The sequence below is a fragment of the Halomonas cibimaris genome, from assembly GCF_039537045.1.
Taxonomy (GTDB): domain Bacteria; phylum Pseudomonadota; class Gammaproteobacteria; order Pseudomonadales; family Halomonadaceae; genus Vreelandella; species Vreelandella cibimaris.
The window spans coordinates 54,592-112,262 of sequence record NZ_BAAAZT010000076.1; the positions used below are offsets into that span (position 1 = coordinate 54,592).

Below are 57,671 nucleotides of genomic sequence, written 5' to 3' on the forward strand. Positions count from 1 at the left end.
CGACAGCAGCACAACAAAGGCCTAGTCGATAATGCCCTGCTCGCGGGCCATGGCGTAGGCGGCCTTGGGGCCGTTCCACAGCGTCGGCAGCAAAATCACCGATACCGGTACCGCTGCCAGCACGATAAACTGCTGCAGCGCACCGACCTGGCCGGCGCCCATTTCCAGCAGAATGCCCGCCATCAGCGCCATGGCAATACCCCAGAAAGCGCGCACTTTCGGGCTCGGCTCGTCGTGGCCGGCACCGACTACGGCAATCGAGTAGCTCATGGAATCCCCGGTGGTGGCAACGAAGATGGTGGTCAACACCAGAATCGCCAGCGCCATCCAGGTACCGCCGGGCAGCGCCTGGGCCACGGTCAGCGTGGCGACGTCAAACTGGAAGTTGTTCAGCGCCTCGGTCAGATCAATCACCCCTTCCAGCTGATAGTAGATGCCTGAGCCGCCCAGCAGCGTAAACCACACGGTAGTGGCAATCGGTGCGATAACGGCGACGGCGATGATCATCTCGCGGATGCTGCGACCGCGGGAAATGCGCGCAACGAAGATCGCCATCAGCGGCGCATAGCCGATAAACCAGGCAAAGAAGAATACCGTCCACCACTGCATCCACCAGTCCGGCGCGGTATCGGCCGTGGTGGTGGCCATGGCAAAGAAGTTGGTGGCGTAGGCGCCCACGCCGGACAGATAGGTATTGATGAAGTAAAGCGTCGGACCAAAGAGGATAATCACCGCGCCGATCGCCAGCGCCAGAAAGACGTTGAAGCGGCTGAGGATCTGGATGCCGCGGTGGATACCGGTCATGGCCGAAATCACATAGATCGAGCCCAGGGCAATCAGCACGGCGACCTGGGTGACGTAGCTGTTGGGCGCGCCGAACAGCTCATGCAGGCCAAAGCTGACCTGGGTCGACAGAAAGCCGATGGGGCCTACGGTGCCGGCCACCATGGAGATCACGCACAGGGCATCGATCACCCCGCCCAGCGGCCCGCTTAAAAGGCGCTTGCCCAGCACCGGATACAAAAGCGTACGCGGCTGCAGCGGCTGGCCTTTTACGTAGTGCGAGTGTGCCAGCACAATCGAGGCCAGCGTGCCCAGTACCGCCCAGGCCAGAAAGCCCCAGTGGGTGAACGCCTGGGCCAGCGCGCCGGAAACGGCTTGCGGGGTGCCCGGCTCGGTATCGAACGCCGGCGGGGTGACCACAAAGTGATAGACCGGCTCGCCTGCGGCAAAAAACACCCCGCCGCCGGCCAGCAGCGTGCAAAGGATGATGGAAAGCCACTTGAACGTGCTCATTTCCGGCTCGTTGAGGTTGCCGATCTTGGCTTTCGCCGCCGGCGTTACCGCAAGGCCGATGGCGATGAAAAACGTTGCCAGCAGCAAAAACTGGAAATACGAGCCCAGCGTATGGGCGGTCCAGGCAAAACCTGTGCTGACGCCGTTGGCGACCATGTCAAGATCGTAAAACGAAAGCAGCACGAAAGCGACGATAAAGCCGACGCTGAGTATCAGCACGACCGGATCACCAAGGGCGCGCAGACCCTTGTCGTTGGACGCCCTGTCGGGCGTGCTAGGGGATGAGTTAGGCATGCAGATTACACCGTTTAGGTTGAAGGAGAGGTTGCGTTGAAAATCGCGGATGAAGGATGGAGCTGCTTGCCAATCGGTACAGAAAAGCGAGCGTGTGGAAAATAGTGAAAAAAAAACGCCATTCATCGAATGGCGTAATTATGCATATAGCGTAACACGGCTTGACCGGCAGGTCGACCGGCGCTGCACCGCCTTAACCGGGAAGCGCGTCGCGCGGCTCGCTCATCAGCCCTTTGACCACGGCGTAGCAGCACGCCAGCAGCACCAGAGAAAAGGGCAGCCCGGTGGAAATCACCATGGCCTGCAGCGCCGTGAGGCCGCCGCCCAGCAGCAGGGCAATGGCGATGGCGCCTTCAATCACCACCCAGAATACCCGCTGTACCCGAGGGGCGTCGATCTTGCCGCCGGCCGTAATGGCGTCGATGACCAGCGAGCCCGAATCCGAGGTGGTGGTAAAGAACACGATCACCAGCACAATGCCCAGAAACGAAGTGATCGAGGCCAGCGGTAGCTGGCTGAACATCACAAACAGCTGCAGCTCCACGGCGGCCTCGGCCAGGGCGTCAAACTGCTGGGTGATCAGCTGATCCAGCGCGGTATTGCCAAAGGCCGTCATCCAGATAGCGGAAATCACCGAGGGCACCAGCAGCACCGCGATGAGGAACTCGCGCACGCTGCGCCCGCGGCTGATGCGCGCCACGAACATGCCCACCAGCGGGGCCACGCTGATCCACCAGGCCCAGTAAAAGGCCGTCCATCCCTGGCTGTAGTTGGCGTCCGCCCGGCTGAACGGGTTGGACAGCGCCGGCAGATGGCGCACATACGCGCCGAGGTTGTCGAAAAATCCGCCGATGATGCCAACGGTCGGCCCGACGGCAATGACGAACAGCAAAAGCAAAAAGGCCAGCACCATGTTGAGCTGAGACAATCGCTGCACGCCCTTGTCGACCCCGGCCAGCACCGAAATCAGCGCGACCAGGGTGATACCCGAAATCAGCAGCACCATGGTGAGGTTGCTGTCCGGGATGCCGAACAGATAGCCAAGCCCGGCGGTGGCTTGCGAAGCGCCGATACCCAGCGAAGTCGCCAGCCCGAACAGGGTGGCAAACACCGCCAGAATGTCCACGATGTGGCCCGGCCAGCCCCACACGCGCTCGCCCAGCATCGGGTAGAGCACCGAGCGCATGGTCAGCGGCAGGCCCTTGTTGAACGAAAAAAGCCCCAGCGCCAGGGCGCTGACCGCGTAAATCGCCCAGGGGTGCAGGCCCCAGTGGTAGATGGTGGCGGCCATGGCCAGCGACGAGGCGGCGGCGCTGTTGCCCTCGGCCCCGCCCAGAGGCGCCCAGTCCGTGCGCAGGCCGTTCTCGCCGGTGCTCACCCCGCCCATGGACGAGGAGAAGTGCGTCACCGGCTCGGCCACGCCGTAGAAAATCAGCCCGATGCCCATGCCCGCAGCGAACAGCATGGATACCCAGCCCAGAAAGCTGAAGTCTGGCCGGGCCTTGGGGCCGCCCAGGCGCACCTTGCCCAGCGGCGAGACAATCAGCCCCAGGCAGAGAACGACAAAAACGTCAGCGCTGGCCAGAAAAAACCACGACAGGTGGTCGGTCAGCCCGTTGCGCATCAAGGTAAAAATCGGCTCGACCTGATCTTGCAGGGCAAGGGTCAGTATCACGAAAAACAGCACGACCAGCGCTGAGATCGAAAATACCTTGCCGTGCAGGTCCACCTCCAGCCCGAAGCGGCTGGCGCTGATATTGTCTTGACCGATCTGATAGTCGGTATCAATCAGTCGGGTAGGGCCCTCCGGTGCGGGAATGCCCTCCGACGGGGAGGCGTGTTCATCCTGGTGCGCCATAAAAAAGCTCCCTGTTGGATTATCACCACAGCCGCGTAGCCTATCATGGCCCTGTAGCGTTTTATTGCCGCTGCAGGCCGCCTTTGGTCGAGGATAAAACGGGCGCAACGCCTCCGACGGCCTGCCTGAGCACCGGGTTTATCCGCCGCGCGTCAGAACTCTTCCCAGTCGTCCTGGGCGCTGTGGCTAAGCGCCGGCGCCGGCCGGGTGCGCGCGGCGGGCGAGGGGGCGGCCGGCCGGTGCGGCACGGGGTTGGCGTCGTCGTCGCCCAGCACGAAGGTGTCCACCAGCTCGCTTAGGTGAGCGGCCTGGTCGCGCATGGACTCGGCCGTGCTCGATGTCTGCTGAACCATGGAGGCGTTTTGCTGGGTCATGGTATCCATCTCGGTCACGGCGGTATTGACCTGGCCGATGCCGGCGCTTTGTTCCTTGGCGCCGGCGCTGATTTCAGCGATAACGTCGGTGACCTGGGTGACGCTTTGCACAATCTCGCGGATGGTCGCACCGGCTCGCTTGACGGCTTCGCTGCCGTGCTGGCTGTGGGTGACCGCGGTGCTGATCAGATCGCGAATCTCGCTGGAGGCCTCGGCGCTGCGGCTGGCCAGATTGCGCACCTCGCTTGCCACCACGGCAAAGCCGCGGCCGTGCTCGCCGGCGCGGGCTGCCTCTACCGAGGCGTTGAGCGCGAGGATGTTGGTCTGAAAGGCGATGCCGTCAATCATGGTGATGATTTCGCTGATGCGCGCCGCTGAATCGCTGAGGTTGTCCATGTTCTGTTCGACCTCGTCCATGGCTTCGCCGCCCTGGCGTGCCACGGCCACGGTGGAGGTGGCCAGCTGATTGGCCTGCTGCGCCGACTCGGCGCTGTGGTTCACCGTTGAGGTGATTTCTTCCATGGAAGACGAGGTTTGCTGCAGGTTGGAGGCCGCCTGCTCGGTGCGGGTGGCCAGCTCTTCGCTGCCCTGGGCCATTTCGCTGGCGCCGTGATGCACTTGGTACACGCTGCGGCGCACGTCCAGCAGGGTTTGCTGCATCCGCGTGACAAAGGCGTTGAACTGTTCGGCCAGCGCGCCGATTTCGTCTCGGGTGGTGACCTCCAGCCGCTGGGTCAAATCGCCGCGCCCCTGGGCAATATCGCGCATGGCCTCTGCGGTGCGGTTGATCGGGCGGACCAGCCGGCGCACCAGCCAGGCGGCCGTCAGTGCGGCTGCGAGAAACAGGCCCAGCGCGACGAGCACCGCGGTGAACATGCTCTTTTGCATGGTGTCGTTGGCGTCGGCGCGCACGCCGGCCATGATGCGCTCGATGTCGTGTGTGTATACCCCGGCCCCCATGACCCAGCCAAGCGCGGGTATGTTCATGATGTAGGACTGTTTGGGCCCGACTTCACCGGTTTGCGGGTGCTCCCAGCGATAGCGATAAAACCCGCCGCCGCTGCGCCCGGTCTCGATCAGGTCTTGCACGATATAGGTGCCGTCCTGGTCCTGCATGTCGTAGCGGTTGGTGCCCACAAAGCCGGCATCGCCGCCGCGTACGGTGCTGGTGCCGTCATAGTCGTAGGCCCAGACGTAGTTGTCGCCGTCGAAGCGTACGTTTTGCAGCAGCCGATAGACTTGCTGGCGCTTGGCTTGCCGGCCTAGCGTGCGGTCATTGACGATGGGGCGGATGGCACTGTAGGTGCTTTCCACAATGCTTTTGACCTTGTCTTTGCGCGCCTGAATCAGCTGGCTGCGCTGCTCGGCTACCGCCTGCCGGGTAGCGGCTTGCTGCCCCAGCGCAAAGGCGGCTACCAGCACAGCGGTAACCAGCAGCAAGGGAATCAGCACAAGCGAGAGTATTTTGCTTTGCAGACCGGAAAAGCGGCGAGCGCTGCGGGGCGCACCGGGAAGAGCCATAGTGTGTGTTTCCTTTTTGTTGAATAAACGCTGCTGAATACGCGGGGCATGTTGGCCGGTGCAAGGCTAGAAGGGCACTTCTCGCCGGCCGGTTTGAAAGGCGACCACTTTACGATAGATCTCCTTGGCGCGCTCGACGGCATCGGTTTCCATGGGGTCAAGGGCAACGTGGCGGCCGCCTTTGCTGCCGCCGCTTTGCAACAGCGTTTGCACATCGGCTCGGTGGCGAGCCAGAAGATGCTCCAGGTTGGTGTTGATCGCTTGGAGTTCGAGCGTAAAGCAGCGGCGCTGCTCCAGCCGTTTGGCCAGCTCGGCGCTGCTGGCGGCGTCGCGGATCAGGGTGTCCAGCGTCTGATTGACCAGTTTCTGGGCCCGGTTGAGACGCGGCACAATGACGTATACCACGTCGTCAAGCGCAAGGGTGGGGCGGTCGGTGTGCATAGGGCTTCAATAGAATGGACGAAAAGAGCGCCGTCAATTCTACGCGACGCCGCCCGACCGGCAAGCCTCGCCGCAGCGCGGGGCGATGCGACCGGGCCCGCCGCGGCTGAGGTATCAAGACGTGCCGGCTCGTCCGGCAGCGGTTTTTGCTAGACTGGCGCTGCAACATCTGTGTTTTTTATCGATCTGTTGAGGACATACCATGAGTCAGTACCCTGCCTGCCCCCAGTGTGGCTCCACCTATACCTATGCCGATCAGCAGCTTTTGATCTGCCCCGAGTGCGCCCATGAGTGGGTCGTTGACGGGGCGGTGGAAGACGACAGCGATACCCCCATGGTCAGCGATGCCAACGGCAACATGCTGCAGGACGGCGACAGCGTGACGGTTATCAAGGATTTGAAAATCAAGGGGTCTTCCTCGGTGGTCAAGGTCGGCACCAAGGTCAAGAACATCCGTTTGGTGGCGGGGGATCACGACATCGATTGCAAGATTGACGGGGTGGGCCCGATGAAGCTGAAATCGGCCTTCGTCAAAAAGGTGTAGTCACCGCCGGCCAGGCCCGCCGGGGCGTGGCGCTGCAGGCGGGGCAGCGGAACGCATTTATTCAGCCGGCTACTTCATGCTATGTTTAGCCGGCTAATTTTTACCTCGGCCGCTTTTGCCGGCCGTGCCGCCTTTCCGCTAGACCACGCTAAGAGAATGCCATGTCCCCGGAGCAGCGTTTCGCCCGCTGGGTGCGCGCGGCGATCGTGCTGTTCGTCGTGATGTTTGTGTACTTTGTGTTCGCCGATACCTATATGCCGGCCACGCCCCAGGCGCGTGCCCTGCGCGATGTGGTGCGCGTCGCCCCCCAGGTCAGCGGTGAGGTCGTGGCGGTGCCGGTGCGCAACAATACGCGGGTGCGCCGTGGCGAGGTGCTGTTTCGCATTGACCCGGAGCCGTTTGCGCTGGCGGTCGATAAAGCCAAGCTGGCACTCGATCAGGTGCGCCGGGACAACGCCGGGCTGGATGCCGCGCTGGCCGAGGCCAAAGCGAGCCTGGCCCGCCAGCAGGCACTCACCCAGGAGTTAAACCGCGAGCGCCGCCGGGTGCAGGCGCTGGTGGAGCGCGGCAGCGTATCGCGCCGGCGGTTCGACGCGGCAAGCGCTGACGCACGGGCCGGCGACGCCGCCGTCAACGCCGCCAAAGCCAAGGTGCACGCGCTACAGGTCCAGCGCGGTGCAAGCGGCGAAGACAACCTGCAGCGGCGTAAAGCGCGCAACGCGCTGGCAACGGCAAAGCTGGATCTGCGCCGCACCGCTGTGCGTGCCAGCCAGGACGGCTATATCAGCAACCTGCAGCTGGACGCCGGCGATAGCGTCAGCGCCGGCGTGCCGGTGATGGCCAACGTCGGCGATCGGCTGGATATCGTGGCGGACTTTCGCGAAAAAAGCCTGCTTCACGTCGCCGAAGGCGACCGTGCCTGGGTGGCCTTCGATGCCCGCCCCGGGGAGGCGTACCCGGCGCGGGTGGCCTCTATCGATGCCGGCGTGCGTGACGGCCAGCTGCCCCCTGATGGCAACCTCGCCCATATTCCGACCACTGACCGCTGGGTGCGCGACGCCCAGCGCCTGCGTATCCATCTTGCGCTGGATCATCCGCCGCCGGAGCTGCCGCCTACCGGCGCCCGGGCCACCGTGCAGCTGGCCCCGGTGAAAACGCCTGTTGCCCGGGGGCTGGCGCGGATGCAGGTGGCCATATTGAGCCTGCTGCATCATGTCTACTAGCGCACGCGCCTTGGCAAAAGCGGGCAAAGCGGCGCCGGCGCTGCCCCGGGGCATGGATGACAACGACCTGCGCCAGTGCCTGCGCGTGGCCTGCGGGGCGTCGCTGGGCTTTGTGATCAGCCAGCTGATGAACTGGAATTACGGCGTGTTCTTCACCGTCTTTCCGATGTTTCTACTGGGCATTCTGCCGGCGCTTAACGGGCATGTTGTGCGCCAGTTTCTGGGCAACGCGCTGATCAACTGCGTCGAGGTCAGCCTGGTGGTGGGGCTGACCCAGCACCTGCCGCCGGTGATGCTGTGCGCGGTGTTTGGGCTGTTTTACACGCGCTTTCGGCTGATGGCCCGGGGGCCGTTTTTTCTCTTCGGCGCCAACGGCGTGCTGACGCTGAGCATTCTTCTGCACTTTGCCAGCTACCCGGACGTAGACCTTAGCGATCTGTTTACCAGCAACGTGGTGGCAAGCGTGCTGGCGGTGGCCATTGCCGGGCTGATGCACGTGGTATTTCCCGATGTAGCGCCGCGCCAGCCGCCGCCCGGCGTGAACAAGTCGCTTTCGCGCATTCGCCACGAAACCCTGATCGGGGCGATCACCGTGACGCTTTCGTTTATCGTGTTTCAGGTATTCGATCTGCGCGATTCGCTGTCCGCTCAGATGTCTACGGTGCTGATTCTTTTCGCGCTGGGCTATCCCGGCGCGCGCAAATCGGCGGGCAAGCGCGCGGTGGGTACGCTGCTGGGGTGTCATCTGGCGGTTTTTGCCCAGCTGATGCTTTATACCCAGAGCCAGCACTTTTTGCTGGTCACGCTGGTGTACTGGCTGGGGCTGATGATGTTTGCTCGCCTGCACGTGCTTGAGCGTGCCGGGTCCGGCGTGGGCTTCGGCGCACTGTCCACGCTTGGCATTCTTTTCGGCCAGTATTTGTCTCCCCATCAGGACCTGGTGTACAGCGCGCTGTATCGTTTTACGTCCATGAGCGTGGCGATGGCGCTGACGGTACTGGTCATGGCGCTGCTGGACCGTGCCCTCAACGCCTGGGCGCCTACCCGGGCTTAGCCGTGGCTGCGGGTAGCGGCGTTCCACCAAGGGGGAGCTTGCCTTGAATAGCCAATCGTTATATCAGTTCTCGATCGGGACGGTGCTGTTGCTGCTGCTGGCGTTTTACGGCGGCACCTATCTGTTGACGCTGGGTATCCGCAAGAAAAAAGAGGATGCCGAGGCGTTTATGGTCTCCAACCATCGCATCGGCTTTGGCATGGGGGCGGCCAGCATGACCGCCACCTGGATCTGGGCGGCGTCGTTTTATGCCGCGGCCACCTCCGGCTACACCTACGGCGTGTCCGGCCCTGTTCACTACGGGCTGTGGGGCGCGCTGATGATTCTGTTCATTTACCCGTTCGGCCGGCGCTTTCGCGCGCTCGCCCCCAGTGCGGCGACGCTTGGCGAGCTGATCCACGCCCGCCACGGCAGCTCAAGCCAGCTGATTCTGGCGATTTCCAACGTTTTGGGCAGCATCATCAGCCTGATGGTCAACTTTACCGCGGCCGGTGCGCTGGTCGCGGTGCTCTCGCCGCTGTCGTTTCAGGCCGGGGTGGTAATGGCCGGCGCCGGCGTACTGCTGTATACCCTGTGGTCGGGCTTTCGCGCCTCGGTAATGACCGATTTCGCCCAGCTGGTGGCGCTGATGGCCATCGCCGTGGTGATTATTCCCGCGGTGTTTTTTTCCATGGGCGGGCCTGCCGCGCTTGCGGCCGGGCTGGATCATCTGACCGCCGAGCAGGCCAACTTCTTCTCCGGCAAAGCGATTCTGGAGCAGGGCGCGCCGTTTTTCGTCGCCGTGCTGGCCTACGCCATCGGCAATCAGACGATCTCCCAGCGCCTGTTTGCGGTCAACGAAGACCACATCAAGCCGACGTTTTTGACCGCCACCGTGGGCTACGGCGCGATCGTCATCGGCCTTGGCATGATCGGGCTGATGGCGCTGGCCGCCGGCATTGAGCCGATGAACGGCGACATGAACAATCTTATTCCGCAGATGGTGTCGGGCTACCTGCCGCCGGTGTTCATCGCTTTGTTTTTCATTCTGGTGATCGGTTCGCTTTCCTCCACGGCGGATTCGGACCTCTCGGCGCTGTCCGCGATCATGATGGCCGACGTCTACGCCAAGAACATCGCCAAGGGCCGCCCCGATCCTGATCGCATGCTGTGGGTTGGCCGGCTGACCATGATCATCGCCACCGTCATCGGCGTCGTTTTTGCCAGTTTCTCGCTGGATATTCTGGTAATGCTGGTGTTTGTCGGCGCACTCTGGGGGGCGATTGTTTTTCCGGTGATTGCCAGCTGCTTCTGGAACCGGGTGACCAACAGAGCGTTTACCACCTCGGTGGTGGCCGCCATGATCATGTTTTGCCTGGCGCGCTTTGAAGCGCTGCCGCTGGGCGGCGGCTTCGGCCTGATGTTCGAGCTTTTGGCCAGCATCGGCGGCGGCATCATCATCGCGCTGATGGTATTCGGTTTTCTTGGGCGCGCGGCCGGTGGCGTGGCCGGTGCGGCCGCGCTGATCGCGATGCTGGTGTTTGCCACCGGTTTTCTGCGCGACTACACCGTGCTGCTGGCCTCGCTGACGGCCTACGGCACCAGCACCCTGGTATGCACGGCGATGAGCCTTGCGAGCAAGAAAGCGCCGTTTGACTTTGACTCCATCCGCGACCGCGTGGGCCACTACCGCGATCACGCCGATGCAGCACCCGGGGTCGCCACGCCGGGCCGTCACGTGCAGCAGGAGATGTCTCCATGACCTTTTTAATGGGGTTTTACGTACTGATCTGGCCGGCGCTGACGCTTGGCGTGCTGGTGCTGATCTGCCGCGCGGTACTGCGCGACCGTCGCCAGGCGAAAAGAGAACGCCGCGACATGGTCTAGCGGGCGGCTTTCATGCGCAGGCTGTTGAGCAGCACGCACAGGGTGCTCAGCGTCATGGCAGCGGCTGCGATCACCGGGGCCACCAGGCCGGCCACGGCCAGCACCAGGGCCAGCGCGTTGTAGCCAAGCGCCCAGCCCAGGTTTTGGCGCATCAGCCGCCGGGCGCGCCGTGCCAGCGCCAGCGTGGCGGGCACGCGGCCTACGCCGTCGGGCAGGTATACCGCGGCGGCGGCCTGGGCGGTCGGCGTGGCGTCGCCCACGGCCATGCCCAGCCGGGCACCGGCCAGCGCCAGCCCGTCGTTCAGGCCGTCGCCGACGAACGCCACGGCCCGGCGCTGTTCCAGCCCCTCGATAAAGCGCTGCTTGGCTTCAGGGGTTACGCCGGCCACCACGCGCTCCGGGGCAATGCCCAGCCGCTCGGCCTGGCGCAGGCAGGAGGCGCGGTGGTCGCCGCTGAGCAGGTACACTTCGTGGCCGGCGCGCTTGAGCGCGGCGACCGTCTCGGCGGCGTCCGGATGCAGGGCTTCGTCAAAGTGAATCACGCCCCGGTAGCGGCCGTTTTCGGCCAGGTGCAGGGCCATGCGCGCATCGTCTGCGGGCGGGACGCTCACGCCCTGCTCGCCAAGCCATGCGGCGCGGCCGGCAAGCCGCGTGTGGCCGTCGCGCTCCCAGCGGGTGCCGAGCCCGGCCTGCACTTGGCGTACGCCGCCGCCCGCCCGGGCCGACGGTGGCGCATGTGCGGCCAGGCTGTGCGCCACGGGGTGGTCGGTGCCGTGAAGGGTGTCGGCGGCAAGGGCCAGCAGCGTCTCCGGGGTATCGTCGCCGGCGGGAAGCACCTCGGCTATGGCCGGCGTGGCGGTGGTCAGGGTGCCGGTTTTGTCGAACACGACGACGTGAGCGTCGGCGGCGGTTTCCAGCGCTGCCGGATCGCGGAATATCACCCCCTTGGCCACCATGCGCGCATGCCCGGTGACCACTACCAGCGGGATCGCCAGGCTCAGCGCGCAGGGGCAGGCAATGATCAGCACGGCAAGCCCCCGGGTTAGCGCTTCGTCGGCTGCAAGCCCCAGTGCGGCCCCAAGCCCCGTCGCCAGGACGGCGGCTGTGACGATAATCGGCAAGAGCACCCGGGCGGCGGCATCGGTCAGGCGCTGCAGCGCAGTCTTGCGGCTTAAAAGCCCGCGCACCGAGCGCGCCAGCGCGTCAATGCGCCGCTCGCCTACCGCCGCGATAACGCTGAGTTCGAGCTCGCCGGTTACCAGCGTGCAGCCGGCGCGCAGGGTGTCGCCCGGGCCTGCCGTGCTGGGTTCGTACTCGCCGGTGAGCAGCGCCTGGTCAACCTCGCCGTGGCCTTCAAGCACCGCGGCATCCAGCGCCAGGGGTTCGCCGGCGGTGAGCACAATGCGTTCGCCCGGGGCGATCTCGGCGGCGGGCAGGGTCTCGCGGCGGCCGGCGGGGTCAAGCCGCGTGGCGGTTTCCGGGGCCTGGCTGAGGTAGCTGCGCACCACGTCGGCGGCCCGGCGGCGCACCCGGCCGTCGATGAAGCGGGCGATCAGCTGAAAAGTGATCAGCATCACCGCGGCGTCGAAGTAGACGTGGGCGCTGCCGCGCGCCAGCTGCCACACCGACACCGCCGTGGCGGCCAGCACGGCCAGCGTAATCAGCGCGTCCAGCCCCGGCGCGCCCACGCGCAGGGTGTTAAAGCCGACGCGATAGAAGTGCGCGCCGGAATACACCAGTACCGGCAGCGCAAAAAGGCCGCTGGCAAGCGCCAGCGGCCAGGTGATGCTTGGCTCGACGATACCCAGCGGGGCAAGGTAGACCAGATAGGCCGGCATCATGCACCACATGCCGAACACCAGTGCCACCGCCAGGCGGATCAGCAGCCGGCGATGCAGACGCTTGCCGCCGCCGGCATCGCGGCCTTCCTCGCCCGGGGCCAAAAGCCGGTAGCCCAGCCGGGCGACCGCCTTTTGCAGCCGGGCCAGATCGGTCTGTGCGGTGTCAAAGCGCACCGTGGCGCTGTCGGCGGCGAAGTTGACTGCCGCCTCCGCGACGCCGGGCTGGCGCTTGAGCATGGCCTCCACCGCGGCGGCACAGCTGCCGCAGTGCAGGCCTTCTACCACCAGCACGTCTTCGCGCAGCGGGGTGCCGCCGGAGGTGCCGGCCATTTACGGCGCCTCGAAGGTATCGCGCAGCTCGTCCGGTGACCAGGCGCCGCGCTCGCCGTACTCCTCGGCGTGGGCGTCGACCTGCTCGGCCTTGATGGCCGCGGCGTCGTTGCCCCAGGCCTGGCGCACGTGGCTGAGCACCGCGGCTATTTCGGCGCTGCTGAGCTGGCCGCCAAACGCCGGCATAACGCCGTTATAGGTGGTGCCCTGAACCTCGATCTCGCCCTGCAGGCCGTCGTGGACGATGGCGACGGGAATATCGGGGTCGCCCAGCAGCCACGCGCTTTCGGCAAGCGGCGGGAAAGAGCCGGGCACGCCCTGGCCGTTGGCCTGGTGGCACGAGGCGCAGCGGGCGCTGAAGATAGCACCGCCGTCGATATCGTCACCGGCTGCGGGGGCTTCTACCACCGAGCGGCTGTCGCCGCCGAGCATGGGTTTGCCGATCTGCCAGGCATAGTAGCCCACGGCCCACACCAGCAGCACGGCGATCCATGCGATGACCGGCCTGGGAACCGGGCGGCGGCCTTCTTCCGGTTCGGGATGTTCGCGGTGCTGGGCATTGTAGTCGTGACGCTTCATGACACCTTACTCCTGGGCTTCTTCGGCGGGTTGCGGCAGAGTCGGCGCCGGGTAGGTATGGTCCAGCGACTTGAGATAGGCCACCAGCGCCAGCGCGTCGTCGGTGGCCACCACCTGGCCGGTTTCCGGGCCAAAGGGCTCGGGAATCGTCAGCACCCGCTCGTCGTCATCGGCGGACGGCACCTTGCGGAACATGAAGCGATACGGCGGCATGATGCTGCCTTCCACCACCGCGCGCGGGTTGTACAGGTGCAGCAGGTGCCAGTCTTCGCTTGGCTGGCGCGCGCCGATGTTGAACAGATCCGGCCCGGTGCGCATGGTGCCCATCAGGTGCGGCTGGTCGTGGGCGTAGTCGCCGGGCACGGCAGGCCGCCCCCAGCCGCGATCCTTGTCGCCCGGGGCAAAGCTTGGGTCGCGCGGCTGCTGGCTGTGGCAGTACACGCAGCCGTTGGCGATGTAGAGCTCGCGGCCGCGCTGCTCCTGGTCGGTATAGGGTTCAAGATCCGGCGGTACCTGCTCGGTGGACATCTGAAGGTAGGGCAGCACCACCAGCGTGAGCATGGCCAGCAGCAAAATCAGTGCCGCGCCGGCCATTATCGCGAGAGCACGTTTCATGGCGAGGCCTCCTGGCGAGTAGAGCGGAACAGCGTAGGCTGATAGCGGCGTTCACCGTGACGGCGCAGCATGGCGATAAAGTGTACGGCAAACACCAGATGGCCAAGCGTCATCAGCGCCCCGCCCAGGGTGCGTGCTTCCAGATACGGAATCGTCATGCGCACAATGTCCATAAACGGCATATCGGCATCCAGCAGCGCCAGGCCTTCCTTCCAGCCGCCGACGGTCAGCGACACCACGTAGATGAAAATGCCCGCGGCGACCAGCCAGAAGTGCACGCTGATCATGCGCTTCCAGGGCCATTCCCAGTCCATCAGGCGCGGCATGATGAAATACACCGCGCCGAACAGAATAAAGCTTAAAAAGGCGTACATGCCCAGGTGCGCGTGGGCCACGGTGTAGTGGGTGAAGTGGGTGATGACGTTGACGCTGCGCAGCGCCTCCATGGAGCCCTGCAGCGAAGCGACGGTATACATCAGCGCGCCGATCCACACAAAGCGCAGGGTGGGCGAGTCCTTCAGCCGGCCGAAGTGGCCCCACATGGTGCCGTGGTGGTTGATCGCCACGGTGATGACCGGCACCGACATCATCACGCTGTGCACGATGGAAAGGGTCACCAGCCAAGTGGGTACCGGCCCGCCGACCAGATGGTGAATGCCCACCTGGCTGTAGAACAGCGCCAAAGACCAGAAACCCAAAAGCGACAGCTGGTAGGAAATGATCGGCCGGCCGAGGATCTTGGGAATCATGTAGTAGGCAATGCCGATGCCGATGGGCGTGACCCAAAGCCCCAGCACGTTATGCGCAAACCACCAGTTGACCGTGGCGCCGGACGCGCCGGGAAAGGCAAACGGCAGGTTGGCGATCAAAAACAGAAACGGAAACCACACCAGCGCCGCCATCAGATACCAGCTGGTGACGTAGAGGTGGTCGACCTTGCGCCTGGCCGCCGTCAGCACCAGCGGAACGGCGCACAGCGCCCCGCCGATCACGAACAAAATATCGATCTGCCAGGGAAATTCCAGCCATTCCTCGCCGTCGGAAAGCCCCAGATTGATGGCGAGCAGCCCCATGACCAGGCCGATGTTCCAGATCACGCTGCCGGTGATCGCGTAGCGCCCGCCCACCAGCGAGGTGCGAAACAGCCGCGGCAGCAAAAACAGCGCCACGCCGATGCCCGCCATGGACGACCAGCCGTAGACCACGGCGTTCAGATGCATGGGCCGCACCCGGCCAAACGTCAGCCACTGCGTGTTGGCGAGAAACTCCGGCATGTGCATCTTGGTCGACGACAAAAGCCCGTAGAGCGAGCCGATAACCAGCCAGAACACCGCCGAGCCGATCCACGCAAGGGCAGCGCTGCGCGACGACTGGTCGGCCTGCCGGCGGATCTGCACGGCTTTTGCGTTCGCCGGCATGTCCCCGTCCAGGGTGTCGGCGATATCCCGGGCGGGGTCCTCGCCGTGGCCGACTTCGCCGGGCGGAAAGATGGTCTCGGCGGCTTTTTTGCCGTGGCTGAACTGGCCGGTAGCGATCGACCAGATCAGCAGCAAAAGGCCCACCGTGGACACCAGAAAGGTAACGATCAGCAAAACAGCAATCGTGGGCGTCATATCAGAGCTCCTGGGGCAGTGCCGGTGTCAGGGGCGTAAGGTGGTGGATAAGGCATGGCGCGGGTTGAGAGCTCCTGTGTGTAGAGTAGCGAAATACAAGCCGACGCGGCTGCGACGAGGCGCCGGGCGCTTTGTCCTCAGGCTAGGCGCTGCAGGCAGCGCTGTCAGGCCTTTAGCGAGCACAGGGCTTTCCAGCATAGTCACCGCCGCCGGCGGCGTATAATGAAAAGTGTCGGGCCGTTGTATCAACTGTGTTGATAGATCGGCAAAAGACACGCAATAGAGAGGCGCGAATGGAAATCACGCTTGCCAGAACTTTTCTGGAAATTCTGCGCCGCGGCAGTTTCAGCGACGCTGCCGCGGCGCTGCACGTCACCCAGACCACGGTAACGGCGCGGATCAACAGGCTGGAGCAGACGCTGGGCTGCCGGCTGCTGCGCCGCGACCGCGGCGGCATTGCCATGACCGGCGACGGCGAGCGCTTTGCCGACCACGCCGCGCAGCTGGTGCAGGTGTGGGAGACGCTGCAGCGCGAACTGCCCCTGCCCCGGGGGATCGACCGGGTGGTAACCCTGGGCGGCGAGGCGAGCCTGTGGCATCCCTTGCTGGCCCGCTGGCTGGAGCAAATGCGCAAGCGCTATCCGCAGCTGGCGGTGCGGATTCAGGTAGGCGAGCGCCGGGCCCTGCAGCAGCAGCTGGCCAGCGGCGGGCTGGACGCTGTGCTGGTGCACCAGGCCGATTACTGGCCGGGCATGCAGATTACGCTGGTGGAGGAAGACCGGCTGGTCATGGTGCAGGCGCCGGGCGCCGGCGACGATGATCCGTACCTGTACGTGGACTGGGGCGAGGTGTTTCGCCGCGAGCACGACGCCGTGCTGCCCTGGCTGGCAAGCCCGGTGGTGATGCTCAATCTCGGGCCGCTGGCGCTGGACTACCTGCTGGCCAACGCCGGCAGCGGCTACTTTCGCCTGAGCGCGGTGCAGGGCTATGTCGACAGCGGCCGGCTTGAGCGCGTCGCGCAGATGCCGGAGTTTGCCTATCCGGTATATCTGGTGCAGCCCCGCGAACGGTTTTTCCCCCACCTGGAGGCCGCGCTGGCGCTGCTGCACGAGCGGGGCTGAGCGGCTCGGGCTGCTTTTGCCGCCGCTGGGTATCCGGTAAAGTAGCAGGCCTTTAGCGGGCCTGCGTGGGCGCCCGCGGCCGATGGCGCGAACGAATAACGGAGAGGCTGTTGTGAAGCTGTTGATTTTGGATGCCGGGCACTGCCTGAGCCTGGCGCTGGCGCGCGAAGCGGGCCGGCGCCTTGATACCCGGCTGGTCATTGAGGCCGCCTCTTGGGTCAGCCCCGAGCGGCTTGACCAGATCGCCCCGGATGCGGTGATCGTGCCGCCGCTTTCAAGCCCGCTTAGCCTGGCACCGGCAGAGGTCACCGCGCACGCCGGCGCCGTGGAAGCCTGCCTGGATGCCTGCCTTTCCCGGGACGTGGCGCTGGTCTGGTGCGTTTCCGATCAGCTCTACGAGGCCGGCTATAACGAACCCATCGACGAACATCTGGTGCCCGAGCCTCGGGATGCCAGCCTGCGCCGGCTGGTGCAGACCGGGGACCGCATCCGCGCGGAATACCACCGCCACCTGATTGTGCGGCTGGGGCCGCTTTTTGCGCTGGAAGGCAGCCACGCCTGGCTGGGCCAGCTCATCGACAGCCTGGTCGCCGGTGACAGCGTGCGCGCCGCTGAAGACGTGATTTTCTGTCCCACCTCGGCGGATGCCGTGGCGCTTGCGCTGATCGGCATGCTGCAGCAGCTGGGCTGCGGCGTTCGTACCTGGGGGGCGTATCATCTGGCGGGGACCGAGCCGGTCAGCGCGTTCGGCTTTACCTCGGTAGTGCGCACCCAGCTGGCCACGCACCTGGAAGGCCGCGGCGAGGCGCTGACGCTGGGCGAAGTCAAGGCGCTCAACCACCATCACGATGCCAAGCTGCATCGGGTGCTTAACTGCCGGCGAGTGCTGGAAGTGTTCGGCGTGCACCAAAAACCCTGGCGGCTGGAGGTGGAGCGCATGCTGGACGCCTGGTGTTTGACCCGGGATGAGCCGGGCGCTGACGGCCAGGGAGGCACCGCGTGATCAACGTACTGCGCAGCGTCGTTTTCTACGTCGGCTATTTTTCCGCGATGCTGGTCTGCGGCGTGCTGCTGCTGCCCGTCGCGCCGTTTCTGCCCCTGGCCGGGCGCTACCGGCTGCTCAACCTTTACAACCATTTTTTGATTCGCTGGTTTCGGCTGGCCTGCGGGGTACGCTACGACATTCGTGGCCGCGAGCACCTGCCACGGGGCGCCTGTGTGATCCAGGCCAACCACCAGTGCGAATGGGAAACCGTGTTTCTTCAGGTGATGATGCCGCCGGTGTGCACGGTGCTTAAACGCGAGCTTTTGAACATTCCCATCTTTGGCTGGGGGCTGCGGCTGCTGCGACCGATCAGCCTGGACCGCTCGCGCCCCTCCCGGGCGCTGAAGCAGGTGCTGACCCAGGGCGTGGCGCGGCTGCAAAGCGGGCTTTCGGTATTGATCTTTCCCGAGGGTACCCGGGTAGATCCCGGCGTGCGCCGGCGCTATAACAAAAGCGGCACGGTAATCGCCTGCCGCGCCGGGGTGCCGGTGCTGCCGGTGGCGCACAACGCCGGCGAGCGCTGGCCCGGGCGCCACTGGGTCAAGCATCCTGGCGTGCTGCGGGTGCGTATCGGCGCGCCTATCGAGACGGCGGGCAAGACGCCGGACGCGGTGCTGGCCGAGGTGGAAGCCTGGATCGAAGGGCAGCTTGAAGAAATTTCCGAGGTGCCGCGCCCGCCAAAACCGTAGAAGCAGCTTGCCATCGTACGGCGATGTAGCCACGCAGCGGGGCGAGCATAAAACGTACCGCGGCGAGCATAAAAAACGGCACCTGCCAAAGCGGGTGCCGTTTTTTTGGGCGCGTGCCTGAGTCGTGAGTGACCCCGGGCGGCCGGCTAGTCGGCCATACGCTGGAACACCAGGCAGGCGTTGGTGCCGCCAAAGCCGAAGCTGTTGGACAGCACCCGCGCCAGGCGCACGCCGTCGCGGCGCTGGGTGACGATGTCAAAGCCGTCGGCCTGTTCGTCGAGATGGTCAACGTTGGCCGAGGCCGCGACGAATTCATGCTCCATCATCAAAAGCGAATAGATCGCCTCCTGCACGCCGGTGGCGCCCAGCGAGTGGCCGGTCAGCGACTTGGTCGAGCTCATCGCCGGGGGCGTATCGCCAAACACCTCGCGCACGGCCTTGAGCTCGGCGACATCGCCCACCGGCGTGGAGGTGCCGTGGGTGTTGATGTAGTCGATGTTGCCGTCCACCGTCGCCATGGCCTGGCGCATGCAGCGGGTGGCCCCCTCACCGGACGGCGCGACCATATCATAGCCGTCAGAAGTGGCGCCGTAGCCTACCAGCTCGCCGTAGATTTTCGCCCCGCGGGCGCGGGCGTGCTCCAGCTCTTCGAGTACGAGCATGCCGCCGCCGCCGGCGATGACAAAGCCGTCCCGGCCCTGATCGTAGGCGCGCGACGCTTTCTCCGGGGTATCGTTGTAGCGGGTGGAGAGCGCGCCCATGGCGTCAAACAGACACGACAGCGTCCAGTGCTCTTCCTCGCCGCCGCCGGCAAACACCACGTCCTGCTTGCCCAGCTGGATCTGCTCCATGGCGTTGCCGATGCAGTGAGCCGAGGTCGCACAGGCCGACGAAATCGAATAGTTGACCCCTTTGATGGCGAAGGGCGTGGCCAGACAGGCCGACACCGTGCTGCCCATGGTGCGGGTGACGCGGTAGGGGCCCACGCGACGCAGCCCTTTCTCGCGCAGCACGTCGGCGGCTTCCACCTGGTTGGCGCTGGAGGCGCCGCCGGAGCCGGCGATCAGCCCGGTGCGTTCGTGGGAGACCTGCTCGGGGGAAAGGCCCGAATCCTCGATGGCCTGGGCCATGGAGACATAGGCGTAGGCCGCCGCGTCGCCCATAAAGCGGCGCAGCTTGCGGTCAATAAGCGCTTCCAGGTCAATATCGACGCTGCCGGCGACGTGGCTGCGAAACCCGAGATCGGCATAGTCCTGCTTGAAACGTATGCCGCTTCGCCCGCTTTTCAGCGCATCCAACACCTGTTGCTGATTGTTGCCTAAGCACGACACGATGCCCAGGCCGGTGACTACCACTCGTCGCATGGGAGCCTCCTGTTAAAAGTTCGCGGTGGAGGTGAATAGGCCAACGCGCAAGTCATTAGCCTGGTATATATCGCGCCCGTCAACGGCCACGGTGCCGTCGGCCATGCCCAGAATCAGGCGCCGCGTGATCACGCGCTTGACGTTGATACGATAGGTGACGCGCTGGGCATCGGGCAGAATCTGGCCGGAAAACTTGACCTCGCCGCAGCCAAGCGCCCGGCCGCGCCCGGGATGACCCAGCCAGCCCAGATAAAAGCCGACCAGCTGCCACATGGCGTCGAGCCCCAGACAGCCGGGCATCACCGGATCACCGGGGAAGTGACAGTCAAAAAACCACAGATCGGGGCTGATATCCAGCTCGGCAATCAGCTCGCCTTTGTCGTATTCGCCGCCGCTCTCGCTGATATGGGTAATGCGGTCGAGCATGAGCATATTGGGTGCCGGCAGCTGGGCGTTGCCCGGGCCAAACAGCTCGCCGCGCGAGCAGGCCAGCAGTTCATCGCGATCAAAAGAGTGTTGCTTGGTCACTGAATCGTTCCGAGTATCGAAATGGTTGTAGGCCGTGTGCGGCTACCCGTGCCGAGGCGAGGCGCCGGGACGCGACCTGCAAGGCCTGCCTAGTCTACTTCCCGAAACCGCCGAATGCACGCGCGCCCGGGGCAGAGACGCGCCGGCAAGGCCAGGCATTTGCCGCCTGAACGGCGGTTGGGGGATTTTTCATGTCAAACAAATGCATTTTTTAGCACAATAGCTGGCATCATGGCGCGGACGGCGGCGGGCGCTTTTTTTACCGTTCGCTGCTTTGCTTTACGCCAGCTTACCGCTCTGCCTTACTTATCTCTCTGCATCAGGAGCGCCAACGTATCATGTGGCCCCTTGTCTCTCTCAACCGTCCGCTGGTCTGGGCGGCGCTGATGGCCCTGCCGGCCTGCATCTGGATACCCGATGCTACGCTGCGCATGGTGGCTACAAGCGCTGTGGCGCTGGGCATGGGCGATGCCTGGCGCCAGGTGCTCAAGCAGCGTGAGCAAGCTCGTCTGGCCCAGGATGCCGTGAGCCTTGCCGGCGAAGCCGTGGTCGTAAGCGATGCCCGCAACCGCGTGCAGGCGGTGAATCCGGCGTTTACCCAGATTACCGGCTACACCGCGGGAGAAGTCGTGGGGCGCAAGCTGGAAATGCTGTCGTCCACGCGCCACGACAAGGCCTTTTATCGCCGGTTTTGGCAGACGCTGCTGACCACCGGGTGCTGGGAGGGCGAAATGTGGAGCCGGCGCAAAAGCGGCGACGAGTGCCCGGAATGGGTCAAGATCCGGGCAATGACCGATCGCCGCGGCGAGGTCAGCCATTTCATCGGTCTGTACACCGATATTTCGGCCCAGAAAGCCCGGGAAAACGACCTGCGCCGCATCGGCTTTGAAGACCCGCTGACCGGGCTGCCCAACCGCCGGCGCCTGCATGATCTGATGGCGTCGCGCATACGCCACCTGCGCGCCGGCGAGAGCCTGGATATGGCGCTGATTGATATCGACGGCTTCAAAAGCATCAACGACAGCTTTGGCGTAGAGCAGGGGGACCGCCTGCTGGGGCGCTTTGCCCATCGCCTGTCCCGTCAGGCGGCCGGCAGCGTTACCGGGCGGCTGGGCGGCGACGAATTTCTGGTGATCCGCACGACCACGTTTGACGATCACAACGCTTGGGTGGCAGGGCTGCGTGAGCACATGGGGCGCCCCTTTGAGGTGCAGCAGCAGTCGCTGCGCCTGGGGCTGACCATCGGCAGCTGTCGCGCCCCGGAAGACGGCAGGGATTCCGGCGTGCTGTTCCAGCGGCTGGAATCGGCGCTCTACAGCGCCAAGCGCCAGGGGCGCAACCACAGCCTGCGCTTTCGCCCGGCGCTGGACCAGCAGGCCAACCCCCGGCTGGCGCTGGTCAGCGATTTGCGCGAAGCGCTGGTAGCCGGTGACCAGCTGGAGCTTCATTACCAAACCCAGCATCACCCGGCCACCGGCGCGCTCACCGGCATGGAGGCGCTGCTGCGCTGGCGCCACCCCCGGGACGGCATGATTTCCCCGGGGGAGTTCATTCCTCTGGCCGAACGCCACGGGCTGATGGCCGAGCTGGGCGCCTGGGTGGTGGAAAACGCCTGTGCCCAGCAGGCCCGCTGGCAGCATACCGCCATGCCGGCCACTACAATATGGATCAACATTTCGGCGCTGCAGCTGTTTCAGGGCGATCTGGAAAGCCAGCTGGCCGGCTGCTTGAAGCGCTACCGGCTTCAGGCCTCGCAGATCGGCCTGGAGCTGACCGAGTCCGTGCTGCTCGACGAGCGCGCCGGCGACATGGTGCCAAGGCTTGAAACCCTGCGCGAGCGGGGCGCGCCGCTGGCCGTCGACGACTTCGGCACCGGCTATTCATCGCTTGGCTATCTCAAGCACCTGCCGGTGGACAAGGTCAAGCTGGACCGCGCGTTTATCCGCGAGCTGCCGGAAAGCCGCGCCGACGCCGCCATCGTCACCGCGGTGCTGGCCATGGCCGAGGGCATGGCGCTTGACGTGGTGGCCGAGGGCGTAGAAACCGAGGCCCAGCGGCAGTTTCTGGTGGATGCCGGCTGCCGGTCGGTGCAGGGTTTTTATTTTGCCCGGCCGCTGCCGGCAGCCGAGCTGGAAGCCCGGTGGGCGGCAAGCCCCCCGAATACAAGCGCCCACGCCAGCGCCTCGGCCGGCAGCAGCCAGGGGGCCAGGGTGACGTCCGCCAGCACGCTGCCGCCGTAGTAGGAAAGCGCCCCGCCCGTAGCGCCCAGCAGCGGCGCAAGCCACGGAAGATGCCACAGCCAGCCCAGCGAATGGTGCACCAGCGTGGCAAAAAGCGGCCATAGCATCCAAAGCCACAGCGGCAAAGGCAGCCAGGCAGGCGTGGGGTCGGCAAAAATAAAGCCGCCGGCAAGCGCAAAGCCGCCGTCCACCGCCAGCCCCAGTGCGGCAAAGCCGGCCAGCAGCCGCCCCTCCCCGGCGCCGGCCACCCGCCACAGATGCCCGCCCACCACCAGCGCCCCTGCGGCCAGCGCCACCTGCGAGCCGCCGAGCACGCAGGCCAGCCAGCCGGCCTCGAACGCCAGCGCGTTGAGCGCCAGCCGGCGCAGCCGTCGCCCGTTCACGATGCGCCGCTGTGGGAAACCGGGCGGGCACCGGGCTTGGCCAGCAGCAGCTGGCAGGTACCGATGGAGCGTTCGAGAAAGCCGCCTTCGCAGTAGCAAAGATAGTAGCGCCACATGCGGATAAAGCGCTCGTCGTAGCCCAGCTCGCGCACCTGCTCCAGGCTGGCGTCAAAGCGGTGGCGCCATTCGCGCAGGGTGCGGGCGTAGTGCCGACCGATTTCCTCCAGCCCCACCACGTTGAGCGTGGTCTTGCGCGCCAGGCTGTCGATCATGGCCCGGTGCGAGGGCAGAAAGCCGCCGGGAAAGATATAGCGTTTGATGAAATCCATCTCGCGCTTGGCCGCGTCAAAGCGCTGATCGCGGATGGTGATGGCCTGCAGCATGGCCTGGCCGTCGAGGGCAAGCAGGCCGTCGATTTTGGCCAGATACGTATCCAGATACTGATGGCCCACAGCCTCGATCATCTCCACCGAAATAATGCGATCATAGGTGCCGGTGAGGTCACGGTAGTCTTTTTTAAGCAGGGTGATGCGCTCGCCCAGGCCCTCTTCCTCGATGCGTCTGGCGGTGTGGTCGTGCTGCTCGGTGGAAATCGTGGTGGTTGTGACCCGGCAGCCGCGGGTTTTGGCGGCGTGGATGGCAAGCCCGCCCCAGCCGGTGCCGATTTCCAGCAGGTGGTGGTCGGGCGCTACGCCAAGCTTGTCGAGCATCAGGTCGAGCTTGTAGGTAGACGCCTCTTCCAGGCTGGCGTCTGCGGTAGGGAAGACCGCGCTTGAATACATCCAGTGGCGGCGATCAAGAAAGGTGGCAAACAGATCGTTGCCGATGTCGTAGTGGGCGGCAATGTTGCGCCGGGCGCCTTCGGCGCTGTTGCGCTGCAGGCGATAGGCGCCGGCCAGCAGCCAGCGGGCAAGGCGCGCGCTGCCGTTTTCCATGCGCGCGTTGACCGCTTCCAGATTGACGGCGAACAGGCGCACCAGCGTTACCAGATCGTCGGTATCCCAGTCGCCGTCCATGTACGCCTCGCCGGCGCCGACGGTGCCGCCCAGCGCCATGCGCTGCCAGGCCCGGGGGTGGCGAATGATGACCGTGGCCTCCAGCGGGCCGCCCTGGCCCAGACAGCGGCGGGTATCGTTTTCCACCAGGGCAATGGTGCCGCCGGTGAAGCGATCGAGCTGGGCGAGCAGGCGTGGCCTGAGCCAGCGCGCGAGGCGATGGCGGGGGGCGGCCTGACGAGAGGCGGGCAGTGAGTTGGCGCTCGTCATGGCGGTGTCTCCCGATGGTTTTTCGAATCGTTAGGGCCTGGATGGTCGTGAATCGCCACGCCCTTGCGCCACAGCTTGAGCGCCTGAAGGTGAATGCCGGCAAGGGTTTTCAGGCTCATGCCCGGCCGGCGGGCCAGGGTGCGCACCAGCGCTCCCCGGGTTGCCGGCGTGCCTTCAAGCGTTAGCGTGGCGTCAAAGTGGCAGCGCTCAGCGCCGCCGTCGCCGTCGGCGGCGTGGTTTTCCATGTGCATCAGCAGCTGCTCGCCCGGCACGTTGAAGCGCCAGCGATAGCGCATGTCCATGGGATTGAACGGTGATACGTGCATGTGCTTGGCAAAGCGTGCCGCGTGGGTATGGCGCGCCGGATCGACCGCGGCGGCGTAGGTAGTGCGCTCGCGCCAGGGCATGTTGGTGACCTCGCCGAGTATCGCCGCCAGGCGATCGTCACGGTCAAAGGCGTAGTAAAACGTGATCGGATTAAATACCGCTCCCAGCACCCGCAGCTGAGTCAGCATGCAGATGCGCCCGTCCGGCGCGCCGCCCAGCTCGTCGGTCAGCCGCTTGCGCACGGCGTCTTTCAGCGGCATGGCCGCCGGGCCGAGATAGTCCTCTCGGCGAAACCGCGCCGGCGCAGGGCGGCGGGCGCTAAAGCCCGGCACGCCGTTAAAAAGCTCCGGCAGCTCGTCCAGATCCAGCCACATCATCCATACCTGATAGCTGAATGCGTGGGTTTTGGGCACAAAGCGGCGGTGGCGCAGGGTGCCGCAATACACGCGTGAGCGCGGTGAGTCGGTGCGCGGGTTCATCCCGTGTCTCCCGGCCCGGCGTCGGGCAGCAGGTGGTGGGCCGGCGTCGCTGTGGGCGGCTCGGGCGGCGGTGCGGGCTCGTCGCAGCCAAGTTTTTGCGCCACGCGCAGCGCGCTCCACACGCCGTCTTCGTGAAAGCCGTTGCGCCAGTAGGCGCCGCAAAAATGGGTACGGCCGTGGTTTTCCGCCGCCCCGCAGATATCCGCGTGGCGCGCCTGAGCGGTTTGGCCGGCCAGGGTGAAGCGCGGGTGGGCGTAGGTGAAGCGCCGTAGAATTTTGGCCGGATCGATGCTCTGGCCGTCGTTGAGCGTCACGCAGAAGGTGGTGTCGGTCTCAAGGCGCTGGAGAATGTTCATGTTATAGGTCACCGAGACGGCGTCGCCGGCGTCGCGGCTGTCCAGCCGGTAGTTCCAGCTCGCCCAGGCGCGGCGGCGGCGGGGCAGAAGCGCGGTATCGGTGTGCAGCACCACCTCGTTGTCCTGATAGGGCATGGCACCGAGCACCTCGCGCTCGGCAGGGGTGGCGTCAGACCCTAGTATCTTCAGCGTCTGGTCGGCATGGCAGGCCAGCACCACGCGGTCAAAGCGCTCGGTGCCCCCGGCGGTGGTCACGTCGACGCCGGTGGCATCCCGAGTGACGGCGGTGACCGGCGCGTTCAGGCGGATGCGCTCGGCGTAGGGCGCGGTCAGCGCGGGGATGTAGGCCCGCGAGCCGCCGGCCACGGTGTACCACTGGGGCCGGTTGGCGATGTTCAACAGCCCGTGGTTGCGAAAAAAGCGTACGAAAAACGCCAGCGGAAAGCCGCGCAGATCGTCAAGGCTGGCCGACCAGATGGCCGCGCCCATGGGCAGCAGGTAGCGACGCTGGAACGCCTCGCCGTAGCCTTGGCGGTCAAGATACTCGCCAAGGGTCAAACCGTGCGTCAGGCGGTTTTTTTCCAGATCCCGGGTGGCCTGGCGGTTAAAGCGCACGATATCGCCCAGCAGCCGGTAGAAGCTCGGCGAGGCGAGGTTACGCCGCTGAGCAAACAGCGAGCCCAGCGTATGGCCGTTGTATTCGAAGTCTCGGGCGGTTTCGTGCACCGAAAAGCTCATTTCGGTGGGCTGGGCCGCCACGCCCAGGGTTTCCAGCAGGCGGATAAAGTGCGGATAGGTCCAGTCGTTGAACACGATAAAGCCGGTGTCCACGGCGTGGCGCTCGCCGGCCGCCTCGACATCGACGGTGGCAGTGTGTCCGCCAAGCCGCGGCCCGGCTTCAAACAGCGTCACTGCATGGCGGGCAGACAAATAAAAGCCCGCGGCCATGCCGCTGACGCCGCTGCCGATCACGGCAATGCGCTGGGTGCCGGGTGCTGTCATGTCTGGCTCTCCCGTACCAGCCGCTTGCCGATGGCAAAACGCAGCGTCAGCGGCAAAATGCCCAGCAGCTTGACGATAAAGGTAAAGCGCCTGGGAAAGTGGATGTCCTTGCGGCCTTTGTAAAGCCCTTTCAGGATGGCGTCTGCCGCCTGCTCAGTGCGGATTTGCATGGGCATGGGAAAGTCGTTTTGTGCGGTGAGCGGGGTTTTGACAAAGCCCGGATGGATAACGCTTACGCCGATTTTCTCCGGCGCCAGGTCAAGGCGCAACGATTCCATGAAATAGCTCAGTGCGGCCTTGGAGGCGCCGTAGGCCTCGGCCCGGGGCAGGGCGAGATAGGCCGAGGCGCTGGAAGTAACGGCAAGCCGGGCCGGGCGGCCTTCCCGGCGCGCGGCGCGCACAAGCGGCAGCGCGGCTTCCACGCAGTACAGCGTGCCGTACAGATTGGCGGTAAGCACGCGCTCGACCAGGGCCATGTCGAAATCGCCGGCGTCGAGGTATTCGCAGGTGCCGGCGTTGAACACGGCCAGATCCAGCCCGCCAAGCTCGGCCTGTATCTGCCGGCCGGCGCTTTGTACGGCGCCGCGGTCGCTGATATCCAGCGGCAGGGCAACGGCGTTTGTATGGCCTTGGCACAGCGCGGCAAGCCGGTCTTCGCGGCGGGCGCTGAGCACCACGCGGTGGCCTTCACGCAACAGCCGCCGGGCCAGCGTCTCGCCGATGCCCGAGGTCGCGCCGGTCAGCCAGATGCGTTGCGGGGTGTTCCAGGTGCGCATGCGTTCTCCTGTTGGCGCTGCTGTGCTAGCGGCTGGCGCGGTGTTTCAGCCAGCGAACGGCGCGGCCCAGCAGCGGTACCTGTTCGTAGAGCATGGCGCCGGCATCGAAATAGTCGCGGTGTCTGGCCACCCGGCCGTCGGCGGCAAACTGCAGCCGGGTGCAGCCGTCAACGCTGATCTCGCGCCCGCGGTTGAGCTTGGGGTGGGCAAACGTCATCGTCCAGCTGACAAAGGCCGTATCGCCGTGGCGGTGTTTGTCGTGGTAGTCAAAACGGCAGCGGCTGACGTTTGCGTACATGCCGGCAAAGTAGGCCTCCAGCGCCTTGGCACCCTCGATGCGGTGCAGCGGATCAATGAACACGACGTCAGGAGTATATACGTCGTACAGCTTGCTTGTACAATTTTTGTCGAGTTTGTCGAAAAAGGCGCAGAACGCCTCCAGCGCCGCGTTCTGGGACATGGCGGTCTCTCTGCTATGGGTAAGTCGCGTTCCGGTTTTGTAAAAGGCCGGCTGTGCCGGGCCAGGCTCGGTCAGCCCAGCGCCTTGAACGCCTCCAGCGCGCGCTTGCGAGCTGCCTTGTGCTCCACTACAGGGGCAGGGTATTTCAGGCGCGCGCGCTCGGCGGCGGGCGGGTCGTGCCGCGCACGGGGCGCAAGGGAGGCAAGCTCAGGCACCCAGCGGGCGATGAATTCGGTGTCCGGATCGAAGCGAGTGGACTGGGTGGTAGGGTTGAAAATACGAAAGTACGGCACCGCATCGGTGCCGGTAGACGCCGCCCACTGCCAGCCGCCGTTGTTGGCGCAGAATTCGCCGTCGATCAGGTGGCGCATGAAAAACGCCTCGCCGCGGCGCCAGTCGATGAGCAGATGCTTGGCGAGAAACATCGCTGTGACCATGCGCAGGCGGTTGTGCATCCAGCCGGTGGCCACCAGCTGGCGCATGGCGGCGTCCACCAGCGGGTAGCCGGTGCGCCCTTCGCACCAGGCGGCGAAGCCTGCGTCGTCGTTGCGCCACTCAAGGGCCCGGGTGCTTGCCTTGAACGGCTGACGGCGGCAAACCCGGGGAAAGCCCGCCGCCACGTGGCGGTAGAATTCGCGCCAGATCAGCTCGTTGACCCAGGCGGCAAGTCCGGCGTCGCCCTCGGCCAGCCGGCCGTCGTTTTCCGACATCACCGCGTTCATGCACTGGCGCCAGGACACCATCCCCAGCGCCAGATAGGGCGAAAGCGCGCTGGTGCCGCGCACCCCGGGAAAGTCCCGCTGGCTCTGGTAGTGACGGCCGCGAAAGCGCAGAAAGCGCGCCAGATGGTCGGCGGCGGCGTCTTCCCCGGCGGGCCACTGGCGGCCGTCAACGGGCTCGTCTTCCAGAGGAATGTCCAGCGCAGGCTGCGCCTCGGCGGGCACGTCCAGCGGCGCCTGTGCGGCCGGGGCGTCGTCAAGGGCCAGGCGCTCGGCGCTGATGTGGCGGTGCCAGGCCTTGGCAAACGGGGTAAAAACGCCGTAGTAGTCGCCCTTGCCGGTCAACAGCTCGCCCGGGGCGAATGCCACAGCGTCGTGATAGCCGTGGCAGGCACGCCCCGCGTCGTTGAACGCCGTCTGGACGGCGGCGTCCCGGCGCTGTTCGTTGAGCGCGTACTCGCAGTTGAAGTGCAGCGCGGCGGCGTCGTATTCCTCGGCGATGGCGGCAAGCGCCCGCGGGGCATCGTTGAAGCGGGGAACCAGGCGCTGCAGCAGGGGAATGTTAAGGCCGTGTAGCGCCTCGCGCAGTGCTTCGACGCCGCGGCGCAAAAAATCGATCTGGTTGGCGCCGTGGCCGTGGGCCTGCCACTGGGCCGGGCTGTGCAGGAACACAGCGATCACCGGGCCCCGGGCGGCGGCCGCCGCCAGTGCGCGATTGTCGTGAATGCGAAGGTCGCTGCGAAACCATACCAGCTGCAAGGCCATGTCGGGCTCCCGGGCTTTGATGGGGGAAAAGACGGGGCGCCGTCTACAAAACGCCGGATTCGCGCAGCAGCGGGCGCAGCTTTGCCACGGCCCGCGGCAGGTCATCACCCAGCAGATAAAGACGGCTGTCGTGAGGTGCTTCGTGCGCCGGCCCGCACAGGGCTATCGGCACGTCCGGGGTCTCGTCGGGCAGGGAAAGAGCCTCGCTTGGCACCTCGCCGCCGGCAAAGAGCACCAGGGCGGCGTGCAGCCGCGTTACCGCCCGGGGCAGAGCGTCCAGCGCTATGCCGGAATCAAACAGCTGCACCCGGTAGCCTTGCTCGCTTGCCAGCAGGGCCGCCAGCAGCATCCACAGCGGGCCGGGCTCGCCCGGGCGCGGCATCAGCAGCACCAGCGGCCCGCGAGTGGCCTGGTTGGCATAGTGCAGGCGAATGCTCACCTGGCTGCGCAGCAAAGCTTCCAGCGTGCGGCGGGCGGCAACGTCGGGGGTTTGCTGCCATTCGTCTTCCAGCGCGTTGATGACCGGCTGCCAGAGCTCGTTGACCGCGGTGGTCAGCGGATAGAGCGCCAGACTCTGGTGATAAAGCGCCTCCAGGCGCTGGACGTTCAGCGCCTGCACCAAAGTGATCAGCTGATGGCGCTGGCTGTCCCAGTCGTCGCTGGCTGGCGCCGGCGTTTCCACGGCCTCCGGCTGATCGAGCAGATCCGCCACCTGGCTGACCGGCACGCCGCGGTTGAGCCATTGCAGAATGCGCTCGATGCGCGTGATGTCATCCTGGGCGTAAAGGCGGTGGCCCTTGGGCGTGCGCTGGGGCTTTATCAAGCCGTAGCGGCGCTCCCAGGCGCGCAGGGTGACCGAGTTCACACCCGTTAGCCGGGAAACCTCCCGGATGGGATACAGCGGAGTGTCGGGTGGATGGGTCGCCTGGTTGCTCATGGGCGCCTGTGCCTCTTGGATGCCGTGGTGAAAACGTGATCGATATGCGATGCCGGCGGCGTATGCCGGGTATTTGGCGTGTATTATACACACCGCTGTTGTACAACTTGTGAGCGCTAATCACAACCCGTGAGGCCCTGGCCAAGCCGCTGCCCCAGCCGATGGCCGGAAAGCCAGGCGTCTTCTACCCGCCCGCCGCGCAGGCTGTCGCCGCACAGCGCCAGGCCGGCCGCACCGATGATAAAGCCGTTTTCGGGCCTGAAAGCGCCACCGTCGGCCGGCTGGGAATAGCGCCAGCGGTGGGCGCCGTGCTCCACCAGCGCCGGCAGCGGCTGGCCGGAAAACAGCGTGGCCAGCGCGTCGAGCAGAACGTCGGCCACCTGCGCCGGCGCGTCTTCCAGATGTGCCTCGCTCCAGTCGCTGTGGGCCAGCAGGGTCACGCTTTCCGGCTGGCGGTCGCGGCCGGGTTTGCGCTGGTTGCGCGATACCAGGCGCAGCGCCGGGTGTTCGGCGTGGGCCTGCTGCCAGTTTGCATCCACGCCCTGCGGGGTGGGCAGCGGCGCGTCGAAAATGGCCCATCCTGCCCAGCAGGCGCGCTGTGCAAGGTGCCGGCAGCGCTCGCCAAGGACGTTATCCCAGGGCTGTACCAGCGGCTCGGCCTGGGGCGGCGGCACGGCGATGACCACCTGTGTATAAGGCCCGAAAATATCGCCCTGCTCGCTTTGCAGCCGCAGGGCACCGGGGGCGCCGTCAATGGCGCGAATGCGGGTGGCAGGGTGCAGCGCCGCGCCGGCCTGCTCGACCTGATCGGCCAGATAGCGGGTAATGGCGCTCATGCGCGGTGCGCCGCAAAAGCGTTCGCGGCCGTCGTGGATACGCTGCCAGCCGCCGGGCCCGGCGCGCCAGGCGCTGTCCGGCCAGCCCGCCGCGCAGCCGGCGTGTCGCCAGGTGTCGAGCGCGGCGATAAAAGCCGGGTCTCGGGCGGTAAACGCCTGGGCGCCGAGATCGACAACGGCGTCGGGCCGGTGGCGGCTGGACATGCGCCCGCCGGGGCCTCGGGCCTTGTCAAAAAGCGTCACGGCAAGGCCGGCATCCGTCAGCGCTTGCGCGCAGGCGAGCCCGGCAATGCCGGCGCCGATAACGGCGATGTGAGCAACAGGCGGCGAGGCGAGCGTCATGGCGATATCCTAAGCGAGCGGGTCGCAGTAAAAGGGGGCAATGCGCAATGGTGAAAGCGCGGCGGTGATACATTGGCTGTAATATGTTCGCTGTATTGTACATAGTTAGTACAGCGGGTGTGTGGTTTCGTCAAAGTGTATGCCACTCTGGTGCGCGAGGTGCGGCCAGCCGTCTGTGGGCGTGTGCTGCACGCGCGCAACAAAAAGCCTGTCATGAAAAAGGAGTCTGCCATGCGTGTACTGATTACCGGAGGGAGCGGTTTTGTCGGCCGGCGCCTGTGCGAGCGCCTGGCTCGCCAGGGCCATGCGCTGCAGGTGGTGTCGCGTTCGCCGGAGAAAGCTCGGACGCTGTTGCCCGAGGGCTGCGACGTGCGTGACAGCGCGGTGGCCTTTGCCGATACGCCGCCGGATGCGCTGGTCAATCTGGCCGGCGAATCGATCGCTGCCAAGCGCTGGAGCGAGGCGCAAAAGCGCGAGATGATCGACTCGCGCCTGCGCGCCACCGGCGATCTCGTGGCGCTGTGCAAGGCCCTGCGCGAGGCCGGGGAGGCGCTGCCCGGGGTGCTGGTGTCGGCCTCGGCCATGGGCTACTACGGCGAGCAAAAGGAAGACGGCGAGGGCGATACCGCGGTCACCGAGGACACCCCGCCCCGCGACGAGTTCGCCCACCGGCTGTGCGCGCGCTGGGAAGCCGCCGCCGGCGAGGTGGAAGCGCTCGGGGTGCGCACGGCGATTGTGCGCATCGGGCTGGTGCTCGGCGAAGGCGGCGGCAGCCTGGAGAAGATGCTGCCGCCGTTCAAGTGGGGGCTGGGCGGGCGCTTCGGCAGCGGCCGGCAGTTCATGCCGTGGATTCACCGGGATGACCTGGTCGCGGCGATATGCTTTCTGCTGGAGCGCGACTCCGCCAGCGGTGCGTTCAACGCCAGTGCCCCGCATCCGGTGACCAACGCGGAGTTTACCCGGACGCTGGCGAACACCCTCAACCGCCCGGCGGTGCTGCCGGTACCCGCCTTTGTGCTCAAGGCGGGGCTGGGGGAAATGGCCCGGCTGCTGCTCACCGGGGCGGACATGCGCCCGGCGCGCTTGCAGCAGGCAGGCTTTGGTTTTCGCTATAAAACCCTGGACCGGGCGCTGGAAGCGATTCTCGCGCCGGGCTGAAAAGCCTCTTAGCCGCCGGCATCCACGGTGATGATGACCCGCACGGCGTCCAGGCGCAGGCGGGTGGCTTCGATGGCCTCGCCCAGCGCGGCACGCTCCTCGCCGAGTGCGGCAAGCTCGGCGTCGCGCACGGCGGGGTTGTGTTCGGCCAGCGCGTTCAGCCGGGCCAGTTCGCCGTCGAGCTGGGCGCGCATGCGCGCTTCGGCGGCCTCGACAATGCTTGGCAGCTCGCGCTCGGCTTCGCTTTCCCCCTGTTCGAGCAGGCCGCGCAGCTTGTCGTGATGCTCTTTGATCAGCTCCCGGGCCAGGGATTTGTTGACCTTTTGCAGGTTTTTGCCCAGGCCGGTAAACGAGATGTTATCGCTTAAGTTGGCGCCGGATTCGTCGAGCAGTACGCGCACCGCGGTAGGCGGCAAAAAACGATTCAGATGCAGGCGTTTGGGGGCCGGGCAGTGAGTGCGAAAAATAAGCTCGACCATCAGCCGGCCGCCGGGAATCGACGGATGGCCAAGCAGCGCCAGCGCGCTGTTGCCCATGGTGCCGTCAACGATGCGGCCCATCATTTCCCGCAGCAGCGGGTGCTCCCAGGAAAGCCGCTGAACGTCATCCCGGGCAAGGGCCTGGTCGCGCCGGTAGGTGGCGGTAAAGCCGTCTTCGCCCCGGGTCAGCCCGGGCAGGCCGTCGAGCATCTGCGGGCTTGGCTTGATGTGCATCAGGCCGTTGCCCAGTTCGCGGCTGTCGACGCCGAAAATGTCCAGCGCGCGCTCCACATAGCGCGGCAGGGCGCGATCGCCGTCGAGTTCGCGCACGCCGTCGATGACGGCTTCAGCGCGCGCCGGGCGGCAGGCGTTGAGCTCCAGCAGGCGGTTGCGTCCGGCGTCGCGTTCGGCAAGCTTGGCGGTAAAAAGCGCGTGGGTCTCGTCGATAATGGCGTCGAGTTCGTCGTCGTCGAGCAGGGCATCGGCCAGGGCGTCGCCAAAGGCATCAAACAGCGCGCTGCCTACGCCGTGGGGCGCGCTGAAGGCGTCCATGCCTTCATGGTACCAGCGCATCAGCCGGGCAGCGGGGCTGTTTTCAAACTGGGGCACGTGCAGCTCAATGGCGTGGCGCTGGCCGATGCGGTCGAGCCGGCCGATGCGCTGTTCCAGCTGGTCCGGGTGCTGGGGCATGTCGAACATTACCAGGTGGCGGCAGAACTGGAAGTTGCGCCCTTCCGAGCCGATTTCCGAGCACACCAGCACCTGGCAGCCGTCTTCTTCATCGGCGAAGGCGGCGGCGGCCCGGTCGCGTTCGATCAGCGAAAGCCCCTCGTGAAACACCGGCGCGTGGTAGCCGCCCAGGGTGCGCAGCCCTTCGGCCAGGCCTTCGGCGGTTTCCCGGTGGTGGGCGATAACCAGCACTTTCTCGCCGGCAAAGCCTGCTTCGCTATCGTCGCTTAGCCGTTCTAAAAGCCAGCGAACCCTAGGGTCGATGTGCCACCAGGGCTCGGCGTTGAGCGGGTCGCTTGAGAGCTCGCGGTACATGGCGTCGGGGTAGATGAGCACGTCCGGGTGGTCCATGCCGGTTTCGATCAAAAGCTCATCAAGGTAGTCCTCGTCGCGTTCGACGCGGCGCAGCACCCGGCGGTAGGCCGAAGGCAGCTCAAGCGAGGTAACGTGCAGGTGACGCTCGGGGAAGCCGCCGACGTGGCGACGGCTGTTGCGAAACATCACCCGGCCGGTGCCGTGGCGGTCGAGCAGCGCCTCGCGCAGGCGCGCCCGAATGTTGTCGCGCTGCTCGGCGTCGGCTTCAGGGTTGGCAAGCGTTGCCAGCAGCGCACGGCTTTCGGCGTCGTCGATTACGCCGGCGACCCGCTCCCGGGCGCTGTCGCTTTCGCCCACCGCGTCCAGCGCCTCGATGGCGGCGGCCACCTCGGCGTAGTGGCGCTCTTCTTCGCGGAAGCGCTCCAGGGTGTGGTAGCGCTCGGGGTCGAGCAGGCGCAGCCGGGCAAAGTGGCTGGCAATGCCCATCTGCTCCGGCGTGGCGGTGAGCAGCAAAAGGGCATCAATCTCGCCGGAAAGCGCCTCCACGCACTGATAGCCCGGCCCGCTGGTGCCGTCTTCGCGCCAGTCCAGGTGGTGGGCTTCGTCGACGATGAGCAGGTCAAAGCGGGCCTTGAGCGCTTGGTGCTGGCGCGCAGGGTTGGCAAACAGCCAGCGCTGGCTTGCCAGAATGATCTGGCCGCTGTCGAAGGGGTTGTCGCCCACGGCGTCGCTTTCCAGCGCGGTGCTCTGGTTTTCGTCGAGCAGGGTGACGTTGAGCGCAAAACGGCGCAGAAGCTCTACCAGCCATTGATGCGTAAGGCTGTCAGGGACCAGAATCAGCGCGCGCTCGGCGCGGCCGGTGAGCAGCAGGCGGTGCAGAATCAGCCCGGCTTCGATGGTCTTGCCCAGGCCCACTTCGTCGGCCAGCAGCACCCGGGGGGCGTGGCGGCGGGCGACTTCGTCGGCGATGTAGAGCTGGTGGGCGATCAGCTCGATGCGCGGGCCGGCAAAGCCCAGCGCTGGGTGCTTTTCGGTGCGCTGGTAGTGGTGCAGGGTGCGAAAGCGCAGGTCGAACCAGTCGTTGCGGTCGACCTGGCCTGTGAGTACCCGGTCCCGGGCCTGGTCAAACTGCATGGTATCGGCAAGCTTGGTTTCGGGCAGCTCGCAGGCGTTGCCGTCGCCGTCCGTGCCCTGGTAGATGATCAGCCCCCGGTGCTCGCGGCTGGCATCCACGGTCATCTGCCAGCCTTCGGCGGCGGTCACGCGGTCGCCGGCGCCGAAGGCAACCCGGGTCAGCGGGGCCTGGCGGGTGTTGTAGGTACGGGTTTCCTGACTGGCGGGGAACAGGATGGTGACGCTTCTGGCATCGCAGCTGAGTACGGTGCCAAGCCCGAGTTCGGCTTCGCCGTCGCTGATCCAGCGCTGGCCGGGAGAAAAGTCGCTCATGGTGCCTCGGAGGATGCGGTCAATCGGGAAAACGCCGCCGGCGGGGAGGCAGCGGCGTCTCAAAGGCGGGCGATTCTAACGCAAAGCGGCGGGCGGATTAAGGTGCGCTGGCGGGTTTAGCGGCTCGGCACGTTCAGCCAGCCCTCCAGGGCGGCTTGGCCCAGCGGGCCGGCGCGGTGCTGCTGCACTCGGCCGTGGGCGTCAACCAGCAGGGTAAACGGCAGCTGCCGGGTGTTGAACGCTGCCATCAGCCGCTGCTGGGGGTCGCGTAGCACGCGGTTGAAAGGCAGCGCTCGGCGTGCGGCGAGGGTATCCACATGGCGTATGGTCACCAGCAGATCGTCGCCCTGGTTGACGCTGACAATGCGCACGTTGTTGTCGCGCTGAAGCGCTGTGAATGCCGCCGTCATCCGGCGACACGGCGGACACTCGGCGGCCCACAGATGAATGATAACGGGGGCGCCGTCAGGCAGCGTCGCCAGCGCCACGGCGCTGCCGTCGAGCTTTTCCAGAGTGATGGCGGGCAGCCGGCCGGGTGCGGCGTCTGTGCCAAGAAACAGCAGGGCTGCAAACCCCAGCCCCAGGGCGGTGAGCGTTGGCAAAGGCGCGATCGCCGCTCGGCAGCGGTGCCGGCACAGGGCATGGCCCAGCACGCCGGCCAGCAGGGCCAGCCCGCCGGCAACGGCGTACAGGCGGGGCAGCGGCGTCAGCAGTGCGTTGGCGTCCATGCGAGGTGTCCGAAAAGCCGTGGGGAAACGGGTACAATGGCGACTTTATCACGGGATAACCACAAGCGGAGGTGCGAATGGCGCAGCCAACCTATGATCCTTTGCGGGCGCTGGCGATCGCCACCCAGGCGGCAGGGCTGACTGCGATCATTGTGCTGGAAACCGTGCTGGGTGATGCCGCGCGCCCCTGGCAGGGGGCCGCCCTGGGGCTGATGCTGGCCGCGGCGCTGGGCATTGCCGCGGTGCGGTTTTATCGGCGCAAGCGTGCCCAGCGCCGGCGCGATCGCCGCCGGATGACAGATGAATAAAAAAACGGCCCGCCAAAGGGCGGGCCGTTTCCGACGCGGCGAGCGGCACAGGCCGCAGGGCGTTACTTGCTCTTGTTGGCGCGCTTGCGCTCGTTTTCGGTGAGGTGCTTTTTGCGCAGGCGCAGGTGGTTGGGCGTGATTTCCACCAGCTCGTCGTCGTCGAGAAACTCGATGGCCTGCTCCAGGGTGAAGCGTACCGGCGGCACCAGGTCGAGGCTTTCGTCAGCGCCTGCAGAGCGCATGTTGTCGAGCTTTTTGGCCTTGGTGGGATTGACGGTCATGTCGTCGGCGCGGTTGTTGATGCCGACCAGCATGCCTTCATACACCTCGGTGCCGTGCTCAACGATGAGCTTGCCGCGATCCTGCAGGGCATAGAGCGCATAGGCCAGCGCCTTGCCGGTGGCCATGGAGACCAGCACGCCGTTGCGCCGCTCGGTGGCGGCGTCCGGGCGCAGCGGGCCGTAGTGGTCAAAGCGGCTGGTGAGAATGCCGGTGCCTGACGTCAGCGTCATGAACTGGCCGCGAAAGCCGATCAGCCCGCGCGCGGGGATGATGAAGTCTACCCGTACGCGGCCCTTGCCGTCGGGGTGCATGTTGGTCATCTCGCCCTTGCGGTAGCCCAGCTCCTCCATGATGGCGCCCTGGTGCTGCTCTTCGCAGTCGATGATGACTTCTTCGTAGGGTTCCTGCTGCTCGCCGTCGATTTCACGAATGATGACTTCCGGGCGGCCTACGGCAATCTCGAAGCCTTCCCGGCGCATGGCCTCCAGCAGCACCGACAGGTGCAGCTCGCCGCGACCGGAGACGGTAAACTTTTCCGGGCTGTCGCCTTCTTCCACGCGCAGGGCCACGTTGTGGATCAGCTCCTGTTCCAGGCGATCCTTGATGTTGCGGCTGGTGACGTATTTGCCGTCCTTGCCGGCAAACGGCGAGTCGTTGACCTGAAAGGTCATCGACACCGTGGGCTCGTCGACGGTCAGCGCGGGCAGCGCCTCGGCGGCGGCCGGGTCGCACAGCGTATCGGAAATCGCCAGGTTATCGATGCCGGTGATGCAGATAATATCGCCGGCGGTGGCCTCGTCGGTTTGTACCCGCTCAAGGCCCATGTGGGTCATCACCTGGCCGACCTTGCCGCGGCGCGCCTTGCCTTCCTTGGAGATCACGGTGATCTGCTGGTTGGGCTTGACGCTGCCGCGGGTGATGCGCCCAAGGCCGATGACGCCGACGTAGCTTGAATAGTCCAGCGCCGAGATCTGCATTTGGAAGGGGCCGTCAACTTCAACCTTCGGCGGCTCGACGATGTCGACGATGGACTGAAACATCGGCGTCATGTCATCGGCCAGCTCATCGGGGTCCGGGCCGGCAATGCCGTTGAGCGCTGAGCAATAGATAATCGGAAAATCGAGCTGATCTTCAGTGGCGCCGAGGTTGTCGAACAGATCAAAGATCTGGTCGATCACCCAGTCCGGGCGCGCGCCGGGGCGGTCGATCTTGTTGACCACCACAATGGGTTTCAGGCCCTGGTCAAACGCTTTCTGGGTGACAAAACGGGTCTGCGGCATGGGCCCATCCACGGCGTCGACCAGCAGCAGCACCGAGTCGACCATGGACATCACGCGCTCGACTTCGCCGCCGAAGTCGGCGTGGCCGGGGGTGTCGACGATGTTGATGTGATAGCCGGTGCCGGCCTCGTTTTGCCACTGGATGGCGGTGTTCTTGGCCAGGATGGTGATGCCACGCTCTTTTTCCTGGTCGTTGGAGTCCATCACCCGCTCTTGGCTTTCGGCCTTGCGGTCCAGCGTGCCGGACTGGCTCAAGAGTTTGTCCACCAGGGTGGTTTTACCGTGGTCAACGTGGGCGATGATGGCGATGTTGCGAAGATTCTCGATCACGAAGCGATCCTGCTTGAAAATATAGGCCGGCATTATACGGGCTGGCGGCGCTTGACGGCTAGCGTTGTCTTTCCTGCAGGGGCGATCGATCAAGATGGCCTGCCGAGCGCCGGACGCTTTTCGCCGCTGTACGCCATCCGGTAAGATGGCCGTTTTCCCGGGGCAGGGCAGAGACATGACCATCGGCAACCTGATGCGTTTGTTAAGCGACGGCGAGGTGCATTCCGGCGAGCAGCTGGGGGAGGCGCTCGGGATTTCCCGGGCGGCGATATGGAAGCAGCTGAAAAAGCTTGAGGCCTTCGGCGTTGAAGTGCGCGCCGTCAAAGGGCGCGGCTATCAGCTAGCCCAGTCGCTGACGCCGCTGGACGGCGCCCGAATCGTGTCGCGCTTGCCGGCCGACGCCCGGCGCCGGTTGGCTCGGCTTTTTGTCGAGGATACGCTGCCGTCGAGCAATGAATACCTGCGCCGGCGGTTTTCCCAGGGCGCCGGCCACGGTGAGGTGTGCCTGGTAGAGCAGCAAACTGCCGGACGCGGCCGGCGCGGCCGGGTTTGGCTGACGCCCTGGGGGCAAAGCCTGATGCTCTCGGTGGGCTGGCGCTTTGACGGCGGCGTGGCCACGCTTGAGGGCCTTAGCCTGGCAGTCGGCGTGGCGGTGTCGCAGGTGCTGGAGCGCTACGGCGCCCGCCCGCAGCTGAAATGGCCCAACGATATTTTGCTTTATGCGCCGGACGGCTCGCTTGCCAAGCTGGCCGGTATCCTGGTCGAGGTGACCGGCGATGCGGCCGGACCGTGCGATGCGGTGATCGGCATCGGGCTGAATCTGGCGCTGCCCGATCCCCTGCGTGAAACCATCGGCCAGCCGGCGGCGGTGCTGGCGGATACCTGCCCGGACCTTGACCGCAACGCCTTGGCCGCCGACGTTGTGGACGCCCTGCTGGCGCTGCTGGCCGAGTTCGAAGCCCGAGGGTTTGCCGCCTGGCAGGCCGAATGGAACCGGCGCCACGCCTACGCCGGCTACCCGGTCAGCGTATCGGTAGGCCATACGTCGCGTCACGCGGTGGCCGGTGACGTCGACGCTGCCGGCAATCTTTGGATAAAAGAAGAGGGTGGCGGTGAGCGCCGGCTGGCCGGCGGCGAAATCAGCGTGCGCGGTCGCCTATGATTCTGGATCTGGATATCGGCAATACGCTGTCGAAGTGGCGGCTAAAAGAAGTCGAAAGCAGCGAGATCCGCTCTCGCGGGGCGGTATGGACCCGTGAAGAGTGGCGCCCCGGGGCGGATATCCCCGATCTTGACGTCGTCGAGGCGGTGCGTATTTCAAGCGTTGCCCGTCGCGAGGTGCTGGAAGAGACCGTGGCGCTGCTGCGCCGGTGCGTGCCGCGCGTTTATGTTGCCCGCTCCACCCGGCAGGCGCTGGGCGTGACCAACGGCTACGATCAGCCGTGGCAGCTGGGGGTGGATCGCTGGCTGGGGGCGCTTGCCGGCTACCAGCTGGCCGGCGGCTGCTGCGCGGTAGACTGCGGCAGCGCGATCACCGTGGACTTTGTGCTGCCCGGCGGTAGCCACGTAGGGGGCTATATCGTTCCCGGCCTGCGGCTGATGAAAGAAAGCCTCAAGCTGGGCACGCGCAACGTTGCCATTGACCCGGAAGGCGAAGCCGATACGCTGCTGACGCCCGGACGTTCGACGGTGGATGCGGTCAATCACGGCATTTATATGGCCGCGACCAGTGCGGTGCAGCGTATCTATAGCGAGGTGTGCGATCAGTACGGCGTAGCGCTGCCGCTTTTGTTGACCGGAGGCGATGCCCGAGTGGTATCCCGCGGGATGCCGGCGGCGCACGTAGTGTGGCCGGATATGGTGTATGGCGGACTTGAGATCTGCTTTCCGCTGACGCGCGCCGAACGGGCGGGGCGCATGTCGGGCGCGCCAAGCGCCCCCCAGGCGCCGGCGCTGGAAAAAGTTCGAGCAGGGCTTGCATTCACTTCGCTGCTTTGACAGAATGCAGCGCGTTCCAGGGCAGAAGGCAGATGCCGACTGTCGTGCCAGATGCTTGAGCCTCAATCAATGAGGCGATAATAGAAAGCATTGTGGCTTGACAGCGTTCTGGAAGGCGGTAAAATGCGCCGCCAGCGATGGAGGGGTTCCCGAGTGGCCAAAGGGAGCAGACTGTAAATCTGCCGCGAAAGCTTCGAAGGTTCGAATCCTTCTCCCTCCACCAGTTTTCATGACTGGCAGCCACAAGTTGCCAAGCGGGCAGCAGCACGAACGCCGCAACTGCGCGATCCATTCGAGCAGGCATGGTTCAAGCGGGCATAGTTCAATGGTAGAACCTCAGCCTTCCAAGCTGATGATGCGGGTTCGATCCCCGCTGCCCGCTCCAGTGCGTATCTGTTGTACGTTTTGCTCATGTAGCTCAGGGGTAGAGCACACCCTTGGTAAGGGTGAGGTCGACGGTTCAATTCCGTCCATGAGCTCCATATTGCAAAAAGGCGAGCCAGGCTCGCTTTTTTTGTCTTCGTCGCCTGGCGTGGTTCAGGCAGCGAAGAAGGCAAGGGTTGTCAAGCGGGAATTTGTCCGCTAGTATGACGGCCGCTGCTGTCAGGCATCGCAACGGTGCAGGCGGCAGTAACGATACAGGCCAGTGGCTCAATTGGCAGAGCAGCGGTCTCCAAAACCGCAGGTTGGGGGTTCGAGTCCCTCCTGGCCTGCCAGCTTTCCCCAAGTTGGCGTGCCTTTCCTGATTTTCCTTATCGTTTGCCGCACTCCCGAGGAGTCTCGTTTTTATGAAGCCTAATTCTGTAAAACATGGCGCCGAGGTTCAGCAGTCGCGCCATGACGGGCTCAAATGGGCGGCAGTGGTCGCGCTGTTGGCAGTGGCAGTGATAGCCAACACCTATTTTGCCGGCATCGGCCTTTTGTACCGCGTGCTGGGTGTCGTTGCTTTTTGCCTGATGGCCGGCGGCGTAGCGCTGACGACGGCCAAGGGCCGCAGCCTGGTAACGCTGGCACGCGAATCCAAGAAAGAAATACAGCGCGTGGTCTGGCCGACTCGGCCAGAAACCGTGCAAACAACCGCAATTGTGCTGGTCGCCGTTATGGTGGTTGGCCTGCTGCTGTGGTTAATTGACACGCTTCTCGGCTGGGCGATGTCCGGCGTGATCGGTTAGGAGTTTTCATGTCCAAGCGTTGGTACGTCGTTCACGCATATTCCGGTTTTGAAAAGCACGTCATGCGCTCGCTCACCGAGCGTGTAAAACTTTACGACGCCGAAGATCAGTTTGGCGAGATTCTCGTGCCTACCGAAGAAGTCGTCGAAATGCGCGACGGCAAGCGCCGTAAGAGCGAGCGCAAGTTCTATCCCGGCTATGTGCTGGTCGAGATGGAAATGACCGACAACACCTGGCATCTGGTGAATGAGACGCCGCGCGTCATGGGCTTTATCGGCGGTACCAAGGAAAACCCCGCGCCGATCACCACCCGCGAAGCCGAGTCGATTCTGCGCCGGGTCAAGGACGGCACCGATAAGCCGCGGCCCAAGACCATGTTCGAGCCCGGCCAGTCCGTGCGCGTCACCGACGGGCCGTTTGCCGATTTCAACGGCGTGGTGGAAGAGGTCAACTACGAAAAAAGCCGTTTGCAGGTCAGCGTGCTGATTTTCGGCCGCGCCACGCCGGTCGAGCTTGAATTCGCCCAGGTCGAAAAAGAGTAAATTAAAAAAGAGCAGGTCAACAGCGCGTTGATTGAAAACGCGTCGGTCGAAAAAGAGCAGAGCGGTCAAAAAGCGGGCCGGACGCGATCGAACAGAGTAAACGTGCAGACCGCCTTTGAAAGGCGGTTTGCTGTCACCGGGAAGCCGCAAGGCGCGATACCCATCTGGAGTACAACATGGCCAAGAAAGTACAGGCTTATATCAAGCTGCAGGTTGCTGCAGGTAAAGCCAATCCGAGTCCGCCCGTGGGCCCCGCGCTGGGTCAGCACGGCGTTAACATCATGGAGTTTTGCAAGTCGTTCAACGCCGAGACGCAAGACATTGAGCTTGGCCTGCCGACGCCTGTGGTGATTACCGTCTACACCGACCGCAGCTTTACGTTTGTCACCAAAACGCCGCCTGCCGCTGTGCTGCTGAAAAAAGCCGCAGGCGTCAAGTCCGGCTCCGGTGAGCCGAACAAGGCCAAGGTTGGCAGCGTGACCCGCGAGCAGCTTGAAGAAATTGCTCAGACCAAAGAGCCGGATCTGACAGCGGCGGATCTTGACGCCGCGGTACGCACCATTGCCGGTAGCGCCCGCAGCATGGGTCTTAACGTGGAGGGTCTGTAATCATGGCTAAGCTAACCAAGCGCGCACAGCGGATTCGCGACAAGGTCGACGCCAACAAGACCTACTCCCTTGACGAGGCGGTGGCGCTGCTCGCCGAGCTCTCTACCGTGAACTTCAAAGAGTCTGTGGATGTCGCCGTCAACCTGGGCGTAGATCCGCGTAAATCCGACCAGGTCGTTCGCGGTGCCACCGTGATGCCCAACGGTACCGGCAAGGACGTGCGCGTCGCCGTCTTCACTCAGGGCGCCAACGAGCAGGCAGCGAAAGACGCCGGTGCCGACATCGTGGGTATGGACGACCTGGCCGCTGAAGTGAAAAAGGGCAATCTCGACTTTGACGTGGTGATTGCCTCGCCCGACGCGATGCGTGTCGTTGGCCAGCTGGGTCAGATTCTCGGCCCGCGCGGGCTGATGCCGAACCCGAAAGTCGGTACGGTAACGCCGGACGTGGCCACCGCGGTCAAGAACGCCAAGGCCGGCCAGGTGCGCTTTCGTACCGATAAAAACGGTATTATTCACACAACGCTGGGCAAGGCCGACTTCGACGCGGCCGCTATCAAGGGCAACCTTGAAGCGCTGGTCGCTGACCTCAAGCGTCTCAAGCCGAGCACCTCCAAGGGCGTTTATTTCAAGAAAATGACCCTGTCCAGCACCATGGGGCCGGGCCTGACCATCGACCATACGTCGCTGGTATAGGGCTTGCTCCTGATAAAAACTTTGCGGTCTCCGTGCCAGGCGCGGTGCACCGTCAAAGACCGCAGGTGCCGCTGTTTGCCGCGGCAGGCAGTGGCTTAATGCGTAGCGCCTGCGCAGATGGTGTTGCCGCCAGTCAGTAAGACATCGAGCGAGCGTTGCAAACCGCTCGCTATGAAAACAGGATGTCGCGTTGCGCTTTCTGGTGAGCACCATCCCAAGGCTTCCCGCCTGCGGGTGGGAAGAGATGGTAACTCGGAAGCCCGTCGGGTTTCCGGCACGAAGGAGTGATGACTGTGCCACTAGCACTTGAAGGCAAGAAAGCGATTGTTGCCGAAGTCAGTGAAGCGGCCAAGGACGCACTCTCCGTCGTTGTTGCCGATTCTCGTGGCGTTGCGGTCGACAAGATGACCGACCTGCGCAAGCAGGCCCGCGAGAATGGCGTGCAGATCCGTGTTGTGCGCAACACGCTGGCACGCCGCGCCCTGACAGGCACCCAGTGGGAATGCCTGAACGAGACGTTTGTCGGTCCGACGCTGCTGGCGTTTTCCAACGAGCACCCCGGCGCTGCCGCGCGGCTGTTCAAGGAATTCACCAAAAGCGCACCGGACTTCGAAGTCAAGGCGCTGGCCTACGAAGGTGAGTTCATCCCGGCTGCCGATATTGACCGTCTGGCAACCCTGCCGACCTACGACGAGGCAATTGCCCAGTTGATGTCGGTGATGAAAGAAGCCTCTGCTGGCAAGCTGGTTCGTACCCTGGATGCGCTGCGCGTCCAGAAAGAAGAAGCGGCGTAAGCCCCTTTTTGCAATGGCAGCGGGGTGAAAGCCGTCGCTGCACGAGCCAGGCAAACACTTTTGGGTTTCGCTTGGGCGAGACCACCGCAACGTTAGGAAAGAAATCATGGCACTTAGCAAAGACGATATCATCAACGCCGTCGCCGACATGTCCGTCATGGAAGTCGCCGAGCTGATCGAGGCGATGGAAGAGAAATTCGGCGTGACCGCAGCGGCCGCTGTCGTTGCCGGCCCGGGCGGCGGTGAAGCCGAAGCCGAAGAAGAGCAGACCGAGTTTGACCTGGTGCTGACAGGCGCCGGCGCCAAGAAGGTCAACGTGATCAAGGCGGTTCGTGAGATCACAGGGCTTGGCCTGAAGGAAGCCAAGGGTGCCGTTGACGGCGCGCCGGCGACCATCAAGGAAGCGATGTCCAAGGAAGACGCTGAAGAAGCGAAGACCAAGCTGGAAGAAGCTGGCGCCTCCGTCGAGCTCAAGTGATTTTGATGCCGGCGGCTTTACGCGCTGCGTAAGCTTCCGCGGCTGGCGGCGGGGTTATCCCGCTGCCGGCCTTTTTCTGTTGCTGTCATACTGCCATAATGCAGCGTTTCGCCGATGTTCGGCCGCGAACGGCAGGCCAGGCATCCGTGGCGTCAAGGCGCGGCAGCAGAAATGCGTTGAATAACGCAACGACATACAGAATTTTTGACGGCGAGCTACCCGACAAGGAGCTTGCTGTCTGCGTCTGAAACGCCCGCGGGGCAGATGACCACGCATCGGCCACCCATGGTGAACAAGCTGGGGAATACAGATGGCTTACTCATACACTGAGAAAAAACGCATCCGCAAGGATTTCGGCAAACTGCCCCAAGTGATGGATGTGCCTTACTTGCTGGCCATCCAGCTGGATTCCTACTACGACTTTCTCCAGCAGGATCGTTCGCCCGACGAGCGCTTCGAAGTCGGCCTGCACGCGGCGTTCAAGTCCGTGTTTCCGATCGAGAGCTTCTCTGGTAACGCGGCACTGGAATATGTCAGCTATCGTTTCGGCACGCCGGCGTTCGATGTCAAGGAATGCCAGCTGCGTGGCGTAACCTACTCCGCTCCGCTGCGCGTCAAGGTTCGCTTGATCATCTATGATCGCGACTCTTCGAACAAGGCCATCAAGGATATCAAGGAGCAGGAAGTCTACATGGGGGAAATCCCCCTGATGACCGAAAACGGTACCTTTGTCATCAACGGCACCGAGCGCGTCATTGTCTCCCAGCTCCACCGCAGCCCGGGCGTGTTCTTTGACCACGACAAGGGCAAGAGCCATTCCTCCGGCAAGCTTTTGTACTCCGCCCGGGTGATTCCGTACCGCGGCTCCTGGCTTGATTTCGAGTTCGATCCCAAGGACAACGTCTTTGTGCGCATCGACCGTCGCCGCAAGCTGCCGGCGTCTGTGCTGATGCGCGCACTGGGCATGAGCGCTGAGGAAATTCTCGCTGAATTCTTTGATACCAGCGTGTTTCACATCGAGAAAAACGGCTTCTTTGTGGAGCTGGTGCCCACGCGCCTGCGCGGTGAGACCGCCACCTTCGACATCAAGGACGGCGACGGCAATATCATCGTCGAAGAAGGCCGCCGGGTCACCCAAAAGCACATCCGCCAGCTGGAAAAAGCCGGGCTCAAGCGCCTCGAAGTGCCCATGGAGTACCTGTGCGGCAAGGTACTGGCGAAAGATCAGATCGACGCCAAAACCGGCGAGCTGATTTGCCCGTGCAACACCGAAATTACCCCGGAGCTGCTGGAGCAGCTCGGCCAGGGCGGCATCACCCGGATCGAAACGCTTTACACCAACGATCTGGACTGCGGCTCGTTCATCTCCGACACCCTGAAGCTGGACACCACCGGCTCGCGTCTGGAAGCGCTGGTGGAAATCTATCGCATGATGCGCCCCGGCGAGCCGCCCACCAAGGAAGCCGCCGAGACGCTGTTCCACAATTTGTTCTTCAGTGAGGACCGCTACGATCTGTCCGGCGTTGGCCGCATGAAGTTCAACCGCCGCCTGCGTCGGGAATCCGACACCGGCTCCGGCGTGCTCAATCGCGACGATATTCTTGATGTGCTGCGCGAGATGATCAGCATCCGCAACGGCTTTGGCGACGTCGACGACATCGACCACCTGGGCAACCGCCGCATCCGCTGCGTCGGCGAAATGGCCGAAAACCAGTTCCGCGTAGGCCTGGTGCGGGTTGAGCGCGCGGTGCGCGAGCGCCTGTCCATGGCCGAAAGCGAAGGGTTGATGCCTCAGGATCTGATCAACGCCAAGCCGGTGGCGGCGGCGGTGAAGGAGTTCTTCGGCTCCAGTCAGCTGTCGCAGTTCATGGACCAGAACAACCCGCTGTCCGAGGTGACTCACAAGCGTCGGGTTTCCGCGCTCGGGCCGGGCGGGTTGACCCGTGAACGTGCCGGTTTCGAGGTGCGCGACGTTCACGCCACGCACTACGGCCGGCTGTGTCCGATCGAGACGCCGGAAGGGCCCAACATCGGCCTGATCAACTCGCTGGCCACCTACAGCCACACCAACAGCTACGGCTTCCTTGAGACGCCGTACCGCAAGGTCGTGGACTGCCAGGTGACCGACGAGGTGGTTCACCTTTCGGCCATTGAGGAAGGCGACTACGTGATCGCCCAGGCCTCCGCCGCGGTGGACGAAAACGGCCGGCTGAACGACGACCTGGTCCAGGCGCGCCACCGGGGGGAAACCACCTTCATGCGCCCGGAGCAGATCACCCTGATGGACGTCTCGCCGCGCCAGGTGGTCTCCGTGGCGGCGGCCCTGATTCCGTTTCTTGAGCACGACGACGCCAACCGCGCCCTGATGGGGGCGAACATGCAGCGCCAGGCCGTGCCCACCCTGCGCGCCGACAAGCCGCTTGTCGGCACCGGCATGGAGCGCTTCGTCGCCCGGGATTCCGGCGTGTGCGAAGTGGCACGCCGCGGCGGCGTCATCGACTCTGTCGACGCCCGTCGCGTGGTGGTCCGGGTCAACGAGGATGAAATCATCGGCGGTGAAGCCGGCGTGGACATCTACAACCTGACCAAGTACGTGCGCTCCAACCAGAACACCTGCATGAACCAGCGTCCCATCGTGCAAACGGGCGATCACGTCGCCGCGGGCGACATCCTCGCCGACGGCCCGTCCGTGGATATGGGCGATCTGGCGCTGGGCCAGAACATGCGCATGGCGTTCATGCCGTGGAACGGCTACAACTTTGAGGACTCCATCCTCATCTCCGAGCGCGTGGCCCAGGAAGATCGCTTCACCACGATTCACATCCAGGAGCTGACGTGCGTTTCGCGCGACACCAAGCTGGGGCCGGAAGAGATCACCTCGGACATCCCCAACGTCGGCGAGTCGGCGCTGGGCAAGCTGGATGAAGCCGGCGTGGTGTATATCGGCGCCGAGGTCGGCCCGGGCGATATCCTGGTCGGCAAGGTCACGCCCAAGGGCGAAACACAGCTGACCCCGGAAGAAAAACTGCTGCGTGCGATTTTCGGTGAGAAGGCAAGCGATGTGAAAGACACCTCGCTGCGCGCCCCGACCGGCATGAACGGCACCGTTATCGACGTGCAGGTATTTACCCGTGACGGCGTGGAAAAAGACGCCCGGGCGCTTTCCATCGAGGAAATGCAGCTCGACGAAGTGCGCCGCGACCTGCAGGAAACCTACCGCATCGCCGAAGACGCCACTTTCGAGCGTCTGAAGCGTACCCTGACGGGCCAGACCGTCAACGGCGGCCCAGAGCTTGCCAAGGGCGACGTGCTTGACGAGGCGTACCTGGATGCGCTGCCGCGTCAGCAGTGGTTCAAGCTGCGCATGCAGGACGAAACCCACAACGAGCTTCTGGCCCAGGCCGACGAGCAGCTGGAAAATCGCCGCAAGGAAATGGACGAGCGCTTTGAAGACAAAAAGCGCAAGCTCACCCAGGGCGACGATCTGGCGCCGGGCGTGCTCAAGATCGTCAAGATCTACATGGCAGTGAAGCGTCGCATTCAGCCCGGCGACAAAATGGCCGGCCGTCACGGTAACAAGGGCGTGATTTCCGAAATCATGCCGGTCGAAGACATGCCGTTTGACGACCAGGGCGAGCCTGTAGACGTAGTGCTCAACCCGCTGGGCGTGCCCTCGCGGATGAACGTGGGCCAGATTCTGGAAACCCACCTGGGCATGGCCGCTCGCGGGCTCGGGGTCAAGATTGATCACATGCTGCGCGATGCCCGCCAGACCCAGGTCGCTGAAATCCGCGACTTTCTGGGGCAGGTGTACAACACTGAAAGCACGCTCAAGGTTGAGGATCTCTCCCAGCTCGACGACGACGAAGTCATCGCCCTGGCGAAAAACCTCAAGGACGGCGTGCCCATGGCCACCGCGGTGTTTGACGGTGCCGAAGAGCCCGAGATCAAACACCTGCTGCGTCTGGCCGACCTGCCGGACTCCGGCCAGCTGACGCTGTACGACGGCCGCACCGGCGAGCGCTTCGATCGCCCGGTCACCGTGGGCTACATGTACATCCTCAAGCTCAACCACCTGGTTGATGACAAGATGCACGCCCGCTCTACCGGCTCCTACTCGCTGGTCACCCAGCAGCCGCTGGGCGGCAAGGCGCAGTTCGGCGGCCAGCGCTTCGGCGAGATGGAGGTCTGGGCCCTTGAGGCGTACGGCGCGGCGTACACGCTGCAGGAAATGCTCACCGTCAAGTCGGACGACGTCGAGGGGCGCACCAAGATGTACAAAAACATCGTCGACGGCGACCACACCATGCAGGCAGGCATGCCGGAATCCTTCAACGTGCTGGTGAAGGAAATCCGCTCGCTGGGCATCGATATCGAGTTAGAGAGCTAGGAGCCCCCAATGAAAGATTTGGTGAAAGTCCTCAAATCGCAATCACAGTCCGAAGAGTTCGACGCCATCAAGATTACCCTGGCGTCGCCGGACATGATTCGCTCCTGGTCCTTCGGTGAGGTGAAAAAGCCCGAGACCATCAACTATCGTACGTTCAAGCCGGAACGGGATGGTCTGTTCTGCGCCAAGATCTTTGGCCCGGTGAAGGATTACGAGTGCCTGTGCGGCAAGTACAAGCGCATGAAGCACCGCGGCATTATCTGCGAGAAGTGCGGCGTTGAAGTCACCAAAGCGGCCGTGCGCCGCGACCGCATGGGCCACATCGAGCTGGCCTCGCCGGTGGCGCACATCTGGTTTTTGAAATCACTGCCCTCGCGTATCGGCATGTTCCTGGACATGACCCTGCGCGACATCGAGCGGGTGCTGTACTTCGAGTCGTTTGTGGTGATTGATCCGGGCATGACCACGCTTGAGCGCGGCCAGCTGCTCAACGACGAGCAGTACTTCGAGGCGCTGGAAGAGTTCGGCGACGACTTCGACGCGCGCATGGGCGCCGAAGCCGTCCAGGAGCTGCTCAAGGACATCGATCTGGAAGAAGAGATCAACCAGCTGCGCGAAGAGATTCCGCAGACCAACTCGGAAACCAAGATCAAAAAGCTGTCCAAGCGCCTGAAGCTTTTGGAAGCCTTTTACTACTCCGGCAACGCCCCGGCGTGGATGGTCATGGAAGTGCTGCCGGTGCTGCCGCCGGATCTGCGTCCGCTGGTACCGCTGGACGGCGGCCGCTTTGCGACCTCGGATCTCAACGATCTGTACCGCCGGGTGATCAACCGCAACAACCGCCTGAAGCGCCTGCTGGATCTCAGCGCGCCGGACATCATCGTGCGCAACGAGAAGCGCATGCTGCAGGAAGCCGTGGATGCGCTGTTGGACAACGGCCGCCGCGGCCGGGCGATCACCGGCTCCAACAAGCGCCCGCTGAAATCGCTGGCCGACATGATCAAGGGCAAGCAGGGGCGTTTTCGCCAGAACCTGCTGGGCAAGCGCGTGGACTACTCCGGCCGCTCGGTGATCACCGTGGGCCCGACCCTGCGCCTGCACCAGTGCGGTCTGCCCAAGAAGATGGCGCTGGAGCTGTTCAAGCCGTTTATCTACTCCAAGCTGCAGTCGCTGGGCTACGCCTCAACGATCAAGGCCGCCAAGAAGATGGTCGAGCGTGAGACGGCGGAAGTGTGGGACATCCTCGCCGACGTCATTCGCGAGCACCCGGTGCTGCTTAACCGCGCGCCGACCCTGCACCGCCTGGGTATCCAGGCGTTTGAGCCGCTGCTCATCGAAGGCAAGGCGATTCAGCTGCACCCGCTGGTGTGCGCGGCCTACAACGCCGACTTCGACGGCGACCAGATGGCCGTGCACGTGCCGCTGACGCTGGAAGCCCAGCTGGAAGCCCGGGCGCTGATGATGGCCACCAACAACGTGCTCTCACCGGCCAACGGCGAGCCGATCATCGTGCCGTCCCAGGACGTGGTGCTGGGTCTTTATTACATGACCCGGGAAAAGATCAACGACCGCGGCGAAGGCATGATCTTTGCCGATCTCAACGAGGTCGAGCGCGCTTTCGGCACCCAGTCGGTGGCGCTGCACGCGCGCATCAAGGTGCGCCTGGACGACGTCGAGATCAACGAGGAAACCGGCGAGTATTCCACCCATCGGTGCATCAAGGACACCACCGTGGGCCGGGCGCTGCTGTTTCGCATCCTGCCTGAGGGTGTGCCCTTCGAGCTGATCGATCAGCCCATGAAGAAAAAGGCGATTTCCGCGCTGATCAACGAGGTCTATCGCCGCTCCGGGCTCAAGCCCACGGTCATCTTCGCCGACCAGCTGATGTACACCGGCTTTCGCATGGCGACCTGGTCCGGGGCATCCATCGGCGTCAACGACTTCGTTATTCCCGATGCCAAGGCGGAAATCGTGGCCGGCGCCGAAGATGAGGTCAAGGAAATCGAAGACCAGTTCTCTTCAGGGCTGGTGACCGCCGGCGAGAAGTACAACAAGGTCATCGATATCTGGGCCCGGGCCAACGACCAGGTGGCCAAGGCGATGATGACCGGTATCTCCAAGGAAAACGTGATCGACCGCGACGGCAACGAGGTCGAGCAGGACTCGTTCAACAGCGTGTTCATCATGGCCGACTCCGGCGCCCGGGGCAGCGCGGCCCAGATTCGCCAGCTGGCGGGCATGCGCGGCCTGATGGCCAAGCCGGACGGTTCGATCATCGAAACGCCGATCATCGCCAACTTCCGTGAGGGGCTGAACGTACTGCAGTACTTCATCTCCACCCACGGCGCGCGTAAGGGCTTGGCGGATACGGCGCTGAAGACTGCCAACTCCGGCTACCTGACCCGCCGCCTGGTCGACGTGGCGCAGGATCTGGTCATTACCCAGGCCGACTGCGGCACTGAAAACGGCCTGACGCTGCACCCGATCATCGAAGGCGGCGATATTATTGTGCCGCTGTCCCAGCGCGTGCTGGGCCGTGTGGTGGCGCGGGACGTAGTGGATCCGCGCACCGACGAGGTGCTGATTGCGCGCAATACGCTGCTGGACGAAGCCTGGTGTGCGGCGCTGGAAACCATGGGCGTCGATGAGATCGTGGTGCGCTCCACCATCAGCTGTGACACCAGCCACGGCGTTTGCTCGGCCTGTTACGGCCGCGATCTGGCCCGCGGTCACCAGGTCAACGTCGGTGAATCGGTCGGCGTCATCGCCGCCCAGTCCATCGGTGAGCCGGGTACTCAGCTGACCATGCGGACCTTCCACATCGGCGGCGCCGCCTCGCGGGCCTCGGCCATCGACAGCGTCCAGGTCAAGCACGGCGGCAGCGTGCGTCTGCACAACATCAAGCACGTCGAGCGCGGCGACGGTAAGCTGGTAGTGGTATCGCGCTCCAGTGCGCTGGCCGTCGCCGACGATCACGGCCGCGAGCGCGAATACTACAAGCTGCCTTACGGTGCGGTGCTTGACGTGCGTGACGGTGACCACGTCGCGCCGGGACAGGCCGTGGCCAAGTGGGATCCGCACACCCACCCGATCGTGGCCGAAATGGAAGGCCAGGCGCAGTTCGTCGACCTTGACGAAGGCGTCACCATGCACCGTACGGTGGATGAGATGACCGGCCTGTCGTCCATTGAAGTTATCGAATCGGCGTCCCGCCCGGTTTCGGGGCGCGACAAGCGGCCGATGATCATGCTCAAAGACGACGCCGGCGAATACGTGGTGATTGCCGGTTCCAACACGCCGGTACAGTACCCGCTGCCCGGCAAGTCGGTGATCTCCGTGGACGACGGCGCCCACATCGGCGTGGGTGAAGTGGTCGCACGTATTCCGGTAGAAGCGTCCGGTAACAAGGACATCACCGGCGGTCTGCCGCGGGTGGCGGATCTGTTCGAAGCGCGCAAGCCCAAGGAATCGGCGATTCTCGCCGAGATCAGCGGCATGATCAGCTTTGGCAAGGAAACCAAGGGCAAGCGCCGCCTGACGATCACCCCGGAAGACGGCGATCCGTTCGAGATGCTGATTCCCAAATGGCGCCAGATTGCAGTGTTTGAAGGCGAAACCGTGGAGAAAGGCGAAGTCATCTCCGACGGCCCGAGCAACCCGCACGATATTTTGCGTCTGCTTGGCGTGACCGATCTGGCCAAGTACATCACCGCCGAAGTGCAGGATGTCTACCGGCTGCAGGGCGTGGGCATCAACGACAAGCACATCGAAGTGATCGTGCGTCAGATGCTGCGCAAGGTGGAAATCACCGACGCCGGCGACTCGGATTTCATCACCGGCGATCAGGCGGAGCTTGTGCGCGTGCTCGAACAGAATGCCCGTCTTGAGCAGGAAGGCAAGTTCCCGGCCAAGTATCAGCGCCTGCTGCTGGGCATCACCAAGGCGAGCCTTGCCACCGAGTCGTTCATTTCGGCGGCGTCGTTCCAGGAAACCACCCGCGTGCTGACCGAAGCGGCGGTGACCGGCAAGCGCGACTACCTGCGCGGGCTGAAGGAAAACGTGGTGGTGGGCCGTTTGATTCCGGCCGGCACCGGGCTTACCCACCACGCCGAACGCCGTCGCCGTCGCGACGACGAAGAGCGGTTGTTCAATCCGTCGGCAACCGAGGTCGAACAAGAGCTTGGCGCCCAGCTGACCGCGCTGGATGACGACGACGAGCTCTAACCCGGGCATCGAGCCGGCGCGGCGTCAGACGGGTAACCGCCCGTAGTGCTTGACGCCGCGCTGGCCGAGCCCTTAGAATGCGCAGCCTTTAACAGTGGGGCGGGTGCGCCCGAAACCGCTGCTAAAGCAAGGCAACCATTGGAGTCAGCTACTTACTATGGCAACGATTAATCAGCTAGTGCGCAAGCCGCGCAAGCGCGCCGTCAAGAAAAATGACGTGCCGGCGCTGCAGGCCTGCCCGCAAAAGCGCGGCGTTTGCACCCGCGTCTACACCACCACCCCGAAAAAGCCCAACTCGGCCCTGCGTAAGGTGTGCCGTGTGCGCCTGACCAACGGCTTTGAAGTGGCGTCTTATATCGGCGGTGAAGGCCACAACCTGCAAGAGCACTCCGTGGTACTGATCCGCGGCGGCCGGGTCAAGGACTTGCCGGGTGTGCGCTATCATACCGTTCGCGGCGCGCTGGATACCTCCGGCGTACAGAACCGTCGCCAGGGCCGTTCCAAGTACGGTACCAAGCGTCCGAAGTCCTGATATAGCGCGATACGAGCGTTAGTCGGCGGCGGCGCTGCCGGTTGAAACATATTTGCAAACGGTCTGATAAGAGTAAGGTCGGGCGGTGCTGTAAACGGCAAACAGCGTGCAGCACGAGTTCCGGGTTTACCTGAAGGATCCTTGATAGAGGGCTTATCATGCCTAGAAGGAAGATTGTAGCGAAGCGCGAGATCCTGCCGGATCCCAAGTTCAAAAGCGAGCGCCTCGCCAAGTTCATGAACCACCTGATGATCAGCGGCAAGAAGTCCGTAGCTGAGCGTATCGTCTATGGTGCGTTGGACAAGGTTGCCGAGCGTAATAAAGACGAGCCGCTGGATACCTTCGAAAAAGCGCTGGAAGCCATCCAGCCCATGGTCGAAGTCAAGTCGCGCCGCGTTGGCGGTGCGACCTATCAGGTGCCGGTAGAAGTTCGTCCGTCGCGTCGTAGTGCGCTGGCCATGCGCTGGCTGGCCGACGCGGCGCGTCGTCGCGGTGAGAAAACCATGGTGCAGCGTCTGGCCGGTGAAATTCTGGACGCCGCCGATGGCAAGGGCTCCGCTGTTAAAAAGCGTGAAGACGTGCACCGCATGGCAGAAGCCAACAAGGCCTTCTCTCACTTCCGCTTTTAATTGCGGCGCTGAGCGAAACGCACCGGTTTCGCGTTTTGAAGGCAAAGCCGCCGCTGCAGGGCGGCGGTCACCTGCCTTAAGGCGTCGCTAGCTGGACCCACGAGCATTGCCAACAAACGGGAGTTTCCACCGTGGCACGCAAGACTCCACTAAATCGCTATCGTAACCTGGGCATCGTCGCCCACGTCGATGCCGGTAAAACCACCACCACTGAACGCGTGCTGTTTTACACCGGTATCAACCACAAGCTGGGGGAGACCCACGAGGGCGCCTCGACGACTGACTGGATGTCTCAGGAGCAAGAGCGTGGTATCACCATCACCTCGGCTGCTGTCACGACGTTCTGGAAAGGCATGAGCCATCAGTTCGACGAGCACCGCATCAACATCATCGACACCCCCGGGCACGTCGACTTCACCATCGAAGTCGAGCGTTCACTGCGCGTGCTGGACGGCGCGGTTGTGGTGCTTTGCGGCAGCTCCGGCGTACAGCCGCAGACGGAAACCGTCTGGCGTCAGGCCGACAAGTACGAAGTGCCGCGCCTGGTGTTTGTCAACAAGATGGACCGCACCGGCGCTGACTTTTTCAACGTGGTCGACCAGCTGAGCACGCGCTTGAACGCCAATGCCGTGCCGATCCAGATCAACTGGGGCACCGAGGAAGACTTCAAGGGCGTCATCGATCTTATCGAGATGAAGGCGATCCTCTGGAGCCAGGACAATTTCGGCGCCTCCTATGAGCTGCTGGACATCCCGGCCGAGCTTCAGGAAACCGCCGAAAAATATCGCGAGCAGATGGTGGAATCCGCCGCCGAGGCGTCCGAAGAGCTGATGGACAAATACCTTGAAGAAGGTGAGCTGTCCAACGCTGAAATCAAGGCCGGTCTGCGCCGCCGCACCCTGGACAACGAGATCGTGCTGGTTACCTGCGGCTCGGCGTTCAAGAACAAAGGCGTTCAGGCCGTGCTCGACTCGGTTGTTGAATACCTGCCGTCGCCCACCGAGGTCAAGGCCATCGAAGGTGAGCTTGACGACAAAAACGGTACCGTCGCCACGCGTGAAGCCGACGACAAGGCACCGTTTGCCGCACTGGCGTTCAAGATCGCTACCGACCCGTTCGTGGGTACGCTGACCTTCATTCGCGTCTATTCCGGCGTGCTGAATTCCGGCGACAGCGTCTATAATTCCGTGCGCGACAAAAAAGAGCGTATCGGCCGTCTGGTACAGATGCACGCCAACTCCCGCGAAGAAATCAAGGAAGTGCGCGCCGGCGATATCGCCGCCTGTATCGGTCTGAAAGACGTGACCACCGGCGATACGCTGTGCGATATCAACGACAAGATCATCCTTGAGCGCATGGAGTTTCCGGACCCGGTTATTTCGGTCGCCGTAGAGCCGAAGTCCAAGGCCGACCAGGAAAAGATGGGTACCGCGCTTGGCAAGCTGGCCCAGGAAGATCCGTCCTTCCAGGTGAAAACCGACGAAGAGACCGGCCAGACCATTATCTCGGGAATGGGTGAGCTGCACCTGGACATCATCGTTGACCGCATGCGTCGCGAGTTCAAGGTCGAGGCGAATATCGGCAAGCCGCAGGTGGCTTACCGCGAAACCATCCGCGGCAACGTCGAACAGGAAGGCAAGTTCGTTCGCCAGTCCGGCGGTCGCGGCCAGTACGGCCACGTCGTCATGCGCATTGAGCCCCTTACCTACGAAGAAAAGGGCGAAGGCGACGACGAGATTTTCTTCAAGTTCAACTCCGAAATCGTTGGCGGCGTCGTGCCCAAAGAGTACGTACCCGCCGTCGAAAAAGGGGCCTATGAGCAGCTGCAAAACGGCGTTATCGCGGGCTATCCGATGATTGACGTCAAGGTCACGCTGTTAGATGGTTCCTACCATGACGTGGACTCCAACGAGACCGCGTTCAAGATTGCCTCTTCCATGGCAGTCAAAGAAGGTGCCAAAAAGGCCAAGGCCGTGCTGCTGGAACCGGTGATGAAGGTCGAGGTCGTGACCCCCGAGGAGTTCATGGGTGACGTCATGGGCGACCTGAACCGTCGTCGCGGTCTGGTGCAGGGCATGGATGACACAACCGCTGGTAAAGTCATCCGCGCCACGGTGCCGCTGGGCGAGATGTTCGGTTATGCAACCGATCTGCGCTCTCAGACCCAGGGCCGTGCAAGCTACTCCATGGAGTTTGCCCAGTACGACGAGGCGCCCTCCAGCATCGTAGAAGCCGTCATCAACCAAAACGGTTAACCGTTAGCTAACGTAAAGAGGTTATAGCAGTGGCTAAGGAAAAATTCGAACGTTCCAAACCGCATATCAACGTCGGTACCATCGGTCACGTTGACCACGGCAAGACCACGCTGACAGCAGCGCTGACTCGCGTTTCCGCCGAAGTATTCGGCGGCGACTGGAGCGAGTTCGCAGCGATCGACAACGCGCCGGAAGAGCGCGAGCGCGGTATTACGATCGCGACGTCCCACGTCGAGTACCAGTCGGAAGATCGCCACTACGCGCACGTTGACTGCCCGGGGCACGCCGACTACGTCAAGAACATGATCACCGGTGCGGCCCAGATGGACGGCGCCATTCTGGTCTGTTCTGCCGCCGACGGCCCCATGCCGCAAACCCGCGAGCACATCCTGCTGTCTCGCCAGGTTGGCGTACCGTACATCGTCGTGTTCCTGAACAAGGCCGACATGGTCGACGACGAAGAGCTCCTTGAGCTGGTCGAAATGGAAGTTCGCGAGCTGCTCAGCGAATACGACTTCCCGGGTGACGACACCCCGATCATCACCGGCTCCGCGCTGATGGCGCTGGAAGGCAAGGACGACAACGGCATGGGCACCACCGCCGTTGCCAACCTGATCAAGGCACTCGACGAGTACATTCCGGAGCCGGAACGTGCCATCGACCAGCCGTTCCTGATGCCCATCGAGGACGTCTTCTCGATCTCTGGCCGCGGTACCGTGGTCACCGGTCGCGTTGAGCGCGGCATCATCAAGGCCGGTGAAGAAGTTGAAATCGTGGGCATGAAGGACACCACGAAGACAACCGTTACCGGCGTGGAAATGTTCCGCAAGCTGCTCGACGAAGGTCGTGCCGGCGAAAACGTCGGTGCGCTGCTGCGCGGCACCAAGCGTGACGACGTTGAACGCGGCCAGGTACTGGCGAAGACCGGCACCATCACCCCGCACACCGAGTTCGAAGCCGAAGTGTACGTGCTGTCCAAGGAAGAAGGCGGTCGTCACACGCCGTTCTTCAAGGGCTACCGTCCGCAGTTCTACTTCCGTACCACCGACATCACCGGTACCTGTGAACTGCCGGAAGGCGTTGAGATGGTTATGCCGGGTGACAACGTCAAGATGACCGTCAGCCTGATTGCCCCGGTCGCCATGGATGACGGCCTGCGCTTCGCGATCCGCGAAGGCGGCCGCACCGTGGGTGCCGGCGTCGTCGCCAAGATCAT

Annotated in this window: 46 protein-coding genes, 4 tRNA genes and 1 pseudogene (1 of these 51 running past the window's edge); 29 read left to right on the forward strand and 22 right to left on the reverse strand. The window is 64.2% G+C overall.

Annotated elements, in window-relative coordinates; genetic code table 11:
* Positions 1-21: 21 nt before the first annotated feature.
* The 4 genes from ABD654_RS10600 to ABD654_RS10615 all read right to left on the reverse strand — a co-directional run bounded on the left by ABD654_RS10600 (position 22) and on the right by ABD654_RS10615 (position 5,784).
* The gene (locus ABD654_RS10600; protein ID WP_344704857.1) at positions 22-1,590 is read right to left on the reverse strand and encodes a BCCT family transporter; all 1,569 of its coding nucleotides are present in this window, start codon (positions 1,588-1,590) and stop codon (positions 22-24) included.
* A 193-nt stretch (positions 1,591-1,783) separates the two neighbouring features.
* Positions 1,784-3,448, reverse strand: coding sequence for a BCCT family transporter (locus ABD654_RS10605; protein ID WP_344704858.1), 1,665 nt, complete (start codon positions 3,446-3,448; stop codon positions 1,784-1,786).
* Positions 3,449-3,600: 152 nt separating this feature from the next.
* The gene (locus ABD654_RS10610; RefSeq protein ID WP_344704859.1) at positions 3,601-5,343 is read right to left on the reverse strand and encodes a methyl-accepting chemotaxis protein; all 1,743 of its coding nucleotides are present in this window, start codon (positions 5,341-5,343) and stop codon (positions 3,601-3,603) included.
* 66 nt (positions 5,344-5,409) lie between these two features.
* The gene (locus ABD654_RS10615; protein ID WP_344704860.1) at positions 5,410-5,784 is read right to left on the reverse strand and encodes a hypothetical protein; all 375 of its coding nucleotides are present in this window, start codon (positions 5,782-5,784) and stop codon (positions 5,410-5,412) included.
* A 202-nt stretch (positions 5,785-5,986) separates the two neighbouring features.
* Between ABD654_RS10615 and ABD654_RS10620 the strand changes: the two genes are divergently transcribed.
* From ABD654_RS10620 to ABD654_RS10640, 5 genes are all read left to right on the forward strand, one after another.
* On the forward strand, positions 5,987-6,328 hold the full coding sequence (locus ABD654_RS10620) for a zinc ribbon domain-containing protein YjdM (RefSeq protein WP_344704861.1): 342 nt from the start codon (positions 5,987-5,989) through the stop codon (positions 6,326-6,328).
* A 161-nt stretch (positions 6,329-6,489) separates the two neighbouring features.
* On the forward strand, positions 6,490-7,551 hold the full coding sequence (locus ABD654_RS10625) for an HlyD family secretion protein (protein WP_344704862.1): 1,062 nt from the start codon (positions 6,490-6,492) through the stop codon (positions 7,549-7,551).
* A 52-nt stretch (positions 7,552-7,603) separates the two neighbouring features.
* On the forward strand, positions 7,604-8,605 hold the full coding sequence (locus tag ABD654_RS10630) for a DUF2955 domain-containing protein (protein WP_344704939.1): 1,002 nt from the start codon (positions 7,604-7,606) through the stop codon (positions 8,603-8,605).
* Between the two features lie 43 nt (positions 8,606-8,648).
* On the forward strand, positions 8,649-10,346 hold the full coding sequence (locus ABD654_RS10635; protein ID WP_344704863.1) for a sodium:solute symporter family protein: 1,698 nt from the start codon (positions 8,649-8,651) through the stop codon (positions 10,344-10,346).
* Complete coding sequence (locus ABD654_RS10640) at positions 10,343-10,471, forward strand: putative transporter small subunit (protein WP_344704864.1); 129 nt, start codon at positions 10,343-10,345, stop codon at positions 10,469-10,471. Before ABD654_RS10635 ends, ABD654_RS10640 begins: the two co-directional genes overlap by 4 nt.
* On the opposite strand, the gene ABD654_RS10645 is transcribed toward ABD654_RS10640, so the two are convergent.
* From ABD654_RS10645 to ABD654_RS10660, 4 genes are read right to left on the reverse strand one after another with little or no spacing between them, the layout of a single operon-like run.
* Positions 10,468-12,642: a heavy metal translocating P-type ATPase gene (locus tag ABD654_RS10645; protein WP_344704865.1), complete on the reverse strand. Its 2,175-nt coding sequence runs from the start codon at positions 12,640-12,642 to the stop codon at positions 10,468-10,470. The genes ABD654_RS10640 and ABD654_RS10645 overlap by 4 nt on opposite strands.
* Positions 12,643-13,221: a c-type cytochrome gene (locus tag ABD654_RS10650; protein ID WP_344704866.1), complete on the reverse strand. Its 579-nt coding sequence runs from the start codon at positions 13,219-13,221 to the stop codon at positions 12,643-12,645.
* A 6-nt stretch (positions 13,222-13,227) separates the two neighbouring features.
* Positions 13,228-13,836 carry a cbb3-type cytochrome c oxidase subunit II gene (locus ABD654_RS10655; RefSeq protein ID WP_344704867.1) on the reverse strand — a complete coding sequence of 203 codons (609 nt, stop codon included), beginning with the start codon at positions 13,834-13,836 and terminating at the stop codon, positions 13,228-13,230.
* Positions 13,833-15,449: a cbb3-type cytochrome c oxidase subunit I gene (locus ABD654_RS10660; RefSeq protein ID WP_344704868.1), complete on the reverse strand. Its 1,617-nt coding sequence runs from the start codon at positions 15,447-15,449 to the stop codon at positions 13,833-13,835. The genes ABD654_RS10655 and ABD654_RS10660 overlap by 4 nt, the downstream gene beginning before the upstream one ends.
* A 293-nt stretch (positions 15,450-15,742) precedes the next feature.
* Between ABD654_RS10660 and ABD654_RS10665 the strand changes: the two genes are divergently transcribed.
* From ABD654_RS10665 to ABD654_RS10675, 3 genes are all read left to right on the forward strand, one after another.
* Entirely contained in the window at positions 15,743-16,570 is an 828-nt protein-coding gene (locus ABD654_RS10665) for a LysR family transcriptional regulator (RefSeq protein ID WP_344704869.1), read from the forward strand.
* Between the two features lie 112 nt (positions 16,571-16,682).
* A complete protein-coding gene (locus tag ABD654_RS10670) occupies positions 16,683-17,573 on the forward strand; it encodes a sugar nucleotide-binding protein (RefSeq protein ID WP_344704870.1) in 891 nt (296 codons plus the stop codon).
* Positions 17,570-18,304 (forward strand): lysophospholipid acyltransferase family protein, encoded by a 735-nt coding sequence (locus ABD654_RS10675; protein ID WP_344704871.1) that lies wholly within the window; start codon positions 17,570-17,572, stop codon positions 18,302-18,304. Before ABD654_RS10670 ends, ABD654_RS10675 begins: the two co-directional genes overlap by 4 nt.
* A 146-nt stretch (positions 18,305-18,450) precedes the next feature.
* Here ABD654_RS10675 and fabB read toward each other — a convergent pair whose 3' ends face one another.
* Positions 18,451-19,668 (reverse strand): beta-ketoacyl-ACP synthase I, encoded by a 1,218-nt coding sequence (gene fabB, locus ABD654_RS10680; protein WP_344704872.1) that lies wholly within the window; start codon positions 19,666-19,668, stop codon positions 18,451-18,453.
* 12 nt (positions 19,669-19,680) lie between these two features.
* Positions 19,681-20,196 carry a 3-hydroxyacyl-[acyl-carrier-protein] dehydratase FabA gene (gene fabA, locus ABD654_RS10685; RefSeq protein ID WP_344704873.1) on the reverse strand — a complete coding sequence of 172 codons (516 nt, stop codon included), beginning with the start codon at positions 20,194-20,196 and terminating at the stop codon, positions 19,681-19,683.
* Between the two features lie 338 nt (positions 20,197-20,534).
* Between fabA and ABD654_RS10690 the strand changes: the two genes are divergently transcribed.
* Complete coding sequence (locus ABD654_RS10690) at positions 20,535-22,436, forward strand: putative bifunctional diguanylate cyclase/phosphodiesterase (RefSeq protein ID WP_344704874.1); 1,902 nt, start codon at positions 20,535-20,537, stop codon at positions 22,434-22,436.
* Here ABD654_RS10690 and ABD654_RS10695 read toward each other — a convergent pair.
* The 9 genes and pseudogenes from ABD654_RS10695 to ABD654_RS10735 all read right to left on the reverse strand — a co-directional run.
* Positions 22,415-22,933: pseudogene (locus tag ABD654_RS10695) on the reverse strand (DUF2878 family protein); the annotation flags it as partial. The gene ABD654_RS10690 and the pseudogene ABD654_RS10695 sit on opposite strands and share 22 nt — an antisense overlap.
* On the reverse strand, positions 22,816-24,084 hold the full coding sequence (locus ABD654_RS10700; protein WP_344704875.1) for a class I SAM-dependent methyltransferase: 1,269 nt from the start codon (positions 24,082-24,084) through the stop codon (positions 22,816-22,818). The gene ABD654_RS10700 and the pseudogene ABD654_RS10695, both read right to left, overlap by 118 nt.
* Complete coding sequence (locus ABD654_RS10705; RefSeq protein ID WP_344704876.1) at positions 24,081-24,890, reverse strand: DUF1365 domain-containing protein; 810 nt, start codon at positions 24,888-24,890, stop codon at positions 24,081-24,083. The genes ABD654_RS10700 and ABD654_RS10705 overlap by 4 nt, the downstream gene beginning before the upstream one ends.
* Positions 24,887-26,248, reverse strand: coding sequence for an NAD(P)/FAD-dependent oxidoreductase (locus ABD654_RS10710; protein ID WP_344704877.1), 1,362 nt, complete (start codon positions 26,246-26,248; stop codon positions 24,887-24,889). Before ABD654_RS10710 ends, ABD654_RS10705 begins: the two co-directional genes overlap by 4 nt.
* Complete coding sequence (locus tag ABD654_RS10715; protein WP_344704878.1) at positions 26,245-27,024, reverse strand: SDR family NAD(P)-dependent oxidoreductase; 780 nt, start codon at positions 27,022-27,024, stop codon at positions 26,245-26,247. Before ABD654_RS10715 ends, ABD654_RS10710 begins: the two co-directional genes overlap by 4 nt.
* Before the next feature lie 25 nt (positions 27,025-27,049).
* Positions 27,050-27,484, reverse strand: coding sequence for a nuclear transport factor 2 family protein (locus ABD654_RS10720; protein WP_344704879.1), 435 nt, complete (start codon positions 27,482-27,484; stop codon positions 27,050-27,052).
* Positions 27,485-27,555: 71 nt separating this feature from the next.
* On the reverse strand, positions 27,556-28,968 hold the full coding sequence (gene phrB, locus ABD654_RS10725; protein WP_344704880.1) for a deoxyribodipyrimidine photo-lyase: 1,413 nt from the start codon (positions 28,966-28,968) through the stop codon (positions 27,556-27,558).
* Positions 28,969-29,011: 43 nt separating this feature from the next.
* The gene (locus ABD654_RS10730) at positions 29,012-29,905 is read right to left on the reverse strand and encodes a MerR family transcriptional regulator (RefSeq protein WP_344704881.1); all 894 of its coding nucleotides are present in this window, start codon (positions 29,903-29,905) and stop codon (positions 29,012-29,014) included.
* Positions 29,906-30,021: 116 nt separating this feature from the next.
* A complete protein-coding gene (locus ABD654_RS10735) occupies positions 30,022-31,083 on the reverse strand; it encodes an NAD(P)/FAD-dependent oxidoreductase (RefSeq protein WP_344704882.1) in 1,062 nt (353 codons plus the stop codon).
* 231 nt (positions 31,084-31,314) lie between these two features.
* On the opposite strand from ABD654_RS10735, the gene ABD654_RS10740 reads away from it, so the two are divergent.
* On the forward strand, positions 31,315-32,241 hold the full coding sequence (locus tag ABD654_RS10740; RefSeq protein WP_344704883.1) for a TIGR01777 family oxidoreductase: 927 nt from the start codon (positions 31,315-31,317) through the stop codon (positions 32,239-32,241).
* Positions 32,242-32,249: 8 nt separating this feature from the next.
* Here ABD654_RS10740 and rapA read toward each other — a convergent pair whose 3' ends face one another.
* Together rapA and ABD654_RS10750 are read right to left on the reverse strand one after the other, a co-directional pair.
* Entirely contained in the window at positions 32,250-35,210 is a 2,961-nt protein-coding gene (gene rapA, locus ABD654_RS10745; protein ID WP_344704884.1) for an RNA polymerase-associated protein RapA, read from the reverse strand.
* A gap of 116 nt (positions 35,211-35,326) precedes the next feature.
* Entirely contained in the window at positions 35,327-35,938 is a 612-nt protein-coding gene (locus tag ABD654_RS10750; protein ID WP_344704885.1) for a TlpA family protein disulfide reductase, read from the reverse strand.
* A gap of 77 nt (positions 35,939-36,015) precedes the next feature.
* Here ABD654_RS10750 and ABD654_RS10755 point away from each other — a divergent pair, with 77 nt between their 5' ends.
* Positions 36,016-36,246 (forward strand): hypothetical protein, encoded by a 231-nt coding sequence (locus ABD654_RS10755; protein ID WP_344704886.1) that lies wholly within the window; start codon positions 36,016-36,018, stop codon positions 36,244-36,246.
* Between the two features lie 62 nt (positions 36,247-36,308).
* Here ABD654_RS10755 and typA read toward each other — a convergent pair whose 3' ends face one another.
* Positions 36,309-38,138 carry a translational GTPase TypA gene (gene typA / locus ABD654_RS10760; protein ID WP_344704887.1) on the reverse strand — a complete coding sequence of 610 codons (1,830 nt, stop codon included), beginning with the start codon at positions 38,136-38,138 and terminating at the stop codon, positions 36,309-36,311.
* 175 nt (positions 38,139-38,313) lie between these two features.
* Between typA and ABD654_RS10765 the strand changes: the two genes are divergently transcribed.
* The 18 genes from ABD654_RS10765 to tuf form a co-directional block, all read left to right on the forward strand.
* The gene (locus ABD654_RS10765) at positions 38,314-39,300 is read left to right on the forward strand and encodes a biotin--[acetyl-CoA-carboxylase] ligase (protein ID WP_344704888.1); all 987 of its coding nucleotides are present in this window, start codon (positions 38,314-38,316) and stop codon (positions 39,298-39,300) included.
* Positions 39,297-40,136 carry a type III pantothenate kinase gene (locus ABD654_RS10770; protein WP_344704889.1) on the forward strand — a complete coding sequence of 280 codons (840 nt, stop codon included), beginning with the start codon at positions 39,297-39,299 and terminating at the stop codon, positions 40,134-40,136. The genes ABD654_RS10765 and ABD654_RS10770 overlap by 4 nt, the downstream gene beginning before the upstream one ends.
* A 139-nt stretch (positions 40,137-40,275) precedes the next feature.
* Positions 40,276-40,359 (forward strand) — tRNA-Tyr (locus ABD654_RS10775).
* 88 nt (positions 40,360-40,447) lie between these two features.
* Positions 40,448-40,521: transfer RNA gene (locus ABD654_RS10780), tRNA-Gly, on the forward strand.
* Positions 40,522-40,543: 22 nt separating this feature from the next.
* A tRNA-Thr gene (locus tag ABD654_RS10785) sits at positions 40,544-40,618 on the forward strand.
* A gap of 158 nt (positions 40,619-40,776) precedes the next feature.
* Positions 40,777-40,852: transfer RNA gene (locus ABD654_RS10790), tRNA-Trp, on the forward strand.
* A gap of 72 nt (positions 40,853-40,924) precedes the next feature.
* A complete protein-coding gene (gene secE, locus ABD654_RS10795; protein WP_344704890.1) occupies positions 40,925-41,308 on the forward strand; it encodes a preprotein translocase subunit SecE in 384 nt (127 codons plus the stop codon).
* A gap of 8 nt (positions 41,309-41,316) precedes the next feature.
* Positions 41,317-41,850, forward strand: coding sequence for a transcription termination/antitermination protein NusG (gene nusG / locus ABD654_RS10800; RefSeq protein ID WP_344704891.1), 534 nt, complete (start codon positions 41,317-41,319; stop codon positions 41,848-41,850).
* Positions 41,851-42,026: 176 nt separating this feature from the next.
* Complete coding sequence (rplK, locus tag ABD654_RS10805) at positions 42,027-42,458, forward strand: 50S ribosomal protein L11 (protein WP_344704892.1); 432 nt, start codon at positions 42,027-42,029, stop codon at positions 42,456-42,458.
* A 2-nt stretch (positions 42,459-42,460) separates the two neighbouring features.
* Positions 42,461-43,153: a 50S ribosomal protein L1 gene (rplA, locus tag ABD654_RS10810; RefSeq protein ID WP_344704893.1), complete on the forward strand. Its 693-nt coding sequence runs from the start codon at positions 42,461-42,463 to the stop codon at positions 43,151-43,153.
* 293 nt (positions 43,154-43,446) lie between these two features.
* Positions 43,447-43,947, forward strand: a complete 501-nt coding sequence (rplJ, locus tag ABD654_RS10815) for a 50S ribosomal protein L10 (RefSeq protein WP_344704894.1) — start codon at positions 43,447-43,449, stop codon at positions 43,945-43,947.
* 106 nt (positions 43,948-44,053) lie between these two features.
* Positions 44,054-44,425, forward strand: coding sequence for a 50S ribosomal protein L7/L12 (gene rplL, locus ABD654_RS10820; RefSeq protein WP_344704895.1), 372 nt, complete (start codon positions 44,054-44,056; stop codon positions 44,423-44,425).
* A 310-nt stretch (positions 44,426-44,735) separates the two neighbouring features.
* Positions 44,736-48,815 (forward strand): DNA-directed RNA polymerase subunit beta, encoded by a 4,080-nt coding sequence (gene rpoB / locus ABD654_RS10825; RefSeq protein ID WP_344704896.1) that lies wholly within the window; start codon positions 44,736-44,738, stop codon positions 48,813-48,815.
* 9 nt (positions 48,816-48,824) lie between these two features.
* A complete protein-coding gene (gene rpoC / locus ABD654_RS10830) occupies positions 48,825-53,039 on the forward strand; it encodes a DNA-directed RNA polymerase subunit beta' (RefSeq protein ID WP_344704897.1) in 4,215 nt (1,404 codons plus the stop codon).
* 157 nt (positions 53,040-53,196) lie between these two features.
* The gene (gene rpsL, locus ABD654_RS10835; protein WP_344704898.1) at positions 53,197-53,571 is read left to right on the forward strand and encodes a 30S ribosomal protein S12; all 375 of its coding nucleotides are present in this window, start codon (positions 53,197-53,199) and stop codon (positions 53,569-53,571) included.
* A 158-nt stretch (positions 53,572-53,729) separates the two neighbouring features.
* Positions 53,730-54,200, forward strand: coding sequence for a 30S ribosomal protein S7 (rpsG, locus tag ABD654_RS10840; RefSeq protein WP_344704899.1), 471 nt, complete (start codon positions 53,730-53,732; stop codon positions 54,198-54,200).
* 131 nt (positions 54,201-54,331) lie between these two features.
* On the forward strand, positions 54,332-56,455 hold the full coding sequence (gene fusA, locus ABD654_RS10845; RefSeq protein WP_344704900.1) for an elongation factor G: 2,124 nt from the start codon (positions 54,332-54,334) through the stop codon (positions 56,453-56,455).
* 29 nt (positions 56,456-56,484) lie between these two features.
* Positions 56,485-57,671: the 5' portion of an elongation factor Tu gene (gene tuf, locus ABD654_RS10850; RefSeq protein ID WP_344704901.1), read on the forward strand. The gene runs 7 nt beyond the window's last position; 1,187 of the gene's 1,194 nt are visible here — the first part of the coding sequence; its start codon is at positions 56,485-56,487; the stop codon falls past the right edge of the window.

Bases quoted from the DNA above. Each gene is read 5' to 3' on its own strand.
- ABD654_RS10600 (WP_344704857.1), bottom strand. From the start codon at position 1,590: ATGCCTAACTCATCCCCTAGCACGCCCGACAGGGCGTCCAACGACAAG.
- ABD654_RS10700 (WP_344704875.1), bottom strand. From the start codon at position 24,084: ATGACGAGCGCCAACTCACTGCCCGCCTCTCGTCAGGCCGCCCCCCGC.
- ABD654_RS10620 (WP_344704861.1), top strand. From the start codon at position 5,987: ATGAGTCAGTACCCTGCCTGCCCCCAGTGTGGCTCCACCTATACCTAT.
- rpsG (WP_344704899.1), top strand. From the start codon at position 53,730: ATGCCTAGAAGGAAGATTGTAGCGAAGCGCGAGATCCTGCCGGATCCC.
- rpoB (WP_344704896.1), top strand. From the start codon at position 44,736: ATGGCTTACTCATACACTGAGAAAAAACGCATCCGCAAGGATTTCGGC.
- ABD654_RS10705 (WP_344704876.1), bottom strand. From the start codon at position 24,890: ATGAACCCGCGCACCGACTCACCGCGCTCACGCGTGTATTGCGGCACC.
- rpoC (WP_344704897.1), top strand. From the start codon at position 48,825: ATGAAAGATTTGGTGAAAGTCCTCAAATCGCAATCACAGTCCGAAGAG.
- ABD654_RS10660 (WP_344704868.1), bottom strand. From the start codon at position 15,449: ATGACGCCCACGATTGCTGTTTTGCTGATCGTTACCTTTCTGGTGTCC.
- secE (WP_344704890.1), top strand. From the start codon at position 40,925: ATGAAGCCTAATTCTGTAAAACATGGCGCCGAGGTTCAGCAGTCGCGC.
- rplK (WP_344704892.1), top strand. From the start codon at position 42,027: ATGGCCAAGAAAGTACAGGCTTATATCAAGCTGCAGGTTGCTGCAGGT.
- phrB (WP_344704880.1), bottom strand. From the start codon at position 28,968: ATGGCCTTGCAGCTGGTATGGTTTCGCAGCGACCTTCGCATTCACGAC.
- ABD654_RS10730 (WP_344704881.1), bottom strand. From the start codon at position 29,905: ATGAGCAACCAGGCGACCCATCCACCCGACACTCCGCTGTATCCCATC.
- ABD654_RS10750 (WP_344704885.1), bottom strand. From the start codon at position 35,938: ATGGACGCCAACGCACTGCTGACGCCGCTGCCCCGCCTGTACGCCGTT.
- ABD654_RS10625 (WP_344704862.1), top strand. From the start codon at position 6,490: ATGTCCCCGGAGCAGCGTTTCGCCCGCTGGGTGCGCGCGGCGATCGTG.
- ABD654_RS10655 (WP_344704867.1), bottom strand. From the start codon at position 13,836: ATGAAACGTGCTCTCGCGATAATGGCCGGCGCGGCACTGATTTTGCTG.
- ABD654_RS10735 (WP_344704882.1), bottom strand. From the start codon at position 31,083: ATGACGCTCGCCTCGCCGCCTGTTGCTCACATCGCCGTTATCGGCGCC.
- ABD654_RS10610 (WP_344704859.1), bottom strand. From the start codon at position 5,343: ATGGCTCTTCCCGGTGCGCCCCGCAGCGCTCGCCGCTTTTCCGGTCTG.
- ABD654_RS10630 (WP_344704939.1), top strand. From the start codon at position 7,604: ATGGATGACAACGACCTGCGCCAGTGCCTGCGCGTGGCCTGCGGGGCG.
- ABD654_RS10605 (WP_344704858.1), bottom strand. From the start codon at position 3,448: ATGGCGCACCAGGATGAACACGCCTCCCCGTCGGAGGGCATTCCCGCA.
- ABD654_RS10710 (WP_344704877.1), bottom strand. From the start codon at position 26,248: ATGACAGCACCCGGCACCCAGCGCATTGCCGTGATCGGCAGCGGCGTC.
- ABD654_RS10755 (WP_344704886.1), top strand. From the start codon at position 36,016: ATGGCGCAGCCAACCTATGATCCTTTGCGGGCGCTGGCGATCGCCACC.
- rplA (WP_344704893.1), top strand. From the start codon at position 42,461: ATGGCTAAGCTAACCAAGCGCGCACAGCGGATTCGCGACAAGGTCGAC.
- fabB (WP_344704872.1), bottom strand. From the start codon at position 19,668: ATGCGACGAGTGGTAGTCACCGGCCTGGGCATCGTGTCGTGCTTAGGC.
- nusG (WP_344704891.1), top strand. From the start codon at position 41,317: ATGTCCAAGCGTTGGTACGTCGTTCACGCATATTCCGGTTTTGAAAAG.
- ABD654_RS10690 (WP_344704874.1), top strand. From the start codon at position 20,535: ATGTGGCCCCTTGTCTCTCTCAACCGTCCGCTGGTCTGGGCGGCGCTG.
- ABD654_RS10720 (WP_344704879.1), bottom strand. From the start codon at position 27,484: ATGTCCCAGAACGCGGCGCTGGAGGCGTTCTGCGCCTTTTTCGACAAA.
- ABD654_RS10740 (WP_344704883.1), top strand. From the start codon at position 31,315: ATGCGTGTACTGATTACCGGAGGGAGCGGTTTTGTCGGCCGGCGCCTG.
- ABD654_RS10770 (WP_344704889.1), top strand. From the start codon at position 39,297: ATGATTCTGGATCTGGATATCGGCAATACGCTGTCGAAGTGGCGGCTA.
- ABD654_RS10665 (WP_344704869.1), top strand. From the start codon at position 15,743: ATGGAAATCACGCTTGCCAGAACTTTTCTGGAAATTCTGCGCCGCGGC.
- rplL (WP_344704895.1), top strand. From the start codon at position 44,054: ATGGCACTTAGCAAAGACGATATCATCAACGCCGTCGCCGACATGTCC.
- ABD654_RS10640 (WP_344704864.1), top strand. From the start codon at position 10,343: ATGACCTTTTTAATGGGGTTTTACGTACTGATCTGGCCGGCGCTGACG.
- ABD654_RS10615 (WP_344704860.1), bottom strand. From the start codon at position 5,784: ATGCACACCGACCGCCCCACCCTTGCGCTTGACGACGTGGTATACGTC.
- ABD654_RS10715 (WP_344704878.1), bottom strand. From the start codon at position 27,024: ATGCGCACCTGGAACACCCCGCAACGCATCTGGCTGACCGGCGCGACC.
- ABD654_RS10650 (WP_344704866.1), bottom strand. From the start codon at position 13,221: ATGAAGCGTCACGACTACAATGCCCAGCACCGCGAACATCCCGAACCG.
- rapA (WP_344704884.1), bottom strand. From the start codon at position 35,210: ATGAGCGACTTTTCTCCCGGCCAGCGCTGGATCAGCGACGGCGAAGCC.
- rpsL (WP_344704898.1), top strand. From the start codon at position 53,197: ATGGCAACGATTAATCAGCTAGTGCGCAAGCCGCGCAAGCGCGCCGTC.
- ABD654_RS10645 (WP_344704865.1), bottom strand. From the start codon at position 12,642: ATGGCCGGCACCTCCGGCGGCACCCCGCTGCGCGAAGACGTGCTGGTG.
- ABD654_RS10765 (WP_344704888.1), top strand. From the start codon at position 38,314: ATGACCATCGGCAACCTGATGCGTTTGTTAAGCGACGGCGAGGTGCAT.